The organism is Cupriavidus sp. YAF13, assembly GCF_052113425.1.
In the GTDB taxonomy this organism is placed as follows: domain Bacteria; phylum Pseudomonadota; class Gammaproteobacteria; order Burkholderiales; family Burkholderiaceae; genus Cupriavidus.
In genome coordinates, this window is the sequence record NZ_JBFRDD010000014.1 from 1 (window position 1) to 57,671 (window position 57,671).

At 66.8% G+C, this 57,671-nt stretch carries 43 protein-coding genes (1 of these 43 running past the window's edge); 33 read left to right on the plus strand and 10 right to left on the minus strand.

Annotation, left to right across the window (positions count from 1 at the left end; genetic code table 11):
- Positions 1-386 precede the first annotated feature (386 nt).
- Entirely contained in the window at positions 387-1,142 is a 756-nt protein-coding gene (locus tag AB4061_RS13640) for a DeoR/GlpR family DNA-binding transcription regulator (RefSeq protein WP_441634527.1), read from the plus strand.
- A 17-nt stretch (positions 1,143-1,159) separates the two neighbouring features.
- Here AB4061_RS13640 and AB4061_RS13645 read toward each other — a convergent pair whose 3' ends face one another.
- Positions 1,160-1,909 (minus strand): HugZ family pyridoxamine 5'-phosphate oxidase, encoded by a 750-nt coding sequence (locus tag AB4061_RS13645; protein ID WP_441634529.1) that lies wholly within the window; start codon positions 1,907-1,909, stop codon positions 1,160-1,162.
- 288 nt (positions 1,910-2,197) lie between these two features.
- Between AB4061_RS13645 and gdhA the strand changes: the two genes are divergently transcribed.
- From gdhA to AB4061_RS13705, 12 genes are all read left to right on the plus strand, one after another.
- Positions 2,198-3,541 (plus strand): NADP-specific glutamate dehydrogenase, encoded by a 1,344-nt coding sequence (gene gdhA / locus AB4061_RS13650; RefSeq protein WP_150986983.1) that lies wholly within the window; start codon positions 2,198-2,200, stop codon positions 3,539-3,541.
- A 418-nt stretch (positions 3,542-3,959) separates the two neighbouring features.
- Positions 3,960-4,790 carry a sulfotransferase family protein gene (locus AB4061_RS13655; protein ID WP_441634531.1) on the plus strand — a complete coding sequence of 277 codons (831 nt, stop codon included), beginning with the start codon at positions 3,960-3,962 and terminating at the stop codon, positions 4,788-4,790.
- A gap of 168 nt (positions 4,791-4,958) precedes the next feature.
- Positions 4,959-12,461 carry a DUF4347 domain-containing protein gene (locus AB4061_RS13660; protein WP_441634533.1) on the plus strand — a complete coding sequence of 2,501 codons (7,503 nt, stop codon included), beginning with the start codon at positions 4,959-4,961 and terminating at the stop codon, positions 12,459-12,461.
- Positions 12,462-12,525: 64 nt separating this feature from the next.
- Positions 12,526-14,046 (plus strand): TolC family protein, encoded by a 1,521-nt coding sequence (locus tag AB4061_RS13665; protein WP_441634535.1) that lies wholly within the window; start codon positions 12,526-12,528, stop codon positions 14,044-14,046.
- 63 nt (positions 14,047-14,109) lie between these two features.
- Positions 14,110-14,883 carry an efflux RND transporter periplasmic adaptor subunit gene (locus AB4061_RS13670; protein ID WP_441634537.1) on the plus strand — a complete coding sequence of 258 codons (774 nt, stop codon included), beginning with the start codon at positions 14,110-14,112 and terminating at the stop codon, positions 14,881-14,883.
- The gene (locus AB4061_RS13675) at positions 14,880-16,223 is read left to right on the plus strand and encodes an efflux RND transporter periplasmic adaptor subunit (protein WP_441634539.1); all 1,344 of its coding nucleotides are present in this window, start codon (positions 14,880-14,882) and stop codon (positions 16,221-16,223) included. Before AB4061_RS13670 ends, AB4061_RS13675 begins: the two co-directional genes overlap by 4 nt.
- Before the next feature lies 1 nt (position 16,224).
- Positions 16,225-18,324 (plus strand): HlyD family efflux transporter periplasmic adaptor subunit, encoded by a 2,100-nt coding sequence (locus tag AB4061_RS13680; protein WP_441634541.1) that lies wholly within the window; start codon positions 16,225-16,227, stop codon positions 18,322-18,324.
- A gap of 38 nt (positions 18,325-18,362) precedes the next feature.
- Positions 18,363-18,938: an adenylyl-sulfate kinase gene (gene cysC, locus AB4061_RS13685; RefSeq protein WP_441634543.1), complete on the plus strand. Its 576-nt coding sequence runs from the start codon at positions 18,363-18,365 to the stop codon at positions 18,936-18,938.
- Positions 18,939-19,042: 104 nt separating this feature from the next.
- Positions 19,043-19,897: an energy transducer TonB gene (locus tag AB4061_RS13690; protein WP_441634545.1), complete on the plus strand. Its 855-nt coding sequence runs from the start codon at positions 19,043-19,045 to the stop codon at positions 19,895-19,897.
- Between the two features lie 460 nt (positions 19,898-20,357).
- Positions 20,358-20,780 (plus strand): hypothetical protein, encoded by a 423-nt coding sequence (locus tag AB4061_RS13695; protein ID WP_441634547.1) that lies wholly within the window; start codon positions 20,358-20,360, stop codon positions 20,778-20,780.
- Positions 20,781-20,955: 175 nt separating this feature from the next.
- On the plus strand, positions 20,956-21,408 hold the full coding sequence (locus tag AB4061_RS13700; RefSeq protein ID WP_441634549.1) for a GNAT family N-acetyltransferase: 453 nt from the start codon (positions 20,956-20,958) through the stop codon (positions 21,406-21,408).
- A 166-nt stretch (positions 21,409-21,574) separates the two neighbouring features.
- Positions 21,575-24,085 (plus strand): ankyrin repeat domain-containing protein, encoded by a 2,511-nt coding sequence (locus AB4061_RS13705; protein WP_441634551.1) that lies wholly within the window; start codon positions 21,575-21,577, stop codon positions 24,083-24,085.
- Between the two features lies 1 nt (position 24,086).
- Here AB4061_RS13705 and AB4061_RS13710 read toward each other — a convergent pair whose 3' ends face one another.
- Positions 24,087-24,815 carry a TetR/AcrR family transcriptional regulator gene (locus tag AB4061_RS13710; RefSeq protein WP_441634553.1) on the minus strand — a complete coding sequence of 243 codons (729 nt, stop codon included), beginning with the start codon at positions 24,813-24,815 and terminating at the stop codon, positions 24,087-24,089.
- Positions 24,816-25,045: 230 nt separating this feature from the next.
- Here AB4061_RS13710 and AB4061_RS13715 point away from each other — a divergent pair, with 230 nt between their 5' ends.
- The 9 genes from AB4061_RS13715 (at position 25,046) to AB4061_RS13755 (ending at position 38,251) form a co-directional block, all read left to right on the plus strand.
- Complete coding sequence (locus AB4061_RS13715) at positions 25,046-26,917, plus strand: FAD-dependent monooxygenase (protein ID WP_441634554.1); 1,872 nt, start codon at positions 25,046-25,048, stop codon at positions 26,915-26,917.
- Complete coding sequence (locus AB4061_RS13720; protein ID WP_441634556.1) at positions 26,914-28,911, plus strand: FAD-dependent monooxygenase; 1,998 nt, start codon at positions 26,914-26,916, stop codon at positions 28,909-28,911. The genes AB4061_RS13715 and AB4061_RS13720 overlap by 4 nt, the downstream gene beginning before the upstream one ends.
- A complete protein-coding gene (locus tag AB4061_RS13725) occupies positions 28,908-29,504 on the plus strand; it encodes a VOC family protein (protein ID WP_441634558.1) in 597 nt (198 codons plus the stop codon). Before AB4061_RS13720 ends, AB4061_RS13725 begins: the two co-directional genes overlap by 4 nt.
- 13 nt (positions 29,505-29,517) lie before the next feature.
- Positions 29,518-30,492, plus strand: coding sequence for a fumarylacetoacetate hydrolase family protein (locus tag AB4061_RS13730; protein ID WP_441634560.1), 975 nt, complete (start codon positions 29,518-29,520; stop codon positions 30,490-30,492).
- Between the two features lie 72 nt (positions 30,493-30,564).
- Complete coding sequence (locus tag AB4061_RS13735) at positions 30,565-31,890, plus strand: OmpP1/FadL family transporter (protein WP_441634562.1); 1,326 nt, start codon at positions 30,565-30,567, stop codon at positions 31,888-31,890.
- Between the two features lie 168 nt (positions 31,891-32,058).
- Positions 32,059-35,520, plus strand: coding sequence for an indolepyruvate ferredoxin oxidoreductase family protein (locus AB4061_RS13740; protein ID WP_441634564.1), 3,462 nt, complete (start codon positions 32,059-32,061; stop codon positions 35,518-35,520).
- Positions 35,435-36,343 (plus strand): 3-keto-5-aminohexanoate cleavage protein, encoded by a 909-nt coding sequence (locus tag AB4061_RS13745; protein ID WP_441634566.1) that lies wholly within the window; start codon positions 35,435-35,437, stop codon positions 36,341-36,343. Before AB4061_RS13740 ends, AB4061_RS13745 begins: the two co-directional genes overlap by 86 nt.
- Before the next feature lie 171 nt (positions 36,344-36,514).
- Entirely contained in the window at positions 36,515-36,844 is a 330-nt protein-coding gene (locus AB4061_RS13750; protein ID WP_441634568.1) for a hypothetical protein, read from the plus strand.
- 177 nt (positions 36,845-37,021) lie between these two features.
- A complete protein-coding gene (locus AB4061_RS13755; RefSeq protein WP_441634779.1) occupies positions 37,022-38,251 on the plus strand; it encodes an MFS transporter in 1,230 nt (409 codons plus the stop codon).
- Between the two features lie 30 nt (positions 38,252-38,281).
- Here AB4061_RS13755 and AB4061_RS13760 read toward each other — a convergent pair whose 3' ends face one another.
- Complete coding sequence (locus AB4061_RS13760) at positions 38,282-38,848, minus strand: DJ-1/PfpI family protein (protein WP_441634570.1); 567 nt, start codon at positions 38,846-38,848, stop codon at positions 38,282-38,284.
- Positions 38,849-38,980: 132 nt separating this feature from the next.
- On the opposite strand from AB4061_RS13760, the gene AB4061_RS13765 reads away from it, so the two are divergent.
- The gene (locus tag AB4061_RS13765; protein ID WP_441634572.1) at positions 38,981-40,399 is read left to right on the plus strand and encodes an aminotransferase-like domain-containing protein; all 1,419 of its coding nucleotides are present in this window, start codon (positions 38,981-38,983) and stop codon (positions 40,397-40,399) included.
- A 60-nt stretch (positions 40,400-40,459) separates the two neighbouring features.
- Here the strand turns inward: AB4061_RS13765 and AB4061_RS13770 are convergent, their stop codons facing one another.
- Entirely contained in the window at positions 40,460-40,960 is a 501-nt protein-coding gene (locus AB4061_RS13770; protein ID WP_441634574.1) for an Lrp/AsnC family transcriptional regulator, read from the minus strand.
- Positions 40,961-41,168: 208 nt separating this feature from the next.
- Here AB4061_RS13770 and hppD point away from each other — a divergent pair, with 208 nt between their 5' ends.
- From hppD to AB4061_RS13785, 3 genes are all read left to right on the plus strand, one after another.
- On the plus strand, positions 41,169-42,242 hold the full coding sequence (hppD, locus tag AB4061_RS13775) for a 4-hydroxyphenylpyruvate dioxygenase (RefSeq protein WP_174426710.1): 1,074 nt from the start codon (positions 41,169-41,171) through the stop codon (positions 42,240-42,242).
- Positions 42,243-42,400: 158 nt separating this feature from the next.
- The gene (locus AB4061_RS13780) at positions 42,401-43,798 is read left to right on the plus strand and encodes an amino acid permease (protein WP_441634576.1); all 1,398 of its coding nucleotides are present in this window, start codon (positions 42,401-42,403) and stop codon (positions 43,796-43,798) included.
- A gap of 65 nt (positions 43,799-43,863) precedes the next feature.
- Complete coding sequence (locus AB4061_RS13785) at positions 43,864-45,066, plus strand: amino acid aminotransferase (RefSeq protein WP_441634578.1); 1,203 nt, start codon at positions 43,864-43,866, stop codon at positions 45,064-45,066.
- A gap of 105 nt (positions 45,067-45,171) precedes the next feature.
- Here the strand turns inward: AB4061_RS13785 and AB4061_RS13790 are convergent, their stop codons facing one another.
- Both AB4061_RS13790 and AB4061_RS13795 read right to left on the minus strand, forming a co-directional pair.
- A complete protein-coding gene (locus tag AB4061_RS13790) occupies positions 45,172-45,519 on the minus strand; it encodes a YkgJ family cysteine cluster protein (protein ID WP_441634580.1) in 348 nt (115 codons plus the stop codon).
- 124 nt (positions 45,520-45,643) lie between these two features.
- Positions 45,644-46,459 carry a fused MFS/spermidine synthase gene (locus tag AB4061_RS13795; protein WP_441634582.1) on the minus strand — a complete coding sequence of 272 codons (816 nt, stop codon included), beginning with the start codon at positions 46,457-46,459 and terminating at the stop codon, positions 45,644-45,646.
- A gap of 302 nt (positions 46,460-46,761) precedes the next feature.
- On the opposite strand from AB4061_RS13795, the gene AB4061_RS13800 reads away from it, so the two are divergent.
- The 4 genes from AB4061_RS13800 to AB4061_RS13815 all read left to right on the plus strand — a co-directional run bounded on the left by AB4061_RS13800 (position 46,762) and on the right by AB4061_RS13815 (position 48,914).
- Positions 46,762-46,965 (plus strand): ribbon-helix-helix protein, CopG family, encoded by a 204-nt coding sequence (locus AB4061_RS13800; RefSeq protein WP_441634584.1) that lies wholly within the window; start codon positions 46,762-46,764, stop codon positions 46,963-46,965.
- 78 nt (positions 46,966-47,043) lie between these two features.
- The gene (locus tag AB4061_RS13805) at positions 47,044-47,373 is read left to right on the plus strand and encodes a hypothetical protein (RefSeq protein ID WP_441634586.1); all 330 of its coding nucleotides are present in this window, start codon (positions 47,044-47,046) and stop codon (positions 47,371-47,373) included.
- 75 nt (positions 47,374-47,448) lie between these two features.
- Positions 47,449-47,832: an ArsR/SmtB family transcription factor gene (locus AB4061_RS13810; protein ID WP_441634588.1), complete on the plus strand. Its 384-nt coding sequence runs from the start codon at positions 47,449-47,451 to the stop codon at positions 47,830-47,832.
- Complete coding sequence (locus AB4061_RS13815) at positions 47,829-48,914, plus strand: SRPBCC domain-containing protein (protein ID WP_441634590.1); 1,086 nt, start codon at positions 47,829-47,831, stop codon at positions 48,912-48,914. Before AB4061_RS13810 ends, AB4061_RS13815 begins: the two co-directional genes overlap by 4 nt.
- A gap of 24 nt (positions 48,915-48,938) precedes the next feature.
- On the opposite strand, the gene AB4061_RS13820 is transcribed toward AB4061_RS13815, so the two are convergent.
- From AB4061_RS13820 to AB4061_RS13830, 3 genes are all read right to left on the minus strand, one after another.
- Positions 48,939-49,352: a RidA family protein gene (locus AB4061_RS13820; protein ID WP_441634592.1), complete on the minus strand. Its 414-nt coding sequence runs from the start codon at positions 49,350-49,352 to the stop codon at positions 48,939-48,941.
- Positions 49,342-50,487, minus strand: coding sequence for a DSD1 family PLP-dependent enzyme (locus AB4061_RS13825; RefSeq protein WP_441634594.1), 1,146 nt, complete (start codon positions 50,485-50,487; stop codon positions 49,342-49,344). Before AB4061_RS13825 ends, AB4061_RS13820 begins: the two co-directional genes overlap by 11 nt.
- A 120-nt stretch (positions 50,488-50,607) precedes the next feature.
- Positions 50,608-51,276 (minus strand): HAD family hydrolase, encoded by a 669-nt coding sequence (locus AB4061_RS13830; RefSeq protein ID WP_441634596.1) that lies wholly within the window; start codon positions 51,274-51,276, stop codon positions 50,608-50,610.
- A 140-nt stretch (positions 51,277-51,416) separates the two neighbouring features.
- Between AB4061_RS13830 and AB4061_RS13835 the strand changes: the two genes are divergently transcribed.
- Entirely contained in the window at positions 51,417-52,346 is a 930-nt protein-coding gene (locus AB4061_RS13835) for a LysR family transcriptional regulator (protein WP_441634598.1), read from the plus strand.
- Positions 52,347-52,389: 43 nt separating this feature from the next.
- Here AB4061_RS13835 and AB4061_RS13840 read toward each other — a convergent pair whose 3' ends face one another.
- Positions 52,390-54,366, minus strand: a complete 1,977-nt coding sequence (locus tag AB4061_RS13840) for an alkyl/aryl-sulfatase (RefSeq protein WP_441634600.1) — start codon at positions 54,364-54,366, stop codon at positions 52,390-52,392.
- 100 nt (positions 54,367-54,466) lie between these two features.
- Here AB4061_RS13840 and AB4061_RS13845 point away from each other — a divergent pair, with 100 nt between their 5' ends.
- Both AB4061_RS13845 and AB4061_RS13850 read left to right on the plus strand, forming a co-directional pair.
- A complete protein-coding gene (locus AB4061_RS13845; RefSeq protein WP_441634602.1) occupies positions 54,467-55,357 on the plus strand; it encodes a LysR family transcriptional regulator in 891 nt (296 codons plus the stop codon).
- Between the two features lie 195 nt (positions 55,358-55,552).
- Positions 55,553-57,671 carry the 5' portion of a DUF4132 domain-containing protein gene (locus AB4061_RS13850; RefSeq protein WP_441634604.1) on the plus strand. It continues 1,811 nt past the right edge of the window, so only the first 2,119 of its 3,930 coding nucleotides appear in the window; its start codon is at positions 55,553-55,555; its stop codon lies beyond the right edge, outside the window.

A 57,671-nucleotide genomic window follows, 5' to 3' on the forward strand; every position in this document is an offset into this window, starting at 1 on the left:
TCGGGGCCGCAGGCTTGGCCTGCACTAGGCCGGATATAAGTCTGCAACCAACCCTGATCGAGCATCGCGTGACGTTTACCTAGCAAACCGGGGCGCGTTCATATAAGTGACCGGCAGCCCCCGCAGGGGGATGTCGTATGGCCCTTGGGCGCAAAAACCAACGCCGCTCAAAGCAACAGCGGCCAACCCCGCCGGAGGGATGTCGTATGGCCCTTGGGTACAAAAACCAACACCGCAAAAAACTGCGACAACCCCCAAAGCCAACCAATCCTCATCCCCCCACCGCCAAAACCCGATCCGCAGCCAATATCAGCCGGCTGATCGGGCTGGCCCCGGTATGACGGGGTTAGAATCCACCTTTATTTTTCCTACGCAGCGGAGTCCACGTGCTGGCTGAACAGCGGCAAAAATTCATCCTCGACCAGCTCGCCGCCAGCGGCGCGCTGGCCATCAGCGAGCTGGTCACCGAGCTGGATGTCTCGCGCGAGACCATCCGGCGCGACCTCAACGCGCTGGCGGCGCGCGGCCTGCTGATTCTCACGCACGGCGGCGCGCTCACGCCCGAGCGGGCCGAGCCGGATGCCCAGACCCGCGCCGCGGTCAATGCCGAGGGCAAGCGCGCCATCGGCATGCGCGCGGCGGAGCTGGTGCCCGATGGCGCCTCGCTGATCATCGACTACGGCACCACCACCCACACCGTGGCGCAGGCGCTGCATGGTCATCACAACCTGCTGGTCTACACCAATGATTTCGCCATCGCCCTGCTGCTGGGGCGGCGCAATGGCAATCGGGTGGTGATGCTCGGTGGCGAGCTGCAGGACAACGAGGACGCCACCCACGGCTGGGACACCATCGAGCAACTGTCGCGCTACCACGCGGACTTTGCCTTTATCGGCACCGGCGGCATTACCGCCGACGGCCAGATGAGCGATTTCTCGCGTGCCGCCGCCGAGCTGCGCAGCCGCATGCTGCAAGCGGCGAGCGTGGCCTGCGTGGTGGCGGACCACACCAAGTTTGGCCGCAATGCCGGGGTGCTGGTGAAGCATTTCGAGAAGGCGGCTTACGTGATTTCCGATATGGCGCCCGAGCCCGCGCTGGCCGCGGCGCTGAAGGAGCGCGGGCCGGTGTTGCGCATCGCCTGAGCGTGGCAAAGGCGGCGTCAGCCGAGGCTGGCCGCAATAGCCAGGGCCGTCGCCTCCAACGCGTCCAGCGCGATGGGCGCATGGGGAAAGCGCCTGCGGCGGCGGCGTCCCGCGATGTCATAGTCAATGCCATAGCCATCCACGCCAAGCACGCGTACGCCGCCCGGCGCGGCGAGGGACACCGCTTGCACGATCCCGGCCTCGATGCCTGGCGGCACCTGCGGCAAGGCATCCCACGCCGATTGCCCAATCCAGCCCATCCGGCCGACGCCGGCGATAAACCGTATGGCGCTCGGATGGATGCGGAAGAACTGGAAATCCAGCGCCAGCAATGGCTCGGCAGCTGGCGCATAGCGCAGGTAACGCGCCAGCTCGTCGGCATTCGGCTCGATGCGGGCCGCATCGCCCACCAGCGTCAGGCGCGGGGCGTTCTGCACGTCCGCGGCGCCGGGCTGCAGCACCGACAGGCTCACTCTCGCATCGGCAAGGAGGTTCCGCGTGTGCTCGGCCAATGCGCTGACGCAGATCACGGGCGCGCTGGCCGCATCGGCCACGAACGGCACCACGGTGGCGTAGGGGTAGCCGGGCAGGGCGCAAGCATGCGTGGCCAGGGTGCCGTAGGCCGCTTCGTGGAGCAGGCTGACAACTTGATCGATCGGGACTTCCACGTTCTTGCCCCCATGTCTGTGCACGATCCGAGGATTGTACGGCGTGCTCAGGCCCGGCTTCGAGGCCGCCAGCCGCTGCTCGGTGGTCGCTGATCGCACAAAAATACAAGCAAGCAGCCTTTATATGTCTGCTGGTCAAAGGTGTTGTGCCTGTGTTGCCACCCACGTCAAATGCTAAGCTTCGCCCTTGACGATACATTCAACCTCGATCTTGAATGTATTGACATGACCCGGTGGCCGTCGCCGCATCGCCGCCGGGCTCGCCGCGGTTGCGCCGCCCCGGACCATCCGGGCAGCGCCGTGGCATCCCTCGGCACGCCTGCCGGACAGGTATCCGCGGCGGCCGTCTTCTGCCAAGCACCAGCACATCGAAACAAAGAGACACTTGTGACATCTGCCTCCCTTGAAACATTCCTGGCCGGCGTTGCCCGGCGCGACCCCGACCAGCCCGAGTTCCTCCAGGCCGTGAAGGAAGTCATGATGACGCTCTGGCCCTTCGTCGAGCAGCATCCGCGCTACGGCGAACAGGCCTTGCTGGAGCGGCTGGTGGAACCCGAGCGCGTGATCCAGTTCCGCGTGGCATGGACCGACGACCGCGGCCAGGTGCAGGTCAACCGGGGCTTTCGCGTGCAGCACAGCTCCGCCATCGGCCCCTACAAGGGCGGCATGCGCCTGCATCCCACGGTCAATCTCTCGGTATTGAAGTTCCTGGGCTTCGAGCAGACGCTGAAGAATGCGCTGACCACGCTGCCCATGGGCGGCGGCAAGGGCGGCTCGGACTTCGATCCCAAGGGCAAGTCCGACGGCGAGGTGATGCGCTTTTGCCAGGCGCTGATGACCGAGCTCTACCGCCACCTCGGCCCGGACACCGACGTGCCCGCCGGCGATATCGGCGTGGGCGCGCGGGAAGTCGGTTTCATGGCCGGCATGATGAAAAAGCTGTCCAACAGCTCCGCCAGCGTCTTCACCGGCAAGGGCATGGCCTTCGGGGGCAGCCTGATGCGGCCCGAAGCCACCGGCTACGGCACGGTGTATTTCGCGCAGGAGATGCTGCACCGCCGCGGACGCGATTTCAGCGGCCTGCGTGTGCTGCTGTCCGGCTCGGGCAACGTGGCCCAGTATGCCGCCGAGAAGGCGATCGAACTGGGCGCCAAGGTGCTAACGGTCTCCGACTCCGGTGGCGTGCTGCATTACCCCAAGGGCATGAACAGCGAACAATTGACGGCCTTGATGGCTTTCAAGAACGAGGCGCGCGGCCGCCTGGCCGATTTCGCCGCCGAGCAAGACCTGCACTTCGAAGCCGGCCGCACGCCCTGGCACGTGCCGGCGGACGTGGCGCTGCCCTGCGCCACGCAAAACGAGCTGGACGGCAATGACGCCGAACGCTTGCTGGCCAATGGCGTGTTCTGCGTGGCCGAAGGCGCCAACATGCCTTCCACGCTGGACGCCGTGGACCGCTTCCTGGCCGCGCGCATCCTCTACGCGCCGGGCAAGGCCAGCAATGCCGGCGGCGTCGCCACCTCGGGGCTGGAAATGTCGCAGAACGCCATGCGCATGTCCTGGCACCATGCCGAGGTCGACGAGAAGCTGCACGCGATCATGAAGGACATCCACGGCAACTGCATCCACTACGGCCAGAAAGCCGACGGGTTCATCAACTACGTCGAAGGCGCGAACGTGGCCGGGTTTGTGAAGGTCGCGGACGCGATGCTGGCGCAGGGCGTGGTTTGATAGCGGGCGCATAGCCGGCTCAAGCACGTTGGCCGGCGCCTTGGTCTTCTGACCAGGCCGCCGGCGCCCAAGCGGCATAGCGGGACGGCGACGACGCCATCCCGCTATTTTTTTAGGTATTTGCCGCCCACGGCGCTGCCGGGCGTTGTTTGCCGCCGACACTCCGGCGGTTGCGTGGGAATACCTGAGTGCAGGCATGGAGACCGCGTTGAATCCCCGCTTTTGAGGGGTATTAATTCTGCGACCCGCGCGGGTGCCCGATTTGCGGGAAAGCGCCTTGCCGCGAGCCAATATTCTGTAATACGGGCCCGCAGAAAAAACCTGCGGCAGCCGCGATCTTGCCCGTCTGTCATATGTACGAGTGCCATGTTCATCGCATAGACTACCGGCTTAAAACATAAAAACAGCGGTGAATCGGGTGTCCTCCAACCAATTCCACTTCATCTCGGGCTTGCCCCGGTCAGGGTCAACCTTGCTGTCCGCGCTGCTGCTGCAGAATCCCCGGTTCCATGCCGGAATGACGAGCCCGGTGGGGACACTGTTCAATGCCGTGCTGGCGCAATGCAGCGCCGGCAGCGAATTCGGGCCCGTGATCGCCCAGGACCAGCGCCGCCGGCTGCTGCGTGGCCTGTTCGATAGCTATTACGCAGACAAGGCAAGCAAAGGCGTGGTGTTCGACACCAATCGCAACTGGTGCGCACGCATGCCCGCGCTGCAGGATCTGTTTCCCAACGCCAGGGTGATTGCCTGCGTGCGCAATGTCGCCTGGGTCATGGACAGCCTTGAGCGTTTGTATCGCGCCAATCCGTATGAAAACACCAAGCTGTTTTCCGATGACGCTGAACGCAGCACCGTCTATAGCCGGGTCGATACCCTGGCGCAGCGCAATCGCCTGGTTGGCTTTGCGTGGGCCGCGCTCAAGGAAGCCTATTACGGCGAGAACGCCGGTTCCCTGCTGCTGGTCGATTACGATTTGCTCAGCCAAGCGCCCGACAAGGTAATGCGCCTGGTTTATGACTTTATCGGCGAGCCCTGGTTTGAGCACGATTTCAATAACGTGCAATACGACGCGCCAGAGTTCGATCAGTCCTTGGGCGTGTCCGGCCTGCACCAGGTGAAATCCAAAGTGGCAAAGCAAGCTCGGCGCAGCATCCTGCCGCCGGACCTGTTCGAGAAGTACGCCGCGCTGTCGTTCTGGGAGGACGGCAGCAAAAGCGCGGCCAATGTCATCCGCGCAAAGCTCGAATAGCGCGATTAGCGCGATTAGCGCGATTAGCGCGATTGATTCGATTGACGCGTTTAGTTCGACGAACAAGGGCTGGCACTCGCTGGCCGATTTCAGAATACCGACCAGAAAATTGCAGCCCGCCGCACGCCACCTGAGCCGTGCCCGGCGCGGGTGCGCGAGGAGAGCGATATGTGGTGGACCCGGAAGCAGAAGGTAGAGGGCGCGGTTGCAATCCCGGCCCGGCCCGCAAAGCCGTCCAGCCCGCTCTCCTCGTCGCTGATCATGGCGCTGGAGCCCCGCATCATGTTCGACGGCGCCGCGGTCGCCACGGCGGCGGCTGCGGCGGCGCACCCGGCAGGCGATGGCCATGGCGCGCCGGCGGACAGCCACGCAGCGGATAGCCACCCCACGGATAGCCATGTGGCGCCGGCCGCAGCGCCAGCCACTCCCCAGCCTGCGGACGCCGCCGGCCATGCTCCCGCGCCCGCCGAAGCCGGTGCCCCGTCTTCGCCGGGTCCGGCGCCGTCCGGGCACAACGTGCTGTTCGTGGATAGCCGGGTGGACGACAGCGCGAGCCTGCTGGCCGGTGTCGCGCCCGGCACCGAAATCGTCTACCTGAACCGCAACGCGGACGGCCTGGCCCAGATGGCCGACTACCTGTCGGCCCATCCCGGCGCCAAGTCCGTCCAGATCATCGCGCACGGCGAGGCTGGCGACCTGTGGCTTGGCAATACCTATTTGTCCGGCGACAACGTTGGCAACTACGCCAGCAGCCTGGCCAGGATCGGTAGCGGCATCCAGAGCGGGGGCGACATCCTGATCTATGCCTGCAGCACCGCGCAAGGCGCGGCCGGCCTGTCGTTCATCGACTCGCTGGCCGCGCTGACGGGCCGCGATATTGCCGCCTCGGACAACCGCACCGGCGCGGGCAGCGACTGGAACCTGGAAATCTCCACCGGCCAGATCGAAGCCACCTCGGTGCTGTCGGCCAGCGCGGAATCCGCCTATGCGCATGACCTGGCGCTGCTCACCGTGACGAACGCCGCAGATGCCGGTGCCGGCACGTTGCGCAGCGCGATCGCCTCGGCGCAGGCGGGTGACACCATCACCTTCAGCACCGGGATGACGATCAACCTGTCGACCATCACGTCGGGCAATTCGCTGCTGGTGATCAGCAAGAACCTCACCATCGATGGCGACATCAATCACGACGGCATCGCCGACGTCACGCTCGATGGACAATACAAAGGCCGCGTGCTGCAAATCACCTCCGGCTCGACCGTCGGGCTGGAGGGGCTGGTGATCGAACATGGCCTGGTTTCGGGCAATGGCGGGGCCGGCGGGGTAGCTGCAACCGCCGCGCAAGGTGGCGGCATCTACAACGCCGGGACGCTGACTCTGACGGATGTCACCGTCACGGCCAATGCGGCTTCCGGCGGCGGAGGTGGCGGTGGTGTGACCGCCCCCTATGCTGGCGGCGCTGTTGGCGGCGGCGGCGGCGGCGGTGGCGGCATGCTCGGCACTGGCGGTGGGGCGGGGGGCGCGGCTGGCTTCGGAACAGGTTCCTATGCCGGTACGTCAGGCAATGCCGGCGTTGGGGGCAACGGAGGCACTTACAACCCGAGCTTCATGGGAGGCCATGGCGGCACTACAACTGGCGGTGCGGGGGGCACGGGCGTTGCAAGCTATTCGAACGGCGGCAACGGAGGGACTGCCACCAACGGCTCCATCTCGATCGGCGGCGGCGGCGGCGGCAGTGGGTGGGATGCCACCGGGGGCGCCGGTGGCAGCGCGGCGGGTGGCATCTTCAACGCGACTGGCGCAACCCTCAATGTGGTTGGCAACTCGATCATCAGCAACAACCTGGGCGCGGGTGGTGGCGGTGGCGGTGGGGCTGGCGCGGGAAGCGGGAGCAACGCGAACGGCGGTGCAGGTGGCCTGGGTGTGGGCGCCATATGGAACCAGGGCACCGTGCACATCACGGCTTCGGCCTATGCGGCGATAACCGGCAACGCAGGCGGAAGCGGGACGGGTGGCCCGGCACTCGGCGGCGGGGCTGCCGGTATCAGCCCAGCGGCCGTTGGCAAGATCTACAACGACACCGGCGGTATCCTCGACAAGACCTACGTCCCGAACGCCGCCCCCGTTGCCACCACTAGCGGCGGCACGACCGCGTTCACCGAAGGCAACAACGTCGCCAGCACGCCGGTGGTGGTCGATAGCGGCGTCACATTCAGCGATGCGGACAACACCACGTTCGCCAGCGGCAAGGTGGCGATTACCAGCAATTTCCGCATCGGCGAAGACGTGCTGGCCTTCACCAACAACCCCGCCACCATGGGCAATATCTTGGCGAGCTACAACGGCGCGACCGGGGTGATGACCCTGACCTCGGCCGGTGCCACCGCCACGACGGCCCAGTGGCAAGCGGCGCTGCGCTCGGTCACGTACACCGATACCTCGGACACGCCGTTCACAAGCAACCGCACCATCACCTTTACCGTCAATGACGGCACGTCCGATAGCAATGCCGCGGCCAAGACGGTCAGCGTTGCCGCGGTCGACGACTCGCCCATTGCAACGGCCAGCGGCGGCACCACCGCGTTCACCGAGGGCAACAACGTCACCAGCACGCCGGTTGCCGTCGATGGCGGCTTCACGGTCAGCGATGCGGACAACGCCACGCTGGCCAGCGCGACCGTCGCCATTACCAGTAACTTCCAAGTTGGTGAGGACGTGCTGGCCTTCACCAACAACCCCGCCACCATGGGCAATATCTCGGCGAGCTACAACAGCGCGACCGGGGTGATGACCCTGACGTCGGCCGGCGCGAGCGCCACGACGGCGCAGTGGCAAGCGGCGCTGCGCTCGGTCACCTACACCGATAGCTCGGACGCGCCGAACACCGGCAACCGCACCATCAGCTTCACCGTCAATGACGGCACGGCCAATAGCAATACGGTCACGAAGACGGTCAGCGTTGCCGCGGTCGATGACACGCCGGTGGCGACCACCAGCGGTGGCAACACCGCGTTCACCGAGGGCAACAACGTCGCGAGCACACCGGTTGCCATCGATGGCGGCTTCACGATCAGCGATGCGGACAACACCACGCTCGCCAGCGCCACCGTTGCCATTACCGGCAACTTCCAAGGTAGCGAGGACGTGCTGGCCTTCACCAACAACCCCGCCACCATGGGCAATATCACGGCGAGCTACAACGGCGCGACCGGGGTGATGACCCTGACCTCGGCCGGCGCGAGCGCCACGACGGCCCAGTGGCAAGCGGCGCTGCGCTCGGTCACCTACACCGATAGCTCGGACACGCCGATCACCAGCAACCGCACCATCAGCTTTACCGTCAATGACGGCACGGCCAATGGCAATACCGCGACCAAGGTCGTTACCGTCGCGGCCGTCGATGACTCGCCCATTGCCACCGGTTCCGGCGGCACCACCGCGTTCACCGAAGGCAACAACGTTGCCAGCACGCCGGTTGTCATCGATGGCGGCTTCACGGTCAGCGACCTGGACAACACCACGCTCGCCAGTGCCACTGTTGCCATTACCGGCAACTTCCAAGGTAGCGAGGACGTGCTGGCCTTCACCAGCAACCCCGCCACCACGGGCAATATCACGGCGAGCTACAACAGCGGGACCGGGGTGCTGACCCTGACCTCGGCCGGCGCGAGCGCCACGACGGCGCAGTGGCAAGCGGCGCTGCGCTCGGTCACCTACACCGATAGCTCGGACACGCCGAGCACCGGCAGCCGCACCATCAGCTTTACCGTCAATGACGGCACGGCCAATAGCAATACGGTCACCAAGACGGTCAGCGTTGCCGCGGTTGACGACACGCCCATTGCAACGGCCAGCGGCGGCACCACCGCGTTCACCGAGGGCAACAACGTCACCAGCACGCCGGTTGCCATCGATGGCGGCTTCACGGTCAGCGATGCGGACAACACTACGCTGGCCAGCGCTACCGTCGCCATTACCGGGAACTTCCAAGGCAGTGAGGACGTCCTGGCCTTCACCAACAACCCCGCCACCATGGGCAATATCACGGCGAGCTACAACAGCGCGACCGGGGTGATGACCTTGACCTCGTCGGGCGCGAGCGCCACGACGGCGCAGTGGCAAGCGGCGCTGCGCTCGGTCACCTACACCGATAGCTCGGACACGCCGAGCACCGGCAACCGCACCATCAGCTTCACCGTCAATGACGGCACGGCTGATAGCAATACGGTCACCAAGACGGTCAGCGTGACCGCGGTCGACGACTCGCCCATCGCAACGGCCAGCGGCGGCACCACCGTGTTCACCGAGGGCAACAACGTTGCCAGCACGCCGGTTGCCATCGATGGCGGCTTCACGGTCAGCGACCTGGACAACACCACGCTCGCCAGCGCCACCGTGTCGATTACCGGCAATTTCCGCGCCGGCGAGGATGTGCTGGCGTTCACCAACGACGGCGCCACCATGGGCAATATCACGGCGAGCTACAACAGCGGGACCGGGGTGATGACCCTGACGTCGTCCGGCGCGAGCGCCACGACGGCACAGTGGCAAGCGGCGCTGCGATCCGTTACGTACACGGATACGTCGGACCTGCCGAATACCAGCAACCGCACCATCAGCTTCACGGTCAACGATGGCACGACCGACAGTGCCGCCGCCACCAAGCTGGTCAGCGTGGATGCCGTCAATGACAATCCGGTCAACGCCGTTCCAGTGGCCCAGAGTGTCGATCAGAACAGCGCGCTGATATTCAGCGCCGGCAACGGCAACCTGATCTCGGTCAGCGATGTCGATTCCGCCGGCGGCGCCGAACAAGTGACGCTGACGGCAACCAACGGCGTGATCACGCTCGCCGGCACGTCGGGCCTGACCTTTATTGGCGGCTCCGGTGCGGGTGACGCCACCATGACATTCAGGGGGACGCTGGCGGACATCAACGCCGCATTGAATGGCCTTGCCTATACGCCTACGCCCGGTTATCACGGCGCAGGCAGTATCCAGATCACCACCAATGACCTGGGGCTGACGGGCTCCGGCGGCGCCAAGACGGCTACCGATACCATCGCGATCACCGTCAACAGCATCAATCCCGTCGTCACCAACGTCGATGCCCTCACCGCCAACGGCACTTACAAGGCTGGCGATACGGTCAGCGTGGTGGTGACGTTCGACCAGGCGGTGACCGTCGACACCACGGGCGGCACGCCGACCCTGCTGCTGGAAACCGGCGCGGTGGACCGCAATGCCACCTACGTCTCGGGCTCCGGCACCAATACGCTCACGTTCCGCTATACCGTGCAGGCCGGCGACAGCAGCGCCGATCTCGATGTGGCATCGCCGGCCGCGCTGGCATTGAACGGCGGCGTGATCACCAACAGCAGCAGCGACGCCGCGGTACTGACCCTGCCCGCCGTGGGCGGCGCCCATTCGATGGGCGGCCAGCATGACATCGTGGTCGATGGCATCGCGCCGACCGTGGCGACCGTCAGCGTGCCGGCCAACGGTACCTACATCGCAGGCCAGAACCTCGATTTCACCGTCAACTACAGCGAGGCCGTGGTGGTGGACACCACCGGTGGCACACCGCGCATCGCCGTGACGCTGGACACCGGTGGCACCGTCTACGCCAGCTACGTGTCCGGCTCCGGCACCAGCGCCCTGACATTCCGCCTGACCGTGGCGAGCGGCCAGCGCGACAGCAATGGCGTGGCCGTTGCCTCCGCGCTGGATCTCCACGGCGGCACGGTGCGCGATGTCGCCGGCAATGACGCGGTGACCACGCTGAACAGCGTGGCACCCACCGCCGGGGTGCTGGTCGATGCCGTGGCGCCGTCAGCGGTAGCGGTCATCGCCGCGGACCCGATGCCGACCGCGGGCAACGCCGTCCACTTCACGGTGACCTTCAGCGAGAACGTCACCGGCGTGGATGTGAGCGATTTCGTCTTGTCGGGCACCGGCACGGCCGCTGGCCAGGTTGCCTCGGTGACGCAGGTCGATGGGCATACCTATAGCGTGGTGGTGAACAACGTGACCGGCGACGGCCAGCTGGGCCTGGACCTGAAGGCCAGCGGCACCGGCATTACCGATGTGGCAGGCAACGCCATTGCCGGCGGCCTGGCCGGCCAGCGCTACGTGGTCGATCACACCGCCCCGGTGGTGCTCGGCGTGAGCGCGCCGGCCGGTGGCGACTACAACGCTGGCAAGGTGCTTGATTTCACGGTGAGCCTGTCCGAGAACACGGTGATCGATACCACCCGGGGCACGCCGCGCCTGGCGCTCGATGTCGGTGGCCAGACCGTCTACGCCGATTACGTGTCCGGGAGCGGGACCACCGCGCTGACCTTCCGCTATATCGTTGCGGCTGGCCAGAATGACGCCAACGGCATCACCGTGACCGCCTTGCAGGCCAATGGTGGCACGATGCGCGACAGTGCCGGCAATGCGATCGATGTGTCCCTGCACGGCGTGGCGGATACGCGGGCCGTGACGGTGGACACCACGCCGCCCACGGCCGTGGGCATCGCGCGCGTGGATGCATCGCCCACCTCGGGCCGCGCGGTGAGCTATACCGTGACGTTCGCCGAAGGCGTCACCGGCGTGGATGCCGCCGACTTCGTGCTGACCCGGACCGGCTCCGCAACGGGCGTCATCAGCGGCGTTACCCAGGTCGATGCGCGGACCTATACCGTGCTTGTCACCGGTCTCGGCGGCTCCGGGCAGATTGGCCTGACGCTCAATGCAAGCGGCACCGGCATTGCCGACCGCGCGGGCAACACGCTCGCGGCGGGCGCGAGCGGCGATCCGTATGAAGTGCGCTCGACCGTCCACTTGACGACGCCGGCCGCGCCGGCGCCGGTGCCCGTGCCGGGGCTGGCACCGCTGGCGCCAGTGCCATCGGCGCCGCTGATCACGCTGACCGCGCTCGACTCGGCGCCTGGCGTCGACGCGCCGACGCTCAACCCGGCCGGCAACGGCAACGGCACCGGCTTCAGCGCCGACGCCGTTGGCAGGAACCCGTTCAATGCGGATCCGCTTTCGGCCGGCAGCCTGAGCTATGCGCTGCAGGCGCCGGAAGGGCGCATGAACCTGGTCGACGTTGGTGGCGCCGGCAGCATTGGCCTGCAGGCCATGCCGGAGATCGGCAGTTTCTCGGCGCGGGCGGGCGAGGCGATCAGCATCGCGCTGCCGGCTTCCCTCTTCCGAGCGAGCGACCGCGAAGCCACGGTGACGGTGGAGGTGCGCCTGGCCAACGGGCGCCCGCTGCCGCCGTGGCTCAAGTTCGATCCGGTGACCGGCACGCTGGCCGGCAAGCCGCCGCAAGGCATGAACCAGCAACTCCAGATCGAAGTCACCGCACGGGACAGCAAGGGCAATCGCGCCAGCAGCCATCTGGACCTGAACGTGAAGGCGTCGGCCGACTCGCGCGCTGGCCTGGAGCAAGCGGGCACGCTCGCACAGGGGGACGGCAGCCATGCCGATCCGCTGGCCGCCATCCTGCAATCCGCCGCGTTGCAGCCAGCCGGCAAACCGGCGCTGGCGGTGCAGTTCGATCAGTTTGGCCGGCCCGCGCAACAGGCCGCCAATGCGGCTTTGCTGCACCACCTGCAAATGAGCCGGCAGCCGGTCATGCACGCAGCAACGCAGTCTGAAAGCCAGCCGGAGCAGGCCTAGGCCGGTAGCGAATCACGTCATGACTCACTATAAAACGCAGCAACCCCGGAAAGAGGAAAATCCGTTGTCGAACGCTATCTCTCGCCTGGTCCAACCCGGACCCAAACGGCTGGTCTGCGTGTTGGCCGCCGCCGCGATGCTGGGCGGCTGTGCCATTCAGCCCGTCGCCACCACCCTGGCCGAGCGCCAGGCCGAGCTGCCTGAACAACGCCAGGCGATGTTCCAGAACCAGGAGGCGCTGGCCGGCCCGGTCACGCTGGAAGAGGCCATGGCGCGCGCGCTGAAGTACAACCTCGACGGCCGGCTCAAGCTGATGGAAGAAGCCATGGCGCAGCGCCAGCTCGACCTGTCGCGCTGGGACATGCTGCCCCGCCTGACGGCCGACGCCGGTTACGCCTGGCGCAGCAACGAACTCGCCTCGTCTTCCAGGGATGTGGTCACCGGGCAGCAGTCCCTGGTGCCGTCGACCTCGTCCGAGCGCTCGCACTATAACGGCAACCTGAACCTGTCGTGGAACGTGCTGGACTTCGGCGTCAGCTACTACACCGCGCGCCAGCAGGCCGACCGTGTGCTGGTGATGAGCGAGCGCCGCCGCAAGGTGGTTCACCTGATGATGCAGCAGGTCAGGCAAGCCTATTGGCAAGCCGTGGGCGCGCAGCAGCTCGAAGCCAAGGTGGAGCCTATCCTCAAGCTGACGCAAGCGGCGCTGGACGACTCCCTGCGCATCGAGAAGGAGAGGCTGCAGTCACCGCTGGAAACGCTGAATTACCAGCGCCAGCTGCTCGACATCCTGCGCCAGCTCGAAGCCGTGCGCGACGAGCTTGCGCAAGCCAAGCCGCGCCTGGCCTCGATCATGAACGTGCCGCCGGGCGACGACTACACGCTGGCCGCGCCAGCGGGCTTCAGCCTGCCCAAGCTGCCGGTGGCCGCCGACAAGATGGAAGAAACCGCCCTCGTCAACCGGCCGGAACTGGTCGAGGCCGGCTACAACGAGCGCATTGGCCTGGATGAAACCAAGAAGGCCCTCGCCAAGCTGCTGCCGGGCGTGACCTTCCAGCTGGGCGCGAACTTCGACACCGACAACTTCCTGGTGAACAACGCCTGGAACAACATCGGCCTGCGCATGAGCTGGAACCTGCTCAACCTGCTCAACGCCGGCAACATCCGTGCCGCCGCCGATGCGCAGTATGAAGTCGCCAAGCAGCAGCGCCTGGCGCTGAACATGGCGGTGCTGACCCAGGTGCACGTGGCATATCGCGGCTACATCGGCTACAAGCGTGCCTTCGAGTTGTCCGGCAAGATGAACGACGTCGATCAGCGCATCCTGACGCATACGCAGAATGCCACCCGTTCCGATGCGACCGGCAAGCTGGCCGAGATTCGCGCGGGCGCCAGCGCGGTGATGTCCGAGCTGCGGCTGTATCAAGCCTACGGCGCGCTGCAGAATGCCTCTGGCCAGATGATGGCAACATTGGGCCTGGACCCGTTGCCGACCGCGGTCGGCGGCTACGACCTGCCGACCTTGCGCGCGGCCATCGCCGAGCACGAGAAGACCCTGATAGAGCCGCCCAAGGAAGCCCAGTAACCAGGCAATCGAGTAATCGAGCAAGCCGTTCATCCCGTAATCCAGTCTTACCGTCGCTCCGTAATGAAACGCTTTGCATTAAACGCCGCTGCCTGGCTGCCGCTGCTGCTGGCGACAGCAGCAGCGGCCGGTGCCGCACCCGTGGCCGCCCCCACCACGTTTGCCGGCGCCGACAAGGATGGCCGTATCCGGACCCAGCTGGCAGCGCGCGAATTCGCCACCATCTCCAGCGAGATCAACGCCAAGATCGACCGCCTGCCGTTGCGGGACGGCGATAGCTTCCGCGCCGGCCAGACGCTGGTCTCGTTCGACTGCGCGCTGTTCAGCGCGCAGCTGCGCAAGGCCGAAGCCTCCGCCGGAGCCGCGCAGCAGGTGCTGGCCGTCAACAAGCGCCTGGCGGAACTGAACTCGGTCGGCAAGCTGGAGATCGAGCAAGCGCAAGCCAAGGCCAAGGAATCGGCCGCGGAGGCCGCCTATATGCGCTCCACCGTCAGCAAGTGCAGCATCGCGGCGCCGTTCTCGGGCCGCGTGACAAAGCGCCTGGCGATGGCGCACGAGTTTGTCACGCCGGGCAAGCCGCTGCTCGAGATTGTCGATTCCAGCGATCTCGAGCTGCAGATGATCGTGCCGTCCAGGTGGCTGGCGCGCATCAAGCCCGGCACGCCGTTCACGGTCCTGGTCGATGAGCTCAACCAGTCGTTCCCGGCCAAGGTCAGCCGCATCGGCGCCAGGATCGACCCGGTGAGCCAGGCGATTTCCATCACCGGCAAGATCGACGGCAGCCAGGCCTCCTTGCTGCCGGGCATGAGCGGCTGGGCGAGTTTCCCGGAAAAATGACGCAAGGCGCCGATGCACCAACGGCGGTTGCCCCGCTGCTCGCGCTGCTGCAGCTGGAGCGCCGCGCGCGGGAAGCGCAAAGCGTGGAGGCGCTCGGGTTTGTGATGGCCAACGAGACGCTCAGCCTCGTGCCCTACCGGCAGGCGGCGGTCTGGCTGGAGAGCGGCCTGGGCCAGGTCTCGGCCGTATCCGGCCTGCCGCAGGTCGACCCCAACGCGCCATATCTGCAATGGCTGACCCAGCTCTGCCGTGGGCTGGCCCATGCCCACGCCGATACCACGCCCGTCGACGCTGGTGCCGCGCCCGCTAAAACCAGCGCGGACTGGGCAGACTGGCTGCCGGCGCATGCCCTGTGGCTGCCGCTGAAAGACCAGCTCGGCCGGCGCGACGGCGCGCTGCTGCTCGCGCGCGAAGCGCCGTTTACCGAGCACGAGCTGGCGGTGCTGGCCGAAGTCACGCATGCCTATGGCCACGCCCTGGCGGCGTTCCGGCCCGCGCAGCCGCTGGGCCAGCGGCTCAAGGCCATGCTGCGGCCGGGGCGAACCCGCCGCCGGGTCCTGCTCGGCCTGCTGGTGGTCTGCCTGATTCCCATGCGGCTCACCGTACTGGCGCCGGCCGAGGTGTCCGCGCGCGATCCGTTCCTGGTGCGCGCGCCGCTCGATGGCGTGATCGAACGCGTGTACGTCCAGCCGAACCAGCCGGTGCCGCAAGGCGCGCCGCTGTTCAGCCTGGACACGGTGGCGCTGCAGACCCGCCGCGCCGTGGCCGAGCGCGCTTACGATACGGCGCAGGAGACGTACCGCCAGTCGGCGCAGATGGCGGTGACCGACGACGAGAGCCGCCTCAAGATGGCCCAGACCCGGGGTGAGCTGGACCAGAAGGCGCTGGAACTCGACTACACCGCCAGGCAGCTGGCGCGCGTGCAGGTCAAGGCCGAGCGCGAGGGCGTGGCCGTTTTCGGCGATGTGAACGACTGGCAGGGCAAGGCCGTCACCATTGGCGAGAAGGTTTTGCTGCTGGCCGATCCGGCCAAGGTGGAACTCACCGCGCAGATGCCGGTGGCGGAGCAGGTCAGCCTCCAGGCCGGCGACACGATCACCTTTTACCCGGACGCCAACCCGACCCAGGCGTTCGATGCCCGCATCATCAGCGTGTCCTACGCCGCGGCCGAAACCGATGGCGGCGTGCTGGCCTACCGCGTGCGCGCGAGCTTTGCCGCCAAGGACCTGCCGCGGCTTGGCCTGCGCGGTACCGCGCGGCTGTCGGCCGGCTGGGTTCCGTTTCTCTATCATGCGCTGCGCCGTCCGTTGACGGTGGCGCGCCAGTGGATAGGCATTTAACGTGTTGCCCCCATTACGTCAGGACCTGACGCTGCACCCCGGTCCGGCCGACACCAGCGGCGCACCCACCTGGACCTTGCACGACCCGGCCGCCAACAAGTTCTATCAACTGTCCTGGCCGGCATTCGAGATCCTCTCGCGCTGGCCGCTTGGCGATGCGCGCGCGCTGCTCGATGCGGTGAACCGCGAGACCACGCTGACCGTGGGCGAGGACGAGCTCGAAGCGGTGGTGCAGTTGCTCCACCGGCACAACCTGCTGCTTGCGTGGCGGGCGGAAGACAGCGCGCGGCTGGGCCGCATCGCCGGCGCGCACCGCGTGAGCAAAGCCATGTGGCTGCTCAAGCATTACTTGTTCTTCCGCGTGCCGCTGGTGCGGCCCATGCCCATGCTGCAGCGCTGCGCGCCGTGGGTCGAATGGGCGTTCAAGCCGCGTTTCTGGTGGGGCGTGGGCCTGGTTGCCCTGCTTGGCCTTTACCTGGTCTCGCGCCGCTGGGATGAATTTACTCATACCTTTGCCTCCTATGCGGGCCTGCAGGGATTGCTGGGCATCGGGCTGGCGCTGTCGCTGGCCAAGGTGCTGCATGAGCTGGGCCACGCGTTTACCGCCTACCGCTACGGCTGCCGCGTACCCACCATGGGGGTCGCCTTCCTGGTGATGTGGCCGGTGCTTTATACAGACACCAACGAAGCCTGGAAGCTGATGCGGCGCCAGGACCGGCTCAAGATCGGCGCCGCCGGCATGCTCTCGGAACTGGCGCTGGCCGCCTTTGCCACGGTGGCGTGGAGCTTCCTGCCGGACGGGCCGCTGCGTGCGGGCGCATTCATGCTGGCAACCAGCACGTGGCTGCTGACCCTCGCCATCAATGCCAGCCCGTTCATGCGCTTCGACGGCTATTTCCTGCTGGCGGACTGGCTCAACATGCCCAACCTGCACGACCGGGCATTCGCGATGGCGCGCTGGTGGCTGCGGGAGCGGCTGTTCGGCTTCGCGGATCCAGCGCCCGAATCGTTTTCCGCCTCGCGGCGCCGCTTCCTCATTGTCTTCGCCATCCTGACCTGGCTCTACCGGCTCGGCTTGTTCTTCGGCATCGCGCTGACCGTCTATCACCTGTTCTTCAAGACGCTGGGGCTGGCCTTGCTGGCCATCGAGCTAGGCGTGTTCATCGTCATGCCGGTCATTCGCGAAATACTGGTGTGGCGCCACCGCCGTGCGGATATCCACTGGAACGCGCAGACCCGGCGCGCCGTGGTCTTGCTCGGCGTGCTGCTGGCCGTGGCCGTGATCCCCTGGGGCGGCACCATTCGCGCACCGGCCGTGCTCAGCGCCAGCCAGAGCCAGTCGCTCTATGCGGCCCAGCCCGGCTACGTGAGCGGTGGCGCGGTGCAAGCCGGGCAGACTGTCGCCGCCGGCCAGTTGCTGGCGCAGCTGGTCTCGCCGGAACTGGACTTCCGCCTGGCCGCCGCGCAGGCGCAGGCGCAGCAGCTGCGCTGGCAAATGGAGCAGCAGCCGTTTGCCACCAAGCTGCGCGACGAGGGCGATGTGCTGCGCCGCCGCTGGGCCGTCGCCCAGGCCGAGGTAACGGGCCTTGCCGAAGAGCGCAAGCGCCTGGAAGTGCGCGCGCCGTTCGCCGGGCGCGTGGTGGATGCCAACCTGTTCCTCGCCGATGGCGCGTGGCTGGCGCGCGGTGAACCGCTTTACCATATCGTCGGCCAGGGTAGCGAGCTCAAGGCGGAGGCCTTCATCGGCGAGCAGGACCATGCCGCGCTCACCGCCGGCAGCAGTGGCGTCTTTGTCGCCAACCTCCCGGAATTCGGCTCGGTGCGCTGCGCCGCCGCGCAGACGGACCAGGTCAACGTCGCCGGCCTGGAGCAGCGCACGCTGGCCAGCCTCTATGGCGGCCCCATCGCGGTCACGCGCAGCCAGCACAACGGGCTGGCGCCAACCACGGCCATCTTCCGCGTGCGCTTGTCGCATTGCGACTCGCTCCCACTCTCACGCGAATTGCCCGGTACCGTGCTGCTGGCCCGCCAGCGCCATAGCCTGGCGGGCGATGCCTGGACCGCGCTGCTGGGTCTGATGCAGCGCGAACGCGGCCTTTGATCGCGCAGCCCGACGCCAAATACCGGATCACGCACAGCATGCACTTCACGCCAAATTCATCGCACGACACCGGGCGCGCGCCGGGAACGGTCTGGATCACCGGGCTATCGGGGGCGGGCAAGACCACGCTCAGCCACGCCCTGCGCAAACGGATGCTGGCCGCCGGCCATCCGGTGCTGCTGCTCGATGGCGATGACATGCGCGCTGGCCTTAACCGCGATCTGGGCTTTTCGGACGAGGACCGCACGGAGAACATCCGCCGCGCCGCCGAAGTGGCCAGGCTTGCCAATCGCAGTGGCCTGTGGGTGGTGGCGGCATTCATCTCGCCGCTGCGCAGCCAGCGCCAGCAGGCACGCGAGATCATCGGCGGCGATGCGTTCGTTGAAGTGTTTCTCAGCGCCAGCTTCGCGGTTTGCGCGCAGCGCGATGCCAAGGGGCTCTATGCCAAAGCGTCGGCCGGGCAGATCGGCCAGTTCACCGGCCTGAGCGCCCCGTACGAAGCCCCCCTTGCGCCAGACCTGGAGATCGATACCGAAGTCGTCGGGCCGGAGCAGGCGACGGATTTGATCCACGAGGTGCTGGCGGCGCGGACAGCGCGGGCAGCGCCGGCATGAAATAAGAGCGTCCGCCCGAACGCCAGATCCATTGACTGGCTCACTGCATTCCACCACGCGCCGTCGATGTTAGCGGCGCACTGTAACGCATCGAACGCACATCCATGTCCTATCGAATCCAGCTCGGTAAGCCGACCGTTTCCGCTTTATCCCTGGTGATCTTTCTCAGCGCGCTCGGCGCGAAGCCCAGCGCGGCGGATTCCGGTGCCGACTCCGCGCTGGCCGCCGCTGCCGAGACGTTTTATGCCCGACGCGTGCGCACGGAGATGCTGAGCCGCGCGCGGGAGACTGGCGATGCAACGCATCCCGACATGCTCTACTGCCTTGCGAGCACGGACGATACGGCGATCGGCCGCGCCCTGGCCCCGGCCTTGCGCGTCGACCTGACGCCGGGCGAAGCCCAGGATCTGATTGCATTCATGCAAAGCCCTGCGGGAGAGAAGTTTCGCTGGGCGAAGGCATCGCTGCCCAGACGCCGCACGCTCCCGGCGCCAGTGTCCGACTGGACCGACGAAGAGCGGGATGCCGTTCGGACGTTCGCCAACACCCCTGGCGGCGTGCGAGGCATGTCAGGCCCGGATTCGCTGCTGCTCAACTCAGCGATCGAGACCTTCAAGAACGCCGTCTATCAGAAGTGCGCGTCGTCGCGGGCTCCCGCACCTGCCGAATCCCGGCCGGTCGAGATGACGATCAAAGAGACGCCGTGCTCGGCACCGCACCCCTTTTATCCGGCGTCGGCCAGGCGCTATCAGCAGTCCGGCCGGGTGGAAGTCCGCCTTTGGGTGAATACGGAAGGACTCGTCTATCTGACCGCGATTCAAAAGTCCTCGGCAATAGGGGCACTTGACCAGGCAGCCGAGGAGGCCGTGCAGAGAATGCGATGCGCGCCGCTCAGCAATAGCGCGGGCCGGGCGACGCCCTACACGGCGACCCAGCCGATCAACTTCCAGCTGGAATAGCGTCGCTGGCGCGCGAGAGCCGGAGACGCGGTGTCCATAGGCAGTGAACAACAAGGGGGCCGGGTATCCGAGCGCTCCGGCGCCATGCGCTATCACGAGGCATTCGACGCCCCGGCGTGATTGCCGGGCGTTGCGGAATCCGGGTTGACGCATTGCACCAGGAGAAACGCAGGCGGCCCATCCAGAGCTGGCGCGGGCCAGCGGCATTGTCTGGCGTGCAGGAAAGTGTATCGGTCTATCTCAGGGTTTTCCCCAATCCCCGGACAGGAGTAAATTCATGCATCGCCATGCCGCACTGGATGTCGGCGAAAGTCCCGGGCGCAGCGTTACCCCGGGGGTGTCCAGTGATCATGTCGCGCTCTGCCAGCGGCAAGCAGGATTTCATGTCGTTGGCGGAGCCTTGTGCCCGGGCGCACCCCGGTGCGCCTTCACTCAAGTCAGCAGGAAAGGAAGTGAACCCATGAGCTCCACGATCGAAGCACTGTTCCCGAAGCAACAAGGCGCCGCCGGCAGCGTCGTTACCGCGCTCAACCACCAGGAGATCGTCGTCGCCTTGTCGGCGCTGGTAGCCGACCAGCGCGTGGCCGTGCTGCACATGCTGTACCCGCGCACCGACGCGCGCACGCACCAAAGCCTCGACACGCTGGTCAGCACGCTGCACGGCCACGGCCTGCACGAGGTGGCCACGCTGGTCTCGCAGGAAGCACACTACCTGGTCTTCAAGGACCCGGCCAAGGCATGGAAAGCGTTCCAGGAAATCCGCCACGACTCGCTGGCGATCGGGGTGCACCTGTATTACAAGGGGCTCTCGGGGGACGATGCGGAAAAGTCGCTCGATGCGGACGCGCACCAGAAGGTGGACACGCCCGCGCGCCATCTCTGAGCGGCTTCGTTGCCGGCGCTGCCGCCGAGGGGATGGGCGGGGCGCTGGCCGCTGGCGGCCCGCCAGCCGATTTTCCGGCATGGAATGCCTCGCCGGGAACCCGCGTGCACGCTCAGCCGCGCCGGCCATTCAAGCTGGGATGACTAGGCATCCCTTCACGCCAACGCTACGCAACATGAATATCGCGCTTGAAAGCCCCAGGCAAGCGGAAGTCATCCTCCTGATCGACGAACTGGACGCCTACCAGAAGCCGCTGTACCCGCCGCAGAGCCATCACGGCATCGACATCGACGCGCTGTCTCAACCCAATGTTCTCTTTGCCGTCGTGCGAGACCAGCAAGGCACTGCCGTTGGTTGCGGGGCGATGGTCTTGCAGCCGGAGTTCGGCGAGATCAAGCGCATGTTCGTGCGTCCGGCGAACCGGGGCGGCGGCATAGCGATGCGGCTGTTGGCCACGCTGGAGAAAGAAGCCATGGCCAGGGCCTGCCCACGCTTTGTGCTTGAGACGGGTGTCAGCCAGCCCGAGGCGCTGGCGCTGTACGCCCGGGCCGGCTACCTGCGGTGCGGCCCGTTCGGCGGCTATGCGGACGATCCGCTGAGCGTGTTCATGCAGAAGACTGCGGCTTAGCCTGCCGATATGGAATGCGTGTAAAAAGTGGATGAATCGTGGCTTTGACCGGTGACCGGAGTATCATCGGGCCGCCTGTCACTCTTCCCACTCCCGGATGTTGCGCATTCCTGCCACCCCTCAATCTCAAACTCTCCACGTTTCCTTCGTCCCCCGATTTTCCCGCTTGCTCGGCGCCGCGGCGCTGGCGCTGGCCTGCCTCGCGGGCACGCCGCGCCCCGCGCTGGCATACGATATCGGCGCGGTGATCGACGCCATGCGCCTTAGCCGCTATGCCCTGAACGCGCCTGAGCGGCGCGTGTGGGGCACCGAGAACGCGCGCGATGCGCTGCTGGTCGGCCAGGTCGAAAACCGCTTGTTCTTCTACCGCTATGTGCGCGAAGGCAACACGTCCAGGCTGGCATTCCGCTCGCCGCCGCTGGTGATCGACCCGGGCACCTGGCGGCCGGCGCACGAGGAAAACGTGTCCGTCACCACGCCCAGGGGCGACGAGACCTTTTACTGGGTGGCCTATACCTACAACGATGTCGACGGCAAGCAGGTGAACGGCTACCTGGTGGACGCAGCCGGCGAAGCCATCACGGTGCGCGCCGACGCCAGCACCGCAACGGTGACCAGCACGCGGCCCTGGGACGCGGCGCGCCAGGCGCAGGCCATGGCCACGCTGCGCAAAGCCCTGGTGAGCTACCCCAGCCGCCTGACGGCCATGCCGGCCGACTTGCGCTTCGTGCAGCGCCCGGCGGTTGATACGCTGGCTGCCTTCCGGGCGCTGCACCAGGCAGCGCGCGCCATCCCCCGCGCGAAGACCGCGGAATTCGCCCGCGCGCTGGCGCAGTTGCGCACCTTCGTCATGGAGCAGGACTATCGCGAGATCGATCCCAAGGGCGAATACCCCGACACGCTGGTCGCCCTGAACGACTATGGATTCTGGCTGGCCGAGGCCGGCGATGCGGCCCAGGCCGACCTGATCCTGGGCGAGGTGCTGCGCCGGGACCCATCGCGCATCGCGGCCTACCTGAACCGCGCGGACGCGCGCTGGCAGCAACGCGAGCGCGAGCGCAACCCGGAGAAGCGCGACTATTACCTGGCGCTGGCGCGCGAGGACTACCGCCAGTACTGCAGCCTGCGGCTGGTGTCCAACAATGCCATCCCGTCCAACGTGGCGGCCCGCATCAGCACCGCGCTGGACGAGAAGCTGCTGACCGCGGCCACCTGCCGGCCGCGCCTGGAGATCTTCCCGGCGATCAAGGCCGGTGATCTGCGGGCGGTGCGCCTGCAACTGGCGCGCGGCCAGGATCCGAACGGGGTCAACGAGCATGGCGTCTCCGCGCTGAGCGTGGCGGTGTACTACAAGCAGGAAGAGATCGTGCGCGCCTTGCTGGCCGACGGCGCCAAGGTGGACGGGCCGAACCGGGGCTCGGCCTTGATGGCTTCGGCCATGCCGGACGGGCGCGACCAGCGGCCCCTGGCGCAGCGCTACGCCATCGCGGACATCCTGCTGGCGGCGGGCGCCTCGCTGGAGGCGCCCGACATCAACGGCACGCCTTTGCTGATCACGCGCACGTCCTACTATGGGGACGATGGCGCCACGCTGGAATACCTGCTGTCCCACGGCGCCGATCCGAACACGCATGAAAAGAAGGGCCGCACCGTGCTGCACGCCGCCATCAGCAACTACCGCACGCGCTGGTTTGCGGATCAGCTGCTGGCCAAGGGCGCCAATATCAACGCGGCCTACATCAGCATGGTTTACGGTGATCGCTTCATGTGGGAAACGCCCTTGCTGGAGGCGTTGCGCGAGTCGAGCGGCGAGCTGAAGCCGGGCGTGGCCCTCGCCATCCCGGAGCGCGTGGCCTTTGTGCTGGATCGTGGCGCGGACGCTTCGGTGGGCGGCTATGGCGGCAAGGACGCCGTTGGGCGCAACGGCCTGGACGAGGCGCTGCGGGTCTCGGCCTCCTATTTGCAGCCCGCGCTGGTAGACCGGCTGGTGCAGGCCTCGCGCAAGCCGGCGGCGCCGCTGACCAGCGAGCCCCTGTCGGCCCTGCTGCTCGCGTGGAGCTACCTGGAGGCGCGCGCGCAAGCCAGCAAGGACAGCCCCGCGTGGGACGGCCTGCGCGCCAGCGCGCGTGCCACGGCCGAGCGGATGGTCGCGGCCGGCGTCAGCCTCAAATACCAGAACAGCGTGCAGGGCATGAAGGACAACGCGATCGCGCCGCTGAGCGCGCCCTGGCTGCCCGATGACCTGTACCTGGCATGGCTGAAGGCTGGGGCCGACCAGACCGACCGCAGCGACGGCGGCATGCGCATCAACGGCGTGGACCAGAACGACGCGCTGCCGCTGGTGATCATGATGCAGCTGGGCCAGCAAGCCAAGGTGAAGATGCTGCTGGAGCACGACGCCGCGCTATACCGCGACCCGCAACGCTGCGGCATGGCCGTGGCGGATGTGCTGTCATGGCAGCTGGGCAATGCGGGCAATGCGGGCAATGCGGGCAATGCGGGCAACGCGGGCAAGGCCATCAGCCCCGAAATGGCGGGCGCGATCAGCCATGTCATGCAAGGCGCCGCCAACGCCGGCAACTGCGACATGAGCATGAAGGCGCGCGCCAGGCCGTATATCGGCGTGCGTGCCGATGAGCTGGCGCGCTATCTTGAAGCGGGCGTTGCCCGCCGTTGACCTACCTGGCGCCCGCCGCCCGCCGGCGGCTGGCAGGGCGCGCGAGCATGCCGTTGAGCAGCACGTCGATGACCTGTTCCGCGTGCTGCTCCGCCTGTTCGGCCGTCATGGGCCCGACGCCGTAAAGGCGCTGGATCAGATGCGTGGCCGATTGCACGGCCGTGAGCGTGGCGGTCATCGTCACGCTGGCGTGTTCGGGCGGGTAGGGCTTGAGCAACTGCGCCGCGTGGCACTCCGCGATCAGGGCATCGAGCTTGTCATGAAACGGCTTCATGTAGTTGTCCACCAGCCAGTCCAGCCTGGGGCCATCCTGCGCGACCTCCATCAGCACAAGCGAGTGCGCCGCCGGATGCAGGATATTGCTGACCGCGAAAGCCCTTAGCGCCGCTTGCAGCCGCGCGAGCGGATCGGCCGGATCGGGCGCATCCGCTGCCTGCCGGGATGCCGTGAGCGACCCCGTGTAGGCGTTCTCCACCACCGCGCGCCACAGGCCTTCCTTGCTGCCAAAGTGGTAGTTCAGCAGCGGCTGCTTCACGCCCGCGCGGTTGGCGATCGACAGCACCGAGGCGCCGTCGTACCCCTTTTGCGTGAACTCGAGCTCGGCGGCTTCGATCAGCCGCTGCCGCCCCGATGCTTCGGCGGCGCGGGATGCGCTCGCCGTGGCCGCGGGTGTCTGGGCGGCTGGCTTGCGGGCGGGAATCTTGGGGCGTCGGGTCTCGACAGGGGTCATGTTGGCTAGCGACGCGTTTCGCACACGGTAACGATGCCGCCATTCTCCCACATGCCCCGGGGCTTGAATCCGGGTGGCCGGGCGCCGGTAACCGGTAACGCCAGCCCTTTGCCAGTCCTTTGCTAGCCATCCTGATATAAGTATAAGTACTAGTGTGCCATTGACTTATACTTGTATAAATTCACGTCCCATGGCGGCTGTGAGGTGGCTGGCAACATTTGGGGGCAGGTATGCGGGAGTTGGAAGTTCCGGTTTTGATCGTGGGCGCGGGCCCAGTTGGCATGCTCATGGCRGCGCTGCTGGCGGACCAGGGGATCGAGTCGCTCCTGATCGAGCAGCGCGACGACCTGCATCTTGCCCCGCAGGCGCATGTCATCAACGCGAGAACGCAGGAGATCCTGGCTGGCATCGGCGTGACGGACGAGGACCTGGCCGGCATCACCACGCATGCGGCCGGGGCGCGCTTCGTGACCTGGCGGCGCAACCTGGCCGAGGCAGACCTGGCGCGCATCGATATCGCCAGCGACACGTACCTTGCCAATATGGCGGCGGCCAGCACAAAGCGGACCGCGAATATTCCCCAGCACCATCTGGAGCGTTTGCTGTTTGCGCAGGTATCGCGCCGCGCACGCTGCGAGGCGCGCTTCGGCCAGGTGTGGCAAAGCGCGGAGCACAACGCGCACGGCGCGGCCTCGGTGGTGCGGGATGCCGCCACCGGTGAAGCATATCGGGTGCGCAGCGACTGGCTGATCGCGGCCGACGGCGCGGGCAGCGCCGTGCGCCGTGGGCTTGGGCTGCCGATGGTGGGGGAGACCAACCTGGCGCATCTCGTCACCATCAACTTCGAGGCGGATATCCGGCACCTGGTCAAGGACAGTCCGTCGATCCTGTTCTGGATCCTCTCGGCGCAGGCCCCGGGCACCTTCATCGTGCACGATGCGGCGCGCTACTCCGTGTTCATGACGCCGTATTTCCCGGCGTACGAATCGCCGGCCGATTTCCCGGTGGCCAGGTGCGAGCGCATGCTGCGGGCCGCGCTTGGCGAGCGCCATCTGCCCTTGCGCATCACGTCGCTGTCGAATTGGACGATGCAGGCGCACATTGCGGAGCCCTACAGCAAGGGGCGCACCTTCCTGATCGGAGACTCCGCCCATCGTTTTCCGCCCACGGGCGGGCTGGGGCTGAACACAGGCGCAGCCGATGCGCACAACCTGGCGTGGAAGCTGGCCCTTGTCATGCAGGGCAAAGCGGCGCCCGGGCTGCTCGACACGTATGGCGCCGAGCGCAAGCCGGTCGCCGAGACCAACAGCCGCGTCAGCGTGGCCAACCATCAAAAGATGGGGCAGGTGACCGCGGCGCTGGGCCTTGACGAAGCGGGCTTGCCAACGCTCGCGCGGCTGCGCGCCAGCGCCCCGGCCCGCGTGCTGCCCGGCGCCCTGCGCTCGGCGGTCAAGCGCCTGCTGGTGGCGCCCGTCGAAGCGCGGACCCGGAACGTACAGCAAGCGTCTTCGCCAAAGTTCGCCCGCATCCGGCAAGACGTGCAGCGGGCCGCAGAAGCGCAGATGGAGCACTTCAATACGCTGGGGCTGGACCTGGGCTACGTCTACCGGAGCGCGGCAATCTGTGCGAGCGGCGCCGCAACGCCGGCCGTGCCCATCGCATCGCATCCGGTATTGGAGGTGGCGCAGTCGTTCACGCCGGGCGCACGCCTGCCGCACTTCCGGCTGCAAGGCGCCCCGGGGGCGCCGGCCACCTCGCACGATCTCGTTGGCAACGCGCACTTCCTGCTCGCGGGCTTTGGCCGCCATGGCAAGCCGTGCGCCGCGCTTGGCCGTAGCGTGAGCCAGGCGCTAGGCGTGCCGGTGCGCGGCCTGGACCTCGATGCCATCACGCATCGCGACGACCACCCGCAACTACCCGCGTGGAATGGTGGCCTTCCCGACGCCGCCATCCTGGTGCGCCCCGACGGGCACGTCGCATGGCGCTACGCATTGCAGGCGGACGTAGCGCCCGGCGACGTCCTGGCCGCCCTGTGCGAAGTCCTGCAAGTCCCCGTGCCCGTCAGTGCCTCTCAGTGCCTGAAATCATCAAAGCTCAAGTGAAAGGTCCCCCCGTGAACATCGATCCCGAAGCCGTGCCTCTCCGACAGGCCGGGCAACCCAGTCCCGTTGCGATCATCGGCGCCGGCATCGCCGGCTCCGTGCTGGCGCTCCTGCTGGCCAGCCGCGGCATTCGCTGCCTGCTGGTCGACCGCCAGCGCGGCACGGATACGCATCCGCGCGGGCATGTCTGGTCGGCTCGCGCCATGGAGGTGATCCGCTCGATCGATGCGGAACTGGCCGAGGCGCTGCGCGAGATCAGCTCGCCACCGCTCAAGCTGCGCTACATCACGTGGTGCACGGCACTGGCAGGGGTGGATCTCGGGCGCTGTGTGCCGATCGGCAACGACCCGGTGCATACCGCCCGCCTTCTGGGCAGCGGCCCTTGCCGGCCGCTGCACTTGTCCCAGAACGTGGCCGATCCCATCCTGCGGCAGCGCGTGGCCGACAGCCCGCTGATCGAACTGCTGGCAGGACATGAACTGGAGGCGCTGTCGCAGGACGATGACGCCTGCGTGTTGACGCTGCGCGAGCTGCGCAGCGGGCGGATCGTGCGGCGCACCGCGCGCTACGTTGCGGGCGCGGATGGCGCGCACAGCACCGTGCGGCGCCTGCTTGGCGTGCGCTCCACCACTACCCCATTGCAAGCGGTCGCGCAGATCCATTTCCGCGCGAAGCTGGACAGGTTGACCACGTCGCGGCCCAGCCCGCTGTACTGGATTCTCAACCCCGCCATCGTGGGCACGCTCACGGCCCACACCGCCGACGACGAAGACTGGGTCCTGTCGACGGTGGTGCTGCCCGAGATCGAGCCCGCCGGCGAGATGCCCGAAGCGCGGGCGCTGGCACTGGTGCGTGCGGCGATTGGCGATGACCGCATCGATGCCAGCATTGTCTCGATCCGTCCCTGGACGATGGCGCTGCGCTGTGCCGAGACCAGCAGGGTGGGCCGGGTGATGTTGCTGGGCGATGCCGCTGCCGGCTTCTCCGCCATCGGCGGCTTTGGCATGAACCATGGGATCGAAGACGCCGCGAGCCTGGCGTGGCGGCTGCAATTGCTGTTGGGCGGGTATGTGCCAGAAGGCCTTGCGCACGGGTTGTTGTCCAGCTACGCCGCCGAGCGCGCGCAGAGCGCCGCCGCCCACGCGCACCGCACGCAGCAGCTCAGCGACCTGTCCGACGAGGTATTGCGCGCCGCCGGCGCGGACCCCGCCGGCCTCAAGACGCTGGCCGCGCTCTCTCGCTCCACGCCGGTCCGCCTGCTGCCCAGGCGCGCCGCGCGCAGCCTGTTGCGCACCGTGGCGGGGGCCGGCCTGAAACCCCTGCGCCATCTGGCGAGCACCGCGCCCGCGGGGGTTGCCGTGCGCGCCAAGGTCAGAAGGGCGATCGACAAGCAACGCGAAGTCTTTGTCACGCTCGGCACCGATCTCGGCTATGCGCTATCGAGTGGCTTTGTCTGCCGCGAGCCGCATCCGCATCCGCAATCCCCGCACAGCGGCACCGAGTACTGGCCGACCACAAGCCCGGGCTCGTTGATCCCGCATCTTTGGAGCGAGACCGCTGGCGAGTCGCTGTCGACGCGGGACCTCGCGCGCCGAGCGCCGTTGACGCTGCTGGTGGGCGACAAGGAGCGCGTGCGCTGGCAGGCGGCCTTGGCGCGGCTGCGTGCCGACTGGGGCATCGACGTGGCGTGTCCGCGCATCGGGACTGACGACGGCGCGCAGTTTCGCATCCGTGCCTCGGCATTCGCCACCGCGATGGAGATCGATGAATCCGGCGCGGTGCTGCTGCGCGGCGACGGCATCGTGGCCTGGCGCAGCCGGCGCCAGTGCGCCGATCCGTGCGCGACATTGCCGGATGTGATTTCGCGCCTGGTGTCCTGGTCCGCCGCTCCCGCGGCACTGCCGGCCAGCCCTGCCAGCTCGATCAGGCCCCCAAGCTGCACCAGCCACCCCAGCCACCCCAGCCCCACCAGCCTCACCAAGGAGATGCAATGAGCGACAGCATGGACCAGTTTCCCATTCCCTGCCCGGACCCGGAGGCCCGTGCGCCGCAGAAGCTTGCGCACATCGTGCTCACCACGCGGCGCTTCGACGAGACGATCCACTGGTGGAGCGTGGTGCTGGGCGCGCGCGTGATGTACCGCAACGCCTTGCTCTGCTTCCTGTCCTACGACGACGAGCACCACCGCCTGGCCCTGATCAATGCCGCCAACTTCGACCCGAAGCGGCGCGAGAGCACAGGCCTGGACCATGTGGCATTCACCTTCGGCTCGCTCGGCGACCTGCTGCATACCTACGAGCGCCTGAAGGGCCACGGCCTGCGCCCGGAATGGTGCATCAACCACGGGCCGACCACGTCCTTGTACTTCCGCGATCCCGACGGCATCCAGGCCGAGCTTCAGGTCGACAACTTCGCCACACCGGAGGAACTGGATACCTGGTTCCGCTCCGGCGCGTTCGCCGAGAACGCCATCGGTGTCGAGTTCGATCCGGAGCATCTGCTGGAGCGCTACAAGGCGGGCGAGCCCGCAGCGCTGTTGATGCGTCCTGGCGAGGTGACCAGCCGCCAGTTCCTGACGTTGCGTTGAGAGGCCGTCCATCGTGAGACTGTGTACGTTTTCCACCGCCGACGTGGCGAGCCACGTCGGCCTGGCGCTAGCGGGCGACCGCGTGCTGGATGTGACCGCATCCTTTGCCGGGGATCCGCACTTTGCCACCTTGCTGGCGCTGATCGAGCACCAGGACGAAACGCTGCCCGCCTTGCGCAAGCTGCAAGCGCAAGGCGCGAAGCCGGGCTGCGCGCACCTGGCGCATGCGCTGCGCCAGGTCCGCTTCGAGGTGCCATACCGTCCCCCGCAGATCCGCTGCTTCAGCGTGTACGAGCAGCATCTGAAGAATGCGTTCCAACAGGTCATGGCGCATGGCGTGCGCCCGGCGACGGGCATGCTGATGCGCGCCCTCGGCGCCGGCAAGGTGCCCAAGGCCTTCTACGAAACACCGATCTACTACAAAGGCGTGCGCCTCAACCTGTCCGGCCACGGCAGTAAGGTGCGGCGGCCGGATCCCGGCGCCAAGCTGGACTACGAGGCCGAACTGGGCGTCATCGTCGGGCGTCCCGGCAAGAACATCGGCACCTCGGCGGCGATGTCGCATGTCTTTGGCTACGTGATCTTCAACGACTTCTCCGAACGCGCACAGCTCATGAAGGAGATGCGCACCCGGCCCAGCGCAGGCCCGGCCAAGGGAAAGGATTTCGATGGCAGCAACAGCCTCGGCCCCTGGATCGTCACCGCGGACGAGATCCGCGATCCCCACGCGCTGGGCGTGACCGTGCGCGTCAACGGCGAGGTGCGCGGCGAAGGCAGCACGGCTGGCATGACCCATCGCATCGACCGCATCGTCAGCTATGCGTCGGCCAACGAGACGCTGCACGGCGGCGAGCTGCTGGCCACTGGCTGCGTGCCGAACTGCGCCGGCATCGAGCAATGGCGCTTCCTGGACGACGGGGACCGGGTCGACGTGGAGATCGCCGGGCTTGGCGTGCTGACGAACTCGATCACCGGGCATCAACCGTAGCAGCCCCCCCAAAAAAATCGCGAGGAGCGCAAAGACGATCCCGCTTTGATAACAACGACAATGGAGACAACAGTGAATTCAAGACAGTGGATCGTCACATCCGCGGCAGCGCTGTGCCCCGCGCTTGCGTTGGCCGACAACGGCTACTTCCAGATCGGCTACGGCGCCGAAGCGCGCGGCGTGGCCGGCGCCGCGGCGGCGTCGACGCGGGATGCGTTCGGCGGCGCGAGCAACCCCGCCACCACCGTCTGGGCCGGCAACCGCTTCGACGGCAACCTGATCGCGATCAACGGCAGGACCAGCATGAGCCGGGCCGCGGGCTTGCCGGCGCCGGTGGGCGGGGCGCTCGACACGCGCACGGACAGCGAGAGCCGCTGGGTGCCGCTGGCCGATATCGCGTACAGCCGCATGATCAACCCGGACCTGTCGCTGAGCCTTGTCGGCTACAGCAATGGCGCCGGCACGTACTTCGAGGGCAACACCACCACCTGCCTGGCGCCGTCGCCGGCACCGGCCGGCACCACCTATCGCGGCAACTTGCTATGCGGCAGCGGCAGGGCCGCCACCACGATCAAGCAGCTGACGATGGCGCCGACGGTCTCCGCCAAGGTCTCCGAGTCGTTCTCGGTGGGTTTCTCGCTGCTGATCGCGGGGCAGCTCTTCAGCGCGGAGGGCCTGCAGGCACTCGCGCCGCAGTCGGCAGCGCCGAACCACCTGACCAACCAGGGCACGGCGTCGTCGTTTGGCATCGGCATGCGGGTTGGGTCCTATTGGCGCGCCAGCGATGCGCTGAGCTTCGGCGCGGCGTACTCGCCCCGCATCCGCATGGGGCGGCTCAAGGAGTACGAGGGCTTGCTGGCCGACCAGGGCCGCCTGGATATCCCGGAGAACCTGCTGCTCGGCATGCAATGGTCGCCGAGGCAGGATCTGTCCTTCTTGTTCGACTACCAGCGCATCAACTACTCGGGCACGTCGGGACTTGGCAATCGCGCCTTCGACGGCACCGCCTTGCGCGGCAGCAGCGGCGGCCCGGGCAACGGGTGGAAGGACATGAATGTCTTCAAGCTCGGCGTGCGCTACCAGGTGACGCCGGCCTGGCACGTGTCGGGCGGCGTCTCCTTGAACAGCGCGGCCTACTCGGATGCGGATACGGCGAACAACGTCACCTCGCCGGCCACGTTCCGCCGGCACTACACGCTCGGGCTGGGCTATGCGACCGCCTCCAATGCCACCTGGTCGGTCTTCTACTCCTTGTCGCCGGCCCACACCACCTCGGGCAGCTCGGCGCTGGGGTCGGCCGTGGCCACGCAGCTCTCGGGCAACGCCACGGTCTCGGGCCAGGAGACCCTGGCAACGCGGCAGCAAAGCATTGGCGTGCAGTACTCGCAGCGCTTTTGATCGCCCCTGGCGCCTTTTCTGTTCATTCATCACGGAGTTTGTTTCGATGACGGCTAGTCTTCTTCCGCGCTCTAGCGGCAACCGGGTAGCAACCGCACTTGCAACCGCCCCTGCAACCGCAACCGCAACTGCAACCGCACCTGCAACCGCACGCAGCGGCGGTACGGCATGAACGCGCGGACGGAGGCAGCGGCATTGCAGCCGCCCCGCCTGGACGACCGGTTCGAGCAGCCGGCCGGCAAGGTGTTCCTCACCGGCAACCAGGCGATCCTGCGCATCGCGCTGGACCAGCGCCGCATCGATGCCCGCTTCGGCAAGAACACCGGAGGCTTCATCTCCGGCTACCGTGGCTCGCCGCTGGGCCGGCTGGACATGGAGCTGTGGCGCATCCAGCCGTTGTTGCAGGCCGCGAACGTGCGCTTCCAGCCCGGCGTCAACGAGGACCTGGCCGCCACCGCCGTGTGGGGCACGCAGTACGTCGGCACCTTTCCCGGTGCCACGGTGGATGGCGTGTTTGGCATCTGGTATGGCAAGGGGCCGGGCGTGGATCGCAGCGGCGACCCGCTCAAGCACGGCAACCTGGCCGGCACCAGCGCATCCGGCGGCGTGCTGGTGCTGGCGGGAGACGACCATAGCGCCAAGTCGTCGACTACCGCCCACCAGTCGGATTTCTCGCTGATCGCTGCGGGCATACCGGTGCTGTATCCGGCCAATGTGCAGGACATCATCGACTTCGGCCTGCGGGGCATCGAGATGTCGCGGCGCACCGGATGCTGGGTTGGCATGAAGCTGGTGACCGACGTGGTGGAGTCCGCCGGCGAAGTCGACGTGGGGCAGCACGAGCCGTTGGGCGCGTTGCCTGACGCCAACGGGCCCTTGCATATCCGCGCCTTCGAAATGGCGCCGGCCGCGGAGGAGCGCCTGTACGTGCACAAGCTGCCGGCGGCGGTTCAGTTCGCGCGGGCGGCCGGGCTCAACCGCCTGGCGTGGCCTGGCACGGGCGCGAGGGTCGGGATCGTCACCGCCGGCAAGTCCTACGCCGATACCATGCAGGCGTTGCAGCGCCTTGGCATCGACGCCAGCGATGCGCGCGGCGCGGCGCTGCGGGTGCTGAAGATCGGCATGGTGTGGCCGCTGGAGGACGAGATCGTGCGCGCCTTCGCGCACGGGCTCGACACCATCCTGGTGATCGAGGAAAAGCGCCCGCTGCTCGAGTCGCAACTCAAGTCCATCCTCTTCGATGCGCGCATGGCCAATCCGCCGGTGGTGCGCGGCAAGTTCGAAGGCGCCCCGGAATGGTCGGCCTCCCGAGGCGCGCCGGTGCTGCCGATCTGCAATGAGCTGAGCGTGCTGCAGATCGCCGAAGCCATCCAGCGTTTGCTGGGGCTTGAGGCCGTGGCTCCGGATGTCGTTGCGGTGGACAAGCCAGGACAAGCCGTGCCGCTGCGACGCCCGAGCTTTTGCGCGGGCTGCCCGCACAATACATCGACCCGCTTGCCCGACGGCAGCCGGGCGCTGGCGGGCATCGGCTGCCATACGATCGCCATGCTCAACGACCCGAAGAAGACGCACACCGTCTCGCACATGGGTGGCGAGGGGATGATGTGGATGGGACAGTCGCCGTTTACCAGCGAGCCCCATGTCTTTGCCAACATGGGCGACGGAACCTATTTCCATTCCGGCTACCTGGCCATCCGCCAGGCGCTCGCGGCCAATCTGCGGATGACCTACAAGCTGTTGTTCAACGGCTTTGTCTCCATGACCGGCGGCCAGCCGGTGGATGGCGAGCTTAGCGTGGACAAGGCCGTGGCCCAGCTGCGCGCCGAGGGGATCAAGAAGCTGGTCGTGGTCACCGACGACGTGACGGCCTACGACGCGCCGCGCCGGGCCACGCTGGGCGTGCCCGTGTACGACCGGGCGGCGCTGGAGACGGTGCAGATCGAGCTGCGCGCGTATCCCGGGCTGTCGGTGCTGATCTATGACCAGGCCTGCGCCACCGAGGCACGCCGTTTGCGCAAGCGCGGCAAGCTGCCCGACCCGCAGGTGCGCACCTATATCGATCCCGAGGTGTGCGAGGGGTGCGGCGATTGCGGCGATCAGTCCGGCTGCCTTGCCATCGAGCCGCTCGAGACGGCGCTGGGCCGCAAGCGCAAGATCAACCAGTCGTCCTGCAACAAGGACATGTCGTGCGTGCGCGGCTTCTGCCCGAGCTTTGTCACGCTGCAGGGGGCAAAGCCGCGCCGGCCGCTAGGCGCTGCGGCGGCGGGCTTCAAGATTCCCGCATTGCCCGACGCCATCATCCCAGGCGAATTCGAGCCCGTGGCAATCCTCGTCGCGGGCATCGGCGGCACCGGCGTGGTGACGATCGGCGGCGTACTGACCATGGCGGCGCACCTGGACGGCAAGGCCGGCAGCTCGCTGGATGTCACCGGCCTGTCCCAGAAGTACGGCGCGGTGGGCTCTCATATCCGCATTGCCCCCAGCGCGGCCATGCTGCACGCCGCGCGCATCGGCACCGGCGAAGCCGACGTGCYGCTGGGCTGCGACCTGATCGTCGCGGCCGGCGCGGACGCGCTGTCCAGGCTGCGTCCCGGGCTGGCACGCGCCTTCGTCAACACGGAGGTGGTTCCCACCAGCGACTTCACCAGCCAGCCTGACTGGGCTGCCGATGAGGCCGGGCTCAAGCACCGCCTGAACGAAGCGCTGGGCGGGCGCGCCGAGTGCATCGACGTGACGGCGCTTGCGCAGCATCTGCTGGGCGACGCGATCCTGTCGAACATGCTGCTGCTGGGCTATGCCTGGCAACAAGGTGCGATCCCCGTGCAGCGGGCAGCGATGGAGAAGGCGATACAGCTCAATGGCGTATCGACCGACACCAACCTGAAGGCGTTCGCGCTGGGCCGCTGGCTCGCGCATGACAACGCGGCGGTGCGCCGCCTGATGGCGCCCGCGCAGGTCGTTCAGCTGACGATGAAAGCCGGGGGATCCCTGACGGAGCTGATCGATGACCGGGCACGGCGCCTTGTCGATTATCAAAACGCCGCGCTGGCGGATCGCTACCGCCAGCGGATCGAATCGGTGCGGCGCTGGCTGGCGGGCCGAAGCGATGCCGATGCCCTGGTCCGGCAGGTAGCGACGCAGTATTTCCGCGTGCTGGCGGTCAAGGACGAGTTCGAGGTGGCGCGCCTGTATTCGCGCCCGGCCTTCCTGCAGTCCCTGAACGAGGCGTTCGAAGGCGAGTTCCAGGTCAGGTTCCATCTGGCGGGCGGCCCGTTTGGCAAGCTCGACAAAGTCACCGGCAAGATCAGCAAGACGGCGGTTGGCAGCTGGATCCGGCCCGCCATGCGCCTGCTGGCTGGCGTGCGCTTCCTGCGCGGCAGCCGGCTCGATCCCTTTGCCCGTGGCACGGAAGCGCAACTCAATCGCCGTGTGCGCGATGCCTACGAAGCGGATCTGGATGACATCGGGCACGCGGCAGCGCAATGGCCCGAGGCACGCCTGCGGGAGCTGCTCTCGTGGCCTGCCAGTGTGCGCGGCTACGGGCATGTCCGCGAGCGCCAGGCGCAGGCCGGATTCGCAAGGCGAGCCTCGGCCCGGGGTGCGCCGGCTGGATCGCACCCGGAAAACTGACGGGGCCGCGGCATGCAATGCATGCGCCATCGTGCACCTCCACGCGCGCGACGCCGGCGATGGGCGCCCTTCGCAGGACCCGGCACTGTTTCGCCGGTTCGTGCCCGCCATCAAGGCAGCGTCCGACGTGGTGATCAACCTGACCACGGGCGGCGCGCCCACCATGAGCGTCGAGGAGCGCCTGCAGCCCGCGCTGCAGCTGAGCCCCGAAGTGGCATCGCTGAACATGGGCACGATGAACTTCGGCCTTTATGAACTGCTGGACCGCTTCAAAGACCTCAAGCACGATTGGGAGCGCCCCTACCTGGAGCGCAGCTACGACGGCATCTTCAGGAATACGTTCAAGGACATCGCCTATATCCTGCAGTCCTGCAGCGCGAACCAGACCCGCTTCGAGATCGAATGCTATGACATCGGCCACTTGTACACGGCCGCCCATTTCCTGGATCGCGCGCTCTTGACGCCGCCACTGCTGATTCAGTCGGTGCTCGGGCTGCGCGGCGGCATCGGCGCGCATGTGGAAGACCTCATGCATATGCGCCGCACGGCGGACCGGCTGTTCGGCAAGGATTATGTCTGGTCGGTGCTGGGGGCAGGGCGCAACCAGATGCCGGCGGCGGCGGTCAGTGCATCGGTGGGCGGCCACGTGCGCGTTGGCCTTGAGGATTCGCTATGGGATGGCCCGGGAAAGCTCGCCGACAGCAATGCCGCGCAGGTGCTGCGGGTGCGCAGCATCATCGAAGCCTTGTCGCTTGAGGTTGCCACGCCGGATGAGGCGCGGAATCTGCTGAAGCTGAAGGGGCGCGACAACGTCGGGTTTTGAAGAGGGACATGCACCGCTAAGGGCTTGGCGAATGTTGCCGGCATAACGGGGCGGCCCGAGATTCTGGTTTGTGATTAATCCGGCGCATGGATATAATTCGCCGTCAATGCCCCGGATCTGGGGTATTCGTTTTTTTTATATCCGCTTGATATCCATACCCGGGAGTTTTCAATGTTTCTGATCTGGCAAGGCTTAGGTTTTCTCGTTGTCATCTTGCCCCTTGCCGTCATGCTTGTCATGACCCTGCTGGGCGCGCTGGTGAATCTCTCCAACATGGCGACCATCGTGCTATCGCTGATCCTGTCGGCCGCGGCAGTCTTCTATCTCGGCAAGCGCCTCAATTCGCGTCCGGGCCGCATCCTGGTCGATCCCAACACGCAGGAGTCCGTGGAGCTGCGCAAGCGCCATACGCTGTTCTGGATCCCCATGCAGTATTGGGCGTTCCCCATCCTTCTGATCGCGATCATTGCCTCGTTCGCGCTGTTTACCGCCGGGGCATAGCGCGGGCTAGCGGCCGGCCGGAGCAGGCCAGCGGGAGCGGGCGTAGAATACCGGGCCTGCATCCCGAATGCTCCGGCAAGCCGCGGGACAAGCCTGGTAAAAGGCAGCCCTCCTACGAAAAGAGACACCAAGTTGAACAATCCGGCCAGCGCTGCGCATGATCGCGAGCTCACCTCTGTGGCTGACGCCGCGACTCTGGCGCGGCGCGCGCGCCGGGGCATCGTCCTGCTGACCTTCGCGTTCGCGCTGAGCCAGTTCTATCGCAGCTGCCTGGCGGTGATGGCGCCGGAGCTCCAGCACGACTTCGGCCTGTCGGCGGCGGGCTTCGGCACCTTGTCTTCCTCCTTCTTCCTGGCATTCGCGGTTGCGCAGATTCCCGTGGGGATCGCGTTCGACCGGTATGGCGTGGGCAAGCCGACGTCCCTGCTGCTGGCCATTGGCGCGGTGTCCGCCGTGGTGTTCTCACTGGCGCCGAACGGTACCGTTGCCATGCTGGCGCAGGCTGGGCTGGGGCTGGCTTGCGCGCCGGTCTTCATGGGGCTGCTGCATTTTGCTTCCGAGCAACTTTCCGAGAAAAACTACACGCGGGTCGTCAGCCAGTCCAATGCCACCGGCATGGTCGGCGCGCTGTGCGCCACGGCGCCGCTCGGATGGGCCATGCATCTGCTCGGCTGGCGCGTGGCGATGTCCGCCGCGGCGCTGTGCATGGTGGTGGCCTGCTACGGTGTCTGGCGCTTCGTGCGGGATGATGGCCATGCCGAGGCGCGCGATGTGCCGCTGGGCTCCATGCTCTCGCAAAGCGCGAAGCTGCTGGCCATCGTCCCCTTGTGGACCCTGATCCCGATGTGCGTCGCCATGGCGGCAGGCACGGCGTTCCGCAACGCGTGGAGCGGCCCTTACCTGGCCAGCGTGTACGGCTTGAATTCCGGCCCGCGGGGCATCGCGCTGACGCTGCTGAGCGTGAGCGGGTTCCTGACCGCATTCTTCCTGCCCGTGCTGGTGCGGCGCAGCTCGCTCAAGACGACCATCGCGGCATGGTCCTGCTTTGCGATGTCGGGCGCCATCCTGCTGAGCATCTGGCCCACGCACGGCATCGTCTCCGGCGTGGGCCTGATGGCTTTGCTGTCGACCATCGGCATGCTGCATCCGCTGGTCATGGCGCAGGGCCGCGGCCTGGTGCCGCCGTCTTCGCGCGGGCGCGGGCTTGGCGTGCTCAACACCTTTGTATTCCTGGGCTCGGCRCTGACGTCGTGGGGATTCGGCATGATCGCCAGCATGGGCGATGCCCGGCACTGGCCGGTGGAGAAGACCTATTCGACGATCTTTCTCACGGCGGCCGTGGTAGTGGCGCTTGCCGTGGCGCCGTATTTCTTCAGCCCATCCAGCCCGACCGTGATCAAGCGCTGAGCCGGCGCTGAGCCCCGCGGCCCCGGTTCGTCACTCGACCTTGGCGATCATCTCCAGCATGCTGTCGGCAATATCCTGGCCAAGCAGCCGCGAGACCATCCAGCCCGCCAGGTCCTGCGTCGCCAGGCATCCACCCGCCGTGGCGATCTGGCCGTGCACCACAAGCGGACGGTGTTCGGTCTTCACGCCCATGGCCTCGAGCTCTTCGAACACGCCCGGGTAGGTGGTCGCGCTCAGGCCATCGAGCAGCCCCAGGCGGGCGAGAAACAGCACACCCGAGTCGATCGCGCCAATCACCTGCCTGGCCGGATCCAGTTTGAGCTGCCCCATGAAGCCTTGATTGTTGAGCTTCGCCCGCGACCCGGGGCCGCTGACAATGAACACGGCATCGGCCTTGGCAAGCTCGCTCAAGCCGCCATGCGGCGTGATGGTGATGCCGGTGTTGGAGGTCACCTGCGGCGTGTCCGCGCAGATCCGCACCGACCAGGGCTTGGCGTAGCCCACATAGGCTGGGTCCTGGACCCGGTTGAACAGGTCCCAGGGCAGGAACAGATCGACATCGGTGAAGCCATCGTAAGCCAGCATGGCAATGTTCATCGGGTTCTCCTATTGGATCAATGAAGGGAATATCCGCTTCGGAGACGGGATTCTCGCCGCGCCGGCGACTTGGCTGTATAGTCAATCAATCAATTTTCATGGCTATACAGATGGCCGATAGAGGATAGAGAGATGGCGGACAGCCCCCCGACCTACCAGGCGATCGCCAACCGGCTGCGCGCGGCCATCCGCCGTGGCGACCTGGCACCCGGCGCCAAGATGCCGTCGGTGCGCCGGCTGGCCGAGATCGAGCAGGTCAGCGCGCCAACGGCGGAACACGCGCTGCGGGTGCTGGAGGCGAGCGGCCTTGTGGTGGCCAGGCCAAGGTCAGGCTTCTACGTTTGCGCGGACATGCCCGCCGAGCCGCTGGCCCCGCAACCCGGCGCCACGGCCCGGCCGGTGACGCTGACCGCCAATGTGCATGCGCTATTCGCCCAGGTGCGCGCGCCCGGCCTGGTTGCGCTGGGGGCCGCGTCGCCGTGCGCGGCATGGCTGCCGGACAAGGCGCTGGCGCGCAGCATGCTGGGCGCGACCCGCAGGCTCGGGGCGTCGGGCCTGGCCTACAGCGTGCCACCGGGGCGCCTCGACCTGCGCAGCCAGATCGCGCGCCGCGCGGCGCGCTGGGGCCTGCACATCTCGCCCGATCAACTGGTGCTCACGCAAGGGCAGAGCCAGGCCATGCGGCTTGCCTTGCAGGTGACCTGCAAAGCGGGCGATGTGGTCGCGGTGGAGTCGCCTTGCTACTTCGGGACGTTGATGCTGCTGCGCAGCCTCGGGCTGCGCGCCATCGAGGTGCCCACCCATCCGCGTACCGGGATGGACCTGGCGGCGCTGGCGCAGATCCTGCAGCGGCATCGGGTCAGCGCCGTGGTGTCGGTGCCCACCGCCAACAACCCGCTGGGCTTCACGATGTCCATCGCCGACAAGCGCACGCTGGTACAACTGCTTGACGATGCCGGGGTGCCGCTGATCGAGGATGACGTGTACGGCGATCTCTCGGCCGGCAAGCCGCGGGCGCCGGCCTGCAAGGCGTTCGACGCGTCCGGCAATGTGCTGTATTGCACGTCGGTGTCGAAGACGTTGGCGCCGGGATGGCGCATCGGCTGGATCGCGCCGGGCCACCGCTTCGAGGCGGTGCTGGAGGCGCGGGTCGAGGCGAGCCTGGCCGGATCGCCGTTGTTCGAGGCGGCGCTGGCCGACATGTTCTCGAGCGGCGACTACGACCGGCATCTGCGCCGCTACGGCCAGCGGATCAAGGACTCGGTGCGCACGTTCTCATCGCGCATCGCGGCCGCCAGGCCAGCGGGGACGAAGCTGCGCGCGCCCGACGATGGCTTCTTGCTGTGGGTGGAACTGCCCGCCCATGTCAACGCGCTATCGCTGTGCGAGGCGGCGGCGAGCGAGGGCATCAGCATCGGTCCGGGTGCCATGTTCTGCCCGGACGGCAGCCGGTACGCGCATCATGTCCGGATCAATTGCGCCCAGCCGGCCACGCCAAAGCTGCTCGCCGCGCTCGACCGCATCGGTGCGCTCGCGGCGGTGCAAGCGTGATCGCGCGCTGGCTGTGACTGCCCCGCGGCCTCGGCAAGCCAGCAGGCAGAGGATCCGGGCTCAAGGCTCCAGCGGCATCGCGCTGGTGCACTTGATCTCGTCCAGGCAGACGCTGGACTTCACGCCGCTCACACCCGGGATGCGCATCAGGGTGTCGAGCAGGAAATCCGACAGCGACTTCAGATCGCGCGCCACTACCTTGAGCACATAGTCGATATCGCCGGTCACGGAGAAGCACTCCTGGATTTGCGCCAGCTCGGCGACCAACCCCTTGAAGTTCGACAAGTCCCGGATATGGCCGCGTTCCATCGTGACATGGATAAAGGCCACCACGCCGAAGCCCAGGCTGGCGGAGTCCAGCCGGGCCTCGTAGCGCTTGATGATGCCGAGCTCTTCCAGGCGCCGGTGGCGGCGCAGCGTCTGGGCTGGCGACAGGCGGATGGCCTCGGCCAGTTCCAGGTTGGACGCGCGGCCATTTTCCTGCAACGCCCCCAGCAGGCGCCGGTCGATGCGGTCTAGCTCATCTTTCTGCACTTTCGTTTCCTGCCATCCATGAATCATGAAATTTTATCTCATGATATAGGGTTTGCCTGCGTGGATTACGAAATCCTATTTTGCGGCCCGGAATATACACTGAACTCCAGATTAGCAGTGCGGACGGGTAAATGAGAGCCTGTTCCGCACGTGCCTGGCACTGCGCATCGATGCGCAGGCGCGCAGGAGCCGCAATATTATTTCTCTCGTCCCCCAACTATTCGTTGAGCACACCATGGCCGATCTGTTTGAAAACCCGATGCAGTTGATGGGCTTCGAATTCGTGGAATTCGCCTCGCCCACTCCCAACCTACTGGAACCGATCTTCGAGCAGATGGGCTTCACGCTGGTGGCGCGCCACCGCTCCAAGGACGTGGTGCTGTACCGCCAGGGCGACATCAATTTCATCGTCAACCGCGAGCCGCACAGCCCGGCAGCCTACTTTGCCGCCGAGCACGGCCCCAGCGCCTGCGGCATGGCGTTCCGCGTGAAGGATTCGCACAAGGCCTATGCCCGCGCGCTGGAACTCGGCGCGCAGCCGGTGGAAATCGCCACCGGCCCGATGGAGCTGCGCCTGCCGGCGATCAAGGGCATCGGCGGCGCGCCGCTGTACCTGATCGACCGCTTTGAAGAAGGCAAGTCCATCTACGACATCGACTTCGAATTCATCGAAGGCGTGGATCGTCATCCGGTGGGCCACGGCCTGCGCCTGATCGACCACCTGACGCACAACGTCTACCGTGGCCGCATGGCTTACTGGGCCAATTTCTACGAAAAGCTCTTCAACTTCCGCGAAATCCGCTACTTCGATATCCAGGGCGAATACACCGGCCTGACCTCGAAGGCCATGACCGCGCCGGATGGCAAGATCCGCATTCCGCTGAACGAAGAGTCTTCCAAGGGCAGCGGCCAGATCGAGGAATTCCTGATGGCCTTCAATGGCGAAGGCATCCAGCACATCGCCTTCCTGACGGACAACCTGATCGAAGTCATCGACAGCCTGCAGATGGCCGGCGTGCCCCTGATGACCGCGCCCAACGACTACTACTACGACGGCCTGGAAGCGCGCCTGCCCGGCCACGGCCAGCCCGTGGATCAGCTCAAGGCGCGCGGCATCCTGGTCGACGGCACCACGGAAGGCGGCAAGCCCCGCCTGCTGCTGCAGATCTTCTCCAAGGCCTCGCTCGGCCCCGTGTTCTTCGAGTTCATCCAGCGCAAGGGCGACGAAGGCTTTGGCGAAGGCAACTTCAAGGCGCTGTTCGAATCGCTGGAACGCGACCAGATCGAGCGCGGCACGCTCAAGGTCTGAGGCCCACAAGGCAAGCCGGCACGCCCGGCACTGACCGCATCAACACCGCCGGCGCGGCAGCATGACTGCGCGCCGGCGGTGCCTGGCCGAAGCCGAAGCGCCCGCGACACGCGAGAGGCGCAGGCCAACATTCCAAAAGAGTGGGTAGAGAGACAAAGATGGTTCCCAACGCTTCCGACAAGACAGACGCGACGCTTAAGCGTGGCTTGAAAAACCGGCACATCCAGCTGATTGCGCTAGGTGGCGCGATTGGCACCGGGCTGTTCCTGGGCATTGCCCAGACCATCAAGATGGCGGGGCCCTCGGTCCTGCTCGGCTACGCGGTGGCCGGCATCATTGCTTTCTTCATCATGCGCCAGCTCGGCGAAATGGTGGTCGACGAACCCGTGGCAGGCTCCTTCAGCCATTTCGCCAACAAATACTGCGGCAGCTTCGCGGGCTTCATGTCGGGCTGGAACTACTGGGTGCTGTATATCCTGGTCAGCATGGCGGAGCTCTCGGCGGTGGGCATCTATGTCCAGTACTGGTGGCCGCACATCCCCACCTGGGTTTCCGCGCTGGCGTTCTTCGTCCTGATCAACGCCATCAACCTGACCAGCGTCAAGTCCTTCGGCGAAATGGAGTTCTGGTTCTCCATCGTCAAGGTGCTGGCCATCGTCGGCATGATCGTGTTCGGCGGCTACCTGCTGGCGTCCGGCACGGCCGGCCCGCAGGCCAGCGTGTCCAACCTGTGGCAGCACGGCGGCTTCTTCCCGAACGGGATCTCCGGCCTGGTCATGGCCATGGCGGTGATCATGTTCTCGTTCGGCGGGCTGGAGCTGGTGGGCATCACCGCGGCAGAAGCGGATGAGCCGGAAAAGACCATTCCCAAAGCCACCAACCAGGTGATCTACCGCATCCTGATCTTCTACGTTGGCGCGCTGGGCGTGTTGCTCTCGCTGTACCCGTGGGAGAAGGTTGTCACCGGCGGCAGCCCGTTCGTGCTGATCTTCCACGCGATGAACAGCGAGATCGTTGCCACGGTGCTGAATGCCGTGGTGCTGACCGCCGCGCTGTCGGTCTACAACAGCGGCGTGTATTGCAACAGCCGCATGCTGTACGGCCTGGCTACGCAGGGCAATGCGCCCAAGGCGCTGCTGAAGGTCAACCAGCGCGGGATCCCGCTGGCCGCGCTCGGCGTGTCCGCGCTGGCCACCGCGGCTTGCGTGGCGATCAACTACTTCATGCCGGGCGAGGCCTTTGAGCTGCTGATGGGGCTGGTGGTCTCGGCACTGATCATCAACTGGGCGATGATCAGCATCATTCACCTCAAGTTCCGCCGCGACAAGCGCGCAGCCGACCAGGAAACGCGTTTCAAGAGCCTGGGCTATCCGCTGACAAATTATGTGTGCCTGGCCTTCCTGGCGGGTATCCTCTACGTGATGTACCTCACGCCCGGCCTGCGCATCTCGGTGTACCTGATCCCGGCATGGCTGGCCGTACTAGGCCTGAGCTACCGCCTCAGGCAAAAGCAGAAGCGCGCCGAACCGGCGCTGCCCGAGCGCGTATCGGCATAATGATGACCCTGGCGGCCACTGGCCGCCGGCTCCGACCCTTCCCAGCACTCCAGCCAGAGTATCCAATGTTCGAACACATCGATGCCTATCCGGGCGACCCGATCCTCTCCCTCAACGAGAGCTTTCAACTCGATCCCAGGACCGATAAGGTCAACCTGAGCATCGGCATCTACTTCGATGACGAAGGCCGGTTGCCGGTGATGCAGGCCGTGAGTCAAGCCGAAGCCGCGCTGATGGCCGACATGGGCCCGCGCCCCTACCTGCCGATGGCCGGGTTTGCGGCGTATCGCGACGCCGTGCAGGCGCTGGTCTTCGGCGAGCCGTGCCAGGCGCGCGCCGAGGGGCGCATCTCGACGGTGCAGACGCTGGGCGGCTCCGGCGCGCTGCGCGTGGGAGCGGACTTCCTCAAGCGTTATTTCCCCGACGCCCAGGTCTGGATCAGCGACCCGAGCTGGGAGAACCATCGTGTGATCTTCGAGCGCACGGGCTTTACCGTCAACACGTATCCGTACTACGACGACGCTACCGGCGGCCTGAAGTTCGACRCCATGCTGGACGCGCTGCGCCTGATCCCCAAGCGCAGCATCGTGCTGCTGCACGCCTGCTGCCACAACCCCACCGGCGTGGACCTGAACCACGACCAATGGCGCCAGCTCATCACGCTGCTCAAGCAGCATGAGCTGCTGCCCTTCGTCGACATGGCCTATCAGGGCTTTGGCGCCGGCCTGGACGACGACGCCTTCGCGGTACGCGAGCTGGTGGCCCAGGGTGTGCCGTGCCTGGTGGCGAACTCGTTCTCSAAGAACTTCTCGCTGTACGGCGARCGYTGCGGCGGCCTGAGCGTGGTTTGCGACAGCGCCGAAGAAGCCGGCCGGGTGCTCGGCCAGCTGACGGGCGCGGTGCGCGCCAACTACAGCAACCCGCCCACGCACGGCGCCCGGGTGGTGGCCCGGGTGTTGACCACGCCGGCGCTGCGTACGATCTGGGAGCGCGAGCTGGCGGGCAAGTGCGAGCGTATCGCCAAGATGCGCGTGGCCATCCACAAGGGCCTGGCCGCCCACGTGAGCGGCGAGGCGCTGTCGCGCTACCTCACGCAGCGCGGCATGTTCACCTACACCGGCCTGACGGCTGACCAGGTGGACCGCCTGCGCACGGAGCACGGCGTGTACCTGCTGCGTTCGGGGCGCATGTGCGTGGCCGGGCTGAACGAGCGCAACGTGACCCAGGTGGCACAAGCAATTGCCAGCGTGCTGGTGCCCGCGGCCTGACAGGCGGCTGAGCTACGTCCCGCGCGGCGGCCGGTCTTTCCGCCCGCGCGGGACGGTGAACTCGCTGTTTGCTTCAACGCGCAGTGCAAGCCAGTGCAAGCCGGTTCAAACCAGCACGTGACGTGTTTCAACGAAGAAGCGTTGAATCTGGCGATCTATGTCCGGATCGACCATCTCCTCGGGCCGGTTCCCATTCGGGCAGGCCAGCCGGGGCGTGGTGCCGAACAAGCGGCAGATCAACGGGCGCTCGGCATAGACCTGGCAACCCTGGCTGCCAAGATGAGGGCAACTGAGGTTTGTCAGCGCGGCTTCGTGCTCGGCATCGCTTTTGACCGGAAGCCTCGACATCTCGTGCGTCGAGGTCATCACCGGCCCACAGCAGTCGTGGCAGCCCGGGGTGCACGCGAACGCGGGAATCCGTGAGCGAAAGAACCTGATTTTTTGACTGATCATCTGGCGTCCCTCTTCATTGGCCTATCTGCGTGCCTATGATCGACCTGATGGCCGGTTCCGTACGCCCAGGCACCAGGTGCGGAACATTCACGGCTAGCGGCGGTAGCCATTCAGACCGTGTCCTTCAGCCCGCGAGCTTTTGCCAGAATGTGTGATCCGACGCGAGCCGTTTGCCCTGTTTCAGGCGACGCGCGGCCGATCGCAAATTCAGCGGATGCGTGGTTTCCAGGATGCGAGCCCGCGTCAGCAACTCGTCCTGGGAGGGAAGCGCCCGTGCCCCCTTCCACGCGAACAGCGTGTAGTTGCAACTGTCCTCGGACAGGGCAATGGAAAATGACTCGCCGAACACCGAACGGATCTCTTCCATGTAGAACGGGATATCGGCATCGCTATCGAGGTAGTTGGCCACCAATACCCCGTCGTCGGCAAGCCGTGCATGGCATGCTGCGTAGAAGGCGGCGTTCCCCAGTTGCGCCGGCATGCCATGGGCGAGAAAGCCATCCACCAGGATGACCTCCGGCCGCGCGTCCTGACTCTTGACATACTCGGCGCCATCCGCGCAGACCACTTCGAGCCGCTCGTCGTCGGGCGGAATGTGAAACGTATCGCGCAAGGCGATTACTGCCGGATCGATTTCAATGGCAACAACCTTAGCCTGCGGAAGATGCCGATAGCAATACTTGAGCAATGATCCCCCGCCCAGGCCAATCATCGAGATCCTGGTGGGCGCCGGCTGCAGCAGCAGAAAAGCCATCATCGTCCGTGTGTAGCCGAGGACAAGCTTGTCGGGGTCATGCCGCGACATGATGCTCTGGGTCGCCAGCGCATCGAAATGCAGTGAAAGCGCAAGCGGGGTTTCCAGCACAGTCGGGGTGCCGTCGTCAGGGGCTTCGGAGAGAAACTTCAAGTAGGCTTCAAAGGATGTGCGGCTGGGATCCATCTGCGGGCTCGATCAGGCAAGCGCGGGCGGTTGCATATTTCGATTGTCGCCTCTATCACATCGCCTCAAACAAAAAAGCGGCCCATCAGCAACTTGCAGGCGTCGGGCCATCGGATTTCCGCCTCGGGCCGAAAAAGCGACGTCGGATTGGCCCTGAGTGGCAAAAAAGATATTTAAAGATCGCATTGCGTGGTGCTGGCATGCCTTCAAAGCCTTCTGGCGAAGGCAGTCGCCAGGCCGCACTTGCCGATCAGTTGTATATAATGATAATACTATTATCATACAATACTACTCTGAAGCGTATGGAATCCAAGACCGCCCGTTTCACCGTGTTGATCGACCCCGTGAAGAAGAAAGCCTTTGAAGCCCTGTGCGCGGCGCAGGATCAAACGCCATCACAGGTCGTGCGTCAGTTGATTCGCGACTATCTGGAGCAGCATGGGGTGGCCTATGCAACCCGGCCCCAGCTTGGCGCCACGGTTCCGGCCAAGAAGGACGGCGAGTGACCGATGTCCGCATCGCGGATTTCAATACTGCTGTCACTGAGTGACGAGACCGGAGCAAACTCTTGCAACGATCGGAAGATGTCCATGCGTGAGGCGGTGACTTATCGCGTCACGCCGCGCGCAAAGGCGCTCGTCGACGGTGGCTACCAACCAAAGGTCTTGGTGGCCATCTATCGAGGCGATACGCTGGTCAGGGATGTTGCGCTTTATGCGCGATGCGACTCTTGTCCGTTGCGCGTGACTGCGGCAAGCCTTGCCGAAGCACTGGCCTTGCGGATTCGGGCGGTGCTCAAGGATGTGCACGAAACGGATGACGTTGCCGCAGCCGCCATTCAGACGCTATTGCGACGCGTTGGGCTTAGGACAACCCCACGATCCGTAGTCGTACGCGGTGCTGGCGTGAGCTAGCCGGGTGCGGCAACACGCCGCCGGCACGCCATCTCCTTTCTTGACTTTCATTTAACCTATTGGTTAAATGAATCCATGCCATCCTCCACCGACCCGCTGACCCCCATCTTTGCCGCACTGGCTGATCCCACTCGCCGCGCCATCCTTGCGCGCCTGGCCGAAGGGGAGGCGCCGGTGAGCGAGCTGGCGAGGCCGTTCGATATGTCGGCCCCGGCCATCTCCAAGCACCTGCGCGTGCTGGCGGACGCCGGGCTGATCGAGCGGGAAGTCAGCGCCCGCTGGCGAATCTGCCATCTGCGCGCGGATGCGCTGCGCGACGCGCATGACTGGCTGGGCGCTTACCGGCGCCATTGGGAGGGCAATCTCGACCGCCTTGTCGAGTTCGTCGAACGCACCCATGCGGCGGCCTCCACCGAAGGCACCAGCAACGCAGGCAAAGCCCGAGGAAAAAAATCATGACCCAAGCTGCTACCTTCCATCTGGAAATGGACCGCTTCATCCGCGCCCCGCGCGAGAAGGTGTTCGACGCATTCACCAGCCAGGCCGCACTGTCCGAGTGGCATTGCCCGCGCGGCATGCACGTGCTGGAGGCCAGCGCCGATGCGCGGGTCGGCGGCAAGTACCGCATCGTGATGGGCGGGCGCGATGGTGCCAGGCACACCGTGGGCGGCGAGTATCAGGCGATCGACCGGGCGGATTTCCTCGCCTATACCTGGACCTGGGAAGCCGGCCCGATGCCGCAGGAGATCAAGACGCTGATCGAGGTCACGCTGACGGCCAAGGATGGCGGCACCCACCTGCATATGCGCCACAGCGGCTTTCCCGAGGCTGGCGAGCGCGATTCGCACAAGGGCGGCTGGCAATCGGTGTTCAATCGCCTCAGCGATTTCCTGGACCCGGAGGGCAGCGCCGGCTCCGTCACCGTGATCGGCGACCCGCGCAGCAGCTATTGCCGCACGGTGCGCATGGCGCTGGAGGAGAAGGGCGTGGCCTACAAGCTGCAGCCCGTGCCGCCGCACTCGCCGGAGGTGCTTGCGCATAGCCCGTTCGGCCGCATTCCGGTGTTGAGCGATGGCCCGCTTTCCTTCTATGAGACCCGCGCCATCCTGGCCTATATCGAGGAAGCCTTCGAGGGCCCGAGCCTGCTTGCGCGACAAGTCGGCGCCATTGGCCATGCACGCTGCGAGCAATGGGTCAGCCTGATCAGTTGCCATGCCTACGACGCCATGGTGCGCCGTTACGTATTGCAGTACATCTTCCCTAAAGGCGAAAACGGCCAGCCTGACCGCGCGGTGATCGATGCCGCGCTGCAGGAGATGGCCACGCAGCTAGGCGCGTTCGACGAAGCCTACGGCAATCGCGATTACCTGGTCGGTACGGCGATGTCGATGGCGGACCTGTTTCTCGCGCCAATCCTGGCGTACGTCGGCATGTTTCCCGAAGGGGCCGCCTTGCTGGAGACGTACCCCAACGTGCGGCGCGCGCAGGCAGTGATGCGCGAGCGGCCAAGCTTTGCCGCGACGCAGCCGCAGATGGGCTGACGCCACCGCATAGCCGCTTAGCGGCTATGCGGTGGGCAGGAGCATCGCCACCGCTTCCACCTCCACTTTCAGGCCAAAGTGCAGCGCGCCGGTTGGCACCACGGCGCGTGCCGGGCGCGCGCTGCCTGCCCAAGACGCATAGATGGCGTTGAATGCCGGCCAGTTCTCAATGGCGTCCACATAGACCCGCACCTGCGCCAGGCCGCCGATGCCGCTGCCGGCGGCGATCAGCGCCGCTTCCACATTGGCCAGCACCTGGCGCGCCTGATCTTCAAAGGGCGCGCCGGCGAGCTTTTCGCCGGCGGGCGTGATGGGCAACTGCCCGGATACGAACACGAAGCCATTGGCCACGGTTGCATGGCTGTAGTGCCCGCCCGGCGCGGATAGCCCGGCGGGGTTGACCGTCTTTACCGCGGCGCTTGGTTGGTTACCATCCATGGAACCGGCTCCAGGTAGCGAGCGTGCCGTCTTGCGCAAGGGCCTGATATTCGGGGAACTGCGCGCCAGTCGCGCAGGCGTGGTTGGGCAAGATGCGCAGCACCGTGCCAATGGGCAAGCGCGCCGCGATGTCCGGCTCGGGCGCGCCTTCGCGCGACACGATGCCATGTTCCTGGTTGGCGCCACTGAGCACGTAGCCCGCAAGCACGGTGCCATCGATGCCGCAGACCTGCCCGTAGCCGAAATCGCACTTCTGCTTTTGCGTGCCACGGTCGCGGCTCATGGCCATCCAGCCGGCATCGACGATGGCCCAGCCCTTGTCCGCCTGGTGCCCGATCACGGTGGTCAGCACGCTCAGCGCCAGGTCTTGCGTTGCGCACACGCCGACGTTGCGCATCACGAGGTCGAAGAACACGTAGACGCCCGCGCGCACCTCGGTGACGCCTTCCAGGCTCGTTGCGGATAGCGCCGTGGGCGTTGATCCAACGCTGACCACCGCGCATGGCAGCCCGGCCGCGCGCAGCCGTTCGGCCGCCATGACGCAGCCGGCGCGCTCCTGCTCCGCCATCGCCGCCAGGGCCTCGCGCGTATCCAGGTCGTAGCTGGAGCCGGCGTGCGTCATCACGCCGCCCAGGCGGGCGCCGCCTTGGTGCAGCACGCGGGCCACGTCGAGCAGCGCGGCTTCGTCCGGGCGGATGCCCGAGCGGTGGCCATCGGTGTCGATCTCGATCCAGACCTCGAACGACTCGCCATGCGCGGCGCCGAACGCGACGATGGCCTCGGCGGATGCCACGCTATCGGTGACGATCTTCAGGTCGCAGCCCTGGCGGCGCAGCGCCAAGGCCTGGGGCAGTTTGGTCGAGACCATGCCGACGCCGTAGAGAATGTCCGTGATGCCATCGGCAAAGAAATGCGCGGCTTCCTTCAGGGTGGAAACGGTGATGCCGCGTGCCCCGGCATCGATCTGGGCTTGTACGACCGCCGAGCATTTGCTGGTCTTGGCATGCGGGCGGAACCGCACGCCAAGCGCGTCCATGCGCGCCTGCATGCGCCCGATGTTGTGTTGCATGCGGGGCAAGTCGATCACCGCTGCCGGTGTTTCCAGGCTCGCCAGTGTGTGGGTGGCAGTGTTCATCGCGTTATTGAGAGTGATCAGTCAGTCCAGGAATTGGCCCTTGGCGCTTCAGCGCGGGCACGTCGCCGCGCCTACCATCGCCTTGCACGGGTAAGGATTGCAGAGCATCGCGGATGCTCTTTAGCGGGTTGCCGCATGAAAGGACCGCAGCCACGGCAGCGCGGGCGCCAGCGTGGCGAACTCCGCATCGGGCACTGGCGCGCCGGCGGGCAGGGCCAGGCCGACGCGGTTGTGCCAGTAGGTGCGCAGCCCGACGGCCGAGGTGCCGAACATGTCGTAGCCCGAGCCCGCGACAAAGGCGGCATCCGTTGCCTGCACGCCCAGTTGCTTCAGCGCGAGCTGGTAGGGGCGCGGATCCGGCTTGTAGAAGCCCGCCTCCTCGGAGGTGACGACGACATCCCAGTCGATCTCCAGCAAGTCCGCGGCGCGGCGCCCCAGCCGTTCGGAGCAGTTCGTGACCACCGCCAGGCGGCAATGCGGACGCAGGGCACGCAACAGTTCGCGGGCACCATCCCACGCGGGGAGCTTGTCCCAGCCGGCCTCGAGCGCTGCCGGCGCGCTGGCGGGCAGGCCGACATGCTCGGCCGCCTCGCGCACCAGTTGCTCGTAGGGAACGTAGGCGCCGCAGCCGTAGGTGCGCTTCAGGTACTCCGCGCGCCAGGCCCGGCCTTGCGCCTGCGAGCCGGCGGCGGCGTTCCATACGGTCCAGGAATCCAGCAGCGCGGTGAGCAGGTCGAACAGGACGGCGCGGGGCCAGGCGGGGGCGGGCGATTGGTCGAGGATTTCCATACGTTCCTTTTTGCGTGGGCGGAGTAGCGGAGCAGCCGAGCCGCGGCGCTGCGCAGCGGCAGGACAACAGGCCCTCAGTGTAGGAAGGAGTACGTGGTCCGTGGTTAAATACCGGAACATCAATCGTTAAGCTGAAGTGAATGATCCAGATCGAAGACCTGCGGCTGGTCGAGGCGCTGGCGCAGGCCCCGTCCCTGAGCGCAGCCGCCCGCGCGCTCAATGTGACGCCACCAGCGCTGTCCATGCGCCTGCGCAAGCTGGAGGCCACGCTGGGCCTGGCACTCGCCACCCGCACCGCCCGGCGCCTGAGCCTCACGCCCGAGGGCGAGCGCTTTGCGCAGGAAGGCGCGGCGCTGCTGGCGCAGCTGGAGGCGCTGCCCGAGTCGTTCCGCCGGGAAGACAGCCGCCTGACGGGCACGCTGCGCGTCGCCGCCCCCTTCGGCTATGGCCGGCATCATGTGGCGCCGGTGCTGGCGCGCTTCGCGCAATGCCATCCCGGCTTGCGCCTGCAGCTGGATCTGCGGGAGGCGCCTTGGCCGGACAAGCATGACTCGGACGCGGTAGTGCATATCGGCGCCGTGCGGGACTCATCCTGGATTGCCCGCACGCTCGCCCCCAACGAACGCTGGCTGTGCGCAAGCCCGGCTTACCTGCGCGCCCACGGCACGCCGCAAGAGCCGCGCGACCTGCTAGGGCACGCGTGCATCTGCATTCGCGAGAACGACGAGGACGTGACGCTGTGGCGTTTTCGCCGGGCGGGTTCCGGCACCGCGCGGCGGCCATCGGCCCGCGAAACGCTGCGCGTTGTCCCGGCTTTTACGACCAACGATGGCAGCGTGGCGCGCCAGTGGGCGGAGCAGGGGCTTGGCCTGGTGCTGCGCTCAGAGTGGGATACGGCCGATGCGGTGGCACGCGGCACGCTGGTCCGGGTCTTGGCCGGCTGGGAGTTCGACAGCGCGCCGGTGACCCTGCTGGTGCCCACGCGGCGTGGCCGCACGGCGCGGGTACAGGCATTGATGCAGTTTTTCGAGGCAGCCTTGGGCAAGCCAGGGCCGCCCCCACCGCGCTAAAAGCCCTTGCAGCCCTTGCCGACGACATGCTGCCCGTCCCCCCTCAGGGCGCCGCTTGCGGCGTCACAATGCTGAAGTATCCGTCAAACGTATCCAGCATGCCGAACAGCGACGCCACCGCCTGCGGGTTGCCTTCAATGCGGATGCTGCCATCGCGGATCGCGTCCGGCAGCGTCAGTTGCTTCAGGCTGATGCGGTCGAGCGTGGCCTTGTCCAGCGTGATGGTCGCCGTGGCCTGCGCAGATTGCGCGCTGGCCAGGTAGGTCAGGGCGCTGTTGCGCAGCGTCATGGCGTAGCGCTCTTGCAGGTCGGTGAAGTTCCAGTTCAGCGTCATGGCCTTGCCGGCGGCCTTGTCCGCATTCAGGCGCACCGCCAGGTAGTCGAAGAAGTGCGGCACGGTCAGCGCGCGCACCAGGTCGGGCGATGTCGTGCCGCCGGGCGCGCCCCGCTTGATGCCGTTGCGCAGTTCCTGCGCGCCGCTCAGGTAGGCATTGCGCCAGGTTGCGTTTTCGGTCTGGTAGCCAAGCTGCTCCAGCGCGTCGGCCTGTAACGCGCGGGCCGCGGCGTTGGCCGGATCGGCAAAGACCAGCTCGTTGCCGATCTGCGCCACCCAGCGGTATTCGCCGCGGGCGTAGGCTTCGCGCGCCTTGGCCAGGACAGCGTCCGCGCCGCCCATCCATTCGATCGTCTTCTTCGCGCCCTGCACCGGCGGCAGCGGGTTCAGGTGGGCGGGGTTGCCATCGTAGAACCCGAGGTAGCGCTGGTACACGGCGCGCACGTTGTGGCTGATCGAGCCGTAGTAGTCGCGCGCATACCATTTGCTGGCCAGCGGCTCAGGCAGCTTGCGCAGCGTGTCGGCAATGTCCGTGGGCGTGAGGCCATGGTTCATCAGGCGCAGCGTCTGGTCGTTCAGGTAGGCGTACATGTCGCGCTGGTCCGACAGGAACTCGTTGATGCGCGCCTTGCCCCAGGTGGGCCAGTGGTGCTGGGCGATCAGGATGTCGCTGCGCTCGCCGTAGCGGGCCAGCGCCTGGCCGATATAGAACGACCAGGCCTTGGCATCGCGCACCTGCGCGCCGCGGATGGTCAGGATGTTGTGCTGGGTGCGGGCAGCGTTCTCCGCGATGCACAGCGTGCGCAGCTGCGGGAAGTAAAGGTTCATCTCGGCCGGCGCCTCGGTGCCGGGCGTGAGCTGGAACTCGATGTCGATGCCATCGACGCGGCGGGTGTCGATGGTCTTGGCGATGAGATCGGTGGGCGCCAGCAGCGTGATCGTGCCGCGCGAGGTGGCCTTGCCCAGGCCCGCGTCGACTTGTCCCGTCGCGCTGCGGGGCAGGGTGGTGCCGTACATGTATTGCGCGCGCCGGCTCATGGCGTTGCCCGCCAGCACGTTCTCGCTGATGGCCTCTTCCATGAAGCCCGCCGGGGCGATCACCGCGACTTTGCCGGCTTTCACGTCGGCCTCGTCGACGATGCCCTTGGCGCCGCCGAAATGGTCGGCGTGGCTGTGCGTGTAGATCACGGCGACCACCGGCTTGCGCGGCCGGTGCGCATAGTACAGCGCCAGCGCCGCGCGCGCGGTCTCGGCGGTGATCAGCGGGTCCATCACGATGATGCCGGTGTCGCCTTCGATGATGTTCATGTTCGACAGGTCGGCCCCGCGCACCTGATAGAGGCGGTCGGTGACCTTGAACAGGCCGGCTTCATTGTTCAACTGCGCGAGCCGCCACAGGCTCGGGTTCACCGTGGCCGGTGCGGCATCGGCGCGCTCGAAGGCGTAGGCGTTGAAGTCCCATGCCACGCGGCCGTCCGCGCCGCGGATGGTGTCTTCGGGAAAGCGGGCCACCAGGCCGCGGTGCGCATCCTCGAAATCCTGCCGGTCGCCAAAGGGCAGTGCCTGCAGCCACGCCGCATTGGCTTGCGCGGTGACGGGCGAGGCAGGCGCGCTGGCCGTCTGGGCGGTGGCGCACTGGAAGGCAACGAGCGCCAGGATGGCGGGGAGGGTACGGCGAAGGGGCATGGCAAGGCTCGGCGAAACGAAGAGGACGTCTATTGAAGTCCAGCGCCACCTATAATTCAATTGCAAGTTTTTTATCCCAGCGATGCAAGGAGCGCATGTCTTGAACCTGAAACGGCTGGAACACCTGATCGCGGTGGCGGAAGAAGGCTCGCTGGCGGGGGCCGCCCGCCGCGTGCACCTGAGCCAGCCCGCGCTGACCCGCAGCATCCAGGCGCTGGAGGCCGAGGCCGGCATGCCGCTGTTCGATCGCGGGCCGCGCGGCGTGGCGCTGACCGCGGCCGGGCGCATGGTGGCGGAGCGGGCCCGGCGGATCTTGTTCGAGACGCGCTGCCTGGCGCGCGATCTCACGCTGGTGCAGCAGCATGAGATCGGCAGCGTGCAGATGGGGATGGGGCCGTTTCCCGCCGCCATCCTGCTGCCCGAGGTGCTGTGCGCCCTCAACCGGGACTGGCCGAAGCTGCGGGTGACGGCCGAGGTCAACAGCGCCCCGGCGCTGCTTGCCGCCCTGCACGCGGAGACGCTGGATTTTCTGGTTGCCGAGCGCCGTACCATGCCGGCGGCGGCAGAGCTGGAAGTCCGGCGCCTGCGGCCCGAGCCATCGGGCTGGTTCGCGCGCCCGGGTCATCCCCTTGCGGGCGGGCGTGTCACGCCGGCGCAATTGCGCGAGGCTACCCTGGTGTCCGTGCCGTTGCCGGATCATGGCCACGACCAGTTGCGCAGGCTGCTCGGCTGCCGGCCGGGCGAGAGCCTGCCGTTTCAGGTGCGGAGCAATGATTTTCATGCGCTCAGGCATCTGGCGTGCCAATCCGATGTGGTGCTGCTGGCACCCGCGCGGGCGCTCAGCGCGGAGCTGGAGAGCGGCGCGCTGGTGGCGCTGGCGCTGGCAAGCACGGTCTCCATGGCCATGGACTTTGTCGTCGTGCACCTGGCGCAGCGCACGCTGTCGCCGGCGGCGGAAAGGGCAGTGGCAGCGGTGCTGGCCGCCGCTTGATCCATGCGCCAGCGCCAGTTAATAAAAGCCAACTAAATGTAACTTTGTTTGCACGGATGTACCTTTCTCTTAACATATCGGGCGGGCGCGAGGCGCCGCCAGGCGGGAACCCCGCTTAGCCGCCCGCCGAACCCACGGCGATTCCCGTTGCCCGGTGGGTTTGTCGACGATGTGAAGCCAAAGGAAAAGCAAGGTATGAGGCGTTTCGAATTCCGCAGCGACAGCTCCAGCAAATTCTGGGAAGTGGAGCAGGACGACGCGCAGCTCAACCTGCGCTGGGGCAAGATCGGCACCCATGGCCAGAGCCAGAGCAAGCCGTTTGCCGATGCCGCCAAGGCGGCTGCGGCCATGACCAAGCTGATTGCCGAAAAAACCGGCAAAGGCTATGTGGAGGCGCAGGTAGCGGCCGGCGCCAGCATCGGGGCCACAGCGCAGCCGGCGCCTGCCGCCTCCCCGTCCCCCGCCTCCCCGGCCGCCGCGCCCGCCGCCGCCATTCCCCAGGACACCGCCCCGGCCTCGCCGCCCCGGGCGCAAGCACCGGAACCCGTTGCGCCGATCGCAGCCGCCATCGCGCCTGCCGTGCCCGCCGCGCGTGGCGACTTGCCACCCTGGCTGGAGGGGGGCGCCGCCGTGCTGATGCCAGAATCGCTCAAGGACCTGGCCCGGCCCAGCCGGCGCCATCCCGGCGACGCGCCCGCCGAGCCGCTGGACCCGATGCGGGCCTGGCTGCGCGTGCGCGAATCCCTGCTCAAGCACGTGCAGCCGGAAATCGACGCCAGCGCCGCCCATTGGCAGGCGGCTTATGCCGAGGCATGGCAGCGCGTGGAAAGCCGCCGCATGGAGGGCTCGCCCGCGTCCGACGCGGTGCTGATGACAATCCTCGTCAAGCTGTCTTCCCAGCATTACCGCGACGACGTGGAGCTGGGCGCCAATGGCATGGCCTTCATGGCGGGCCGGCTCGGCCTGGAAGGCGCGGTGGATGCGTTGCTGACCGCGCAGACCATGGGCACGGAGCTCGGCTGGGTGCGTGATACGCGCAAGCGCCGCCTGAGCCTGAACGATAACGTCGACAGCGCGCACGGCACCGGCTACGCAGGCATCCACAGCGATGCCGAGTGGGCGCTGCGCGCCCTGCTGGCGCGCGCGGAGCCCGCGCAGTGGCAAGCCTGCGCGGACAAGATCCGCGCGGCCCTGCCGCTGCTGCCGCCGTCGCGCCAGCCGGTCATGGCCATGCTGCTGCCCGACCTGCCCGAGCTCAGCAACGAGACCGCGCAGCGCCTGCAAGGGCCACAGGCGCCGGCGTCGCTGCACTGGCTGCAGATGACCGTGACCGATCCCGCGGCGCTTGCGCTCGCGCAGCGGCAGAAGGTAGAGGGCTGGGGCAGCAATTTCTGGGGCGTGGAGACCATGGTGGCCACCGTGCTGCGCGAGCGCGGCGCCGACGCGTTACCCATCCTGGCGCCAGGCGCGGCCCTCGAAGAGGCTGGCGAAGGCCTGGCGGCCATCGGCCTGCCCGAAGCCGTTGCCGCGCTGGCACGGGTGGCGACCAACGGCAAGCCCGCCATGGCACGCTTCCAGCAGGCTACCGCCCGCTGGCCGTTGGCGGCGCTTGGCGCCTTGCCCGGCCTGGCGCTTGCCGGTGGCAAGGATGCCAGCCTGTACACGGCCAGCCTGGCCGCGCTGCTGCAGGCGCATGCCGCCGAGGCCGAGCGCGTGCTGCCGTGGCTGAGCCCGGCCGAGGGCGATCTGGTGAAGCAACTGCAGGCCAGGCTGGCGCAGCCTGCCGAGGCGGCCGCCGTTGAAGACCTGCCCACGGTGCTGGCCGATCCGCCCTGGCTTGGCAAGAAGCGCGTTGCCGCCACCGGCCCGCTGACGCTGGCGCCGCTGGATCTTCCGGCGGTCGAGCGCTGGGCCGAGGGCAAGCGCGAGGAATGGGCGTCGATGAGCGACTGGCAGGTGCGCCGCTACGACCCGGCCAAGGCTCGCGATGTGCAACTGCTGGCGAGCGACCTGGGGTTCGGCAACGCGCGCGGCAAACAATCCGGCCTGCTCGAGCAGGCCATGCTGGCGATTCGCCAGCGCGATGCGCAGGCGCTGTTCGCCGCCTGGCAGGCCCTGCGCAAGCTCACCAGCTGGTGCTCGCTCGACGCCATGATGGCGGCCTTGCTGCCCGAGGAACTGGCACTGCCGCTGTTCAATATGGTGGCCGCGCAGAGCACAACCCACAACGACAGCTATATGGCAGCCAGGTTCGGCCTGCGGGTACTGCCCGGCGTGCTGGGCACGGTGCGCCGCGCGCCCACCGAGGGGCTGC

Bases quoted from the DNA above. Each gene is read 5' to 3' on its own strand.
- AB4061_RS13790 (WP_441634580.1), bottom strand. From the start codon at position 45,519: ATGATCAGTCAAAAAATCAGGTTCTTTCGCTCACGGATTCCCGCGTTC.
- AB4061_RS13690 (WP_441634545.1), top strand. From the start codon at position 19,043: ATGTCCTATCGAATCCAGCTCGGTAAGCCGACCGTTTCCGCTTTATCC.
- AB4061_RS13750 (WP_441634568.1), top strand. From the start codon at position 36,515: ATGTTTCTGATCTGGCAAGGCTTAGGTTTTCTCGTTGTCATCTTGCCC.
- cysC (WP_441634543.1), top strand. From the start codon at position 18,363: ATGCACTTCACGCCAAATTCATCGCACGACACCGGGCGCGCGCCGGGA.
- AB4061_RS13815 (WP_441634590.1), top strand. From the start codon at position 47,829: ATGACCCAAGCTGCTACCTTCCATCTGGAAATGGACCGCTTCATCCGC.
- AB4061_RS13745 (WP_441634566.1), top strand. From the start codon at position 35,435: ATGTCCGCGAGCGCCAGGCGCAGGCCGGATTCGCAAGGCGAGCCTCGG.
- AB4061_RS13770 (WP_441634574.1), bottom strand. From the start codon at position 40,960: ATGATTCATGGATGGCAGGAAACGAAAGTGCAGAAAGATGAGCTAGAC.
- AB4061_RS13695 (WP_441634547.1), top strand. From the start codon at position 20,358: ATGAGCTCCACGATCGAAGCACTGTTCCCGAAGCAACAAGGCGCCGCC.
- AB4061_RS13805 (WP_441634586.1), top strand. From the start codon at position 47,044: ATGTCCATGCGTGAGGCGGTGACTTATCGCGTCACGCCGCGCGCAAAG.
- AB4061_RS13675 (WP_441634539.1), top strand. From the start codon at position 14,880: ATGACGCAAGGCGCCGATGCACCAACGGCGGTTGCCCCGCTGCTCGCG.
- AB4061_RS13670 (WP_441634537.1), top strand. From the start codon at position 14,110: ATGAAACGCTTTGCATTAAACGCCGCTGCCTGGCTGCCGCTGCTGCTG.
- AB4061_RS13830 (WP_441634596.1), bottom strand. From the start codon at position 51,276: ATGGAAATCCTCGACCAATCGCCCGCCCCCGCCTGGCCCCGCGCCGTC.
- AB4061_RS13835 (WP_441634598.1), top strand. From the start codon at position 51,417: ATGATCCAGATCGAAGACCTGCGGCTGGTCGAGGCGCTGGCGCAGGCC.
- AB4061_RS13700 (WP_441634549.1), top strand. From the start codon at position 20,956: ATGAATATCGCGCTTGAAAGCCCCAGGCAAGCGGAAGTCATCCTCCTG.
- AB4061_RS13795 (WP_441634582.1), bottom strand. From the start codon at position 46,459: ATGGATCCCAGCCGCACATCCTTTGAAGCCTACTTGAAGTTTCTCTCC.
- AB4061_RS13820 (WP_441634592.1), bottom strand. From the start codon at position 49,352: ATGGATGGTAACCAACCAAGCGCCGCGGTAAAGACGGTCAACCCCGCC.
- AB4061_RS13810 (WP_441634588.1), top strand. From the start codon at position 47,449: ATGCCATCCTCCACCGACCCGCTGACCCCCATCTTTGCCGCACTGGCT.
- AB4061_RS13725 (WP_441634558.1), top strand. From the start codon at position 28,908: ATGAGCGACAGCATGGACCAGTTTCCCATTCCCTGCCCGGACCCGGAG.
- hppD (WP_174426710.1), top strand. From the start codon at position 41,169: ATGGCCGATCTGTTTGAAAACCCGATGCAGTTGATGGGCTTCGAATTC.
- AB4061_RS13660 (WP_441634533.1), top strand. From the start codon at position 4,959: ATGTGGTGGACCCGGAAGCAGAAGGTAGAGGGCGCGGTTGCAATCCCG.
- AB4061_RS13760 (WP_441634570.1), bottom strand. From the start codon at position 38,848: ATGAACATTGCCATGCTGGCTTACGATGGCTTCACCGATGTCGATCTG.
- AB4061_RS13800 (WP_441634584.1), top strand. From the start codon at position 46,762: ATGGAATCCAAGACCGCCCGTTTCACCGTGTTGATCGACCCCGTGAAG.
- AB4061_RS13840 (WP_441634600.1), bottom strand. From the start codon at position 54,366: ATGCCCCTTCGCCGTACCCTCCCCGCCATCCTGGCGCTCGTTGCCTTC.
- AB4061_RS13825 (WP_441634594.1), bottom strand. From the start codon at position 50,487: ATGAACACTGCCACCCACACACTGGCGAGCCTGGAAACACCGGCAGCG.
- AB4061_RS13710 (WP_441634553.1), bottom strand. From the start codon at position 24,815: ATGACCCCTGTCGAGACCCGACGCCCCAAGATTCCCGCCCGCAAGCCA.
- AB4061_RS13765 (WP_441634572.1), top strand. From the start codon at position 38,981: ATGGCGGACAGCCCCCCGACCTACCAGGCGATCGCCAACCGGCTGCGC.
- AB4061_RS13780 (WP_441634576.1), top strand. From the start codon at position 42,401: ATGGTTCCCAACGCTTCCGACAAGACAGACGCGACGCTTAAGCGTGGC.